This is a genomic window from Embleya sp. NPDC050493 (assembly GCF_044458105.1).
GTDB lineage: Bacteria > Actinomycetota > Actinomycetes > Streptomycetales > Streptomycetaceae > Embleya.
On the sequence record NZ_JBITHP010000016.1, the window covers coordinates 75819 to 133489 of the forward strand.

The following is a 57671-nucleotide window of genomic DNA, read 5'->3' on the forward strand; positions in this document are numbered from 1 at the left end:
CGCCGCGCTCGCCGCGCTCGCCGCGCTCGCCGCGCTCGCCGCGCTCGCCGCGCTCGCCGCGCTCGCCGCGCTCGCCGCGCTCGCCGCGCTCGCCGCGCTCGCCGGGGGACGGCGATGGGCTGGTCTGGCCGTAGGGGTCGTCGGCTCGCGTTCTAGAGCGGGTGGTTCAGGTGGTGGGTCAGGTTTCCGACGTAGTCGGTGATCATGTGGCGTCGGGTGAACCGCCATGTTCCGTCGGCCCGTTCGAAGGTGTCGTGGTAGCGGCCGGTGAAGATCGGCTGGAGGGGGAAGTCGGGCAGGGCCTGGAAGACCGTCACGTAGCTGCGGCACGTGCCGGTGCCCGCCTCGTCGTCCACATCCAGGACCAGGTTCGTGGTCACGTGCCGGGTGTGCGGTGTGCCGTTGTCGGGATAGCGGCGCGTCCACCCCTCGAACATCGCGCGTGCACCCGCCGCGCCGACCACCTCCCGATCCTGGCTCTCGGAGGTGATCACCGCGTGTGCGAACAACTCGCCCACGCCCACGTAGTCGCCCGCGTCGATGCGCTCGGCGTACAGCCCGATCAGATTCGGAATCGCGTGGTAACCGGACGGCATGAAGGGTGGCCTCCCGACCTCTCGACGGAGCGTCCCCGCGGCACGGCCGGCCGGCGGCCTCCGCGAAGTAGGCAATGAAGCAAGCAATGCAGGACCGGGCGACGGTAACTGACATGGCGTCAGATGTCTTCGGTGCGGGCGGCCGATCCCCACCCCGGCGGCGCGCCCGTCACCACCGCCGACCGCCCTTCACCCCGGCCGACTGCCCGTCACCCGCGCGCCCGTCACCCCCGCCGACCGCCCGTCACCCCGGCCGGGAGCGCACCCGCCACCCCCGCCGACGTCCCCTCACTCCCCGCCGTCCACCCCGACCGCGCCCCGGATGTCCCTCGTCAACTCCAGCAACTCCGCCTCGCGGTCCGCCCGTTCCCGCGGCCACCCCGCTGCGTCCGGGCGGGTCTGCCACGGATGCGGCCCGTGCAACGGCCGGTACTCCACGCCCAGCGCGTCCAGCCGAGCCAAGTGCCCCGACGTCAACCGCGCCACGAAGTCGGCGAAATCACCCGACCCGGACCCGGATTCGGACCCAGGCCCCGACTCCGGCTCCGACGACGGCCCCGACCCCGCCCCCGACCACACCGCCTCCGCGAACGCGCACAACCTCGGAAAGGCCATGTAGTCGATCCGCCGCACCGAGTCCATGTGCTCGGTCCAGATCTGCGCCTGCCCGCCCAGCACCCGCGCGCCATCCTCGGCGGACAACGCCGACGGCACCGGCCGGAACGCGTACACGTCCGCCAGCGTCAGCAGCGGCCCGACCGGAATCGGCTCGTCCGCGCCCTCGCCCTGGCGGTAGTCGAGGTACACCGAGGTGTCCGGACACGCCACCACGTCGAACCCGGCCCGGGCCGCCGCGATCGTGCCGTGCTCGCCGCGCCAGCCGCCGATCAGCGCGTCCGAGGGCACCGCCGCGCCGCCTGCCAACACCTCGTCCCAGCCGAACAGCACCCGCCCGTGCGCGGCCAGCATCCCGGCCAACTCGGCCACGAACCAGCCGCCGAGCGAGCCCGGGTCGGGATGACCCATCCGCTCCCACGGCCCGGTCGGCACCTCGTCGCCGCCCACGCACACATACCGGGACGGGAAGATCGTGCACACCTCGGCCAGCACGTCGCGACAGAAGCCCAGCGCCTCCTCGGTCGGCGCGAGCACCCCGTCGGACAACCCGCCCCACCGGGTGCGCACCCCCTCCACCGGCACCGCGCCGAGCGACGGGTAGGCCGCCACCGCCGCCTGCACGTGCGCCGGCAGGTCGATCTCGGGCACCACGGTGATGTGCCGATCGGCCGCGTACGCGACGATCTCGCGCAGGTCGTCGCCCGTGTAGTAGCCGCCGTGCGGTCGCTCGTCGAACGTCTCGTGTTGCCGCGATCCGCGCATGCTGCCCGTGCGCCACGCGCCCACCGAGGTCAGCCGGGGCCACCCCGGCACCTCGATCCGCCAGCCCTGGTCGTCGGTCAGATGCAGGTGCAGCACGTTCAACCGGTGCACCGCCATCAGGTCCACGAAGCGCAGCACGTCCTGCTTGGGCAGGAAGTGCCGGGCCACGTCCAGCATCACGCCGCGCCAGCCGAAAGCCGGCTCGTCCTCGATCACGCACACCGGCAGCGACCACTCGGCCGTGCGCACCCGCGCGCGCCGGAACGCGTCCGCCGGCAGCAGTTGGCGCAGCGTCTGCAGGCCGGCGAACACCCCGGCCGCCGAGCCGCCGCGCAGTTCGACCGCCGAGGTGGTGATCTCCAACCGGTACCCCTCGGCCGGCAGCGCGTCCGGATCGAGCAGCAGCGTGATGCCCGGACCGGGAGCCAGGAGACATCCGGTCGCCGGTCCGAGCGCGCCGCGCAGCCACGCGGCCTCGGCGGCCAGCTCCGGCGGATGGGTCACCCCCGTGGCCGCCGTCAGCACGAACGCGCCCGCCCCCGGGACGACCCGAGCCGGCCGCGGCACCACGGACACCGCCGCCGCCGACGACGAGGCCGAGGACAACGAGGACGAGGAGGAGGTGGCCATCAGGGAATCAGTCCTTCACCGCTCCGCCGAGCCCCGAGACCAGGTGCCGCTGTACCAGCACGAAGAAGATCAGGACCGGAATGGTCATCAGGGTGGACGCGGCCATGATGCCGCCCCAGTCGTTCTCGTCCGGCTTGAAGAACACCATCAGCGCCGCCGGCAACGTCTGGTGGTCGGTGTCCAGGATGAACGTCTTCGCGAACACGAAGTCGTTCCACGCGGTGATGAACGAGAACACCGACGTGGCCGCGAGCCCGGGCGCCACCAGCGGGAACAGGATCCGCCACAGGATGGTGAACCGGTTCGCGCCGTCGATCCGGGCGGCCTCCTCCAGCGATTCCGGGATCGCCTTGACGAAGCCGCGCAACATCCAGATCGCGAACGGCAGCGAGAAGGCCAGGTTGACCAGCATCAGCGAGCCGAGCGTGCTGAGCCCGAACCCGGGCGCGACCGAGCCGATGTCGCGGACCAGGAAGAACAGCGGGATGGTCAGCGCCTCGACCGGCACCATCTGGGCGACCAGGAACATCACCAGGATCGTGGTGCGGAACTTGAAGTGGAACCGGGTCAGCGCCACCGCGGCCAGGAACGAGACCAGGCCGGAGAGCACGACCACCACGGTCGCCACGATCAGGCTGTTGAGGAAGTAGCCGCCGAATCCGCTGACCCCGAACGCGTCGCGGAAGTTGTCCAGCGTCGGATGCCACGTCCACGGCCGCGGATCGACCGAGTTGATCTCACCGTCCGGCTTGAGCGCGGAGAGCACCATCCAGTACAGCGGGAACACGGTCAGCAGCGCGATCACGATCGCGGTGGTGTTGGCGATCCGCCGGGACACCTTCCGGTTGCCCCGGGTGCGACGGATCCCGGCCGGACGACCGGTGGCGGCGGCCACAGGCTTCGAGACGGACGCGCTTCCGGCGCCGGGGCCGGTCCCCGAGGAAGCGGGCGAAGAGGCGGACACAGTGCTCACAGCTCCTCCCCGGAGCGACGCAGCGCGCGGATGTAGAAGACCGTGACCACGAGCAGGATCAGCGTCATCAGCACGCCGATCGCCGCGCCCAGGCTGTAGTCCGAGGACGCGAACGCCTTCTGGTACGCGTACACGTTGAGGACCAGGTTCTGGCCGGCGATGCCGCCGCCTCCGGTCATCACGTAGATCTGGGTGAAGACCTTGAAGTCCCAGATGATCGACTGGATCACCACGATGGTCAGGATCGGCCGCAGGATCGGCAACATCACGTGCCGGAAGGTGGTCCACGTGGACGCGCCGTCCAGTCGGGCCGCCTCCAGGACCGAGACCGGGATCGACTCGATGCCCGCGTACAGCGAGATCATCACGAACGGGAACGAGTGCCACACGACCACGACGCCGACCAGCGCGAACGCGGACCACTTCTCGTAGAACCAGTTGTGGCCCTGCATGCCCAGAACCTCGTTGACCAGGCCCAGGTTGGTGTCGAACAGGAACATCCACACCGTCGAGCCGGTCATTGCCGGAGCCGCCCACGCGCCCAGCGCGGCGAACAGCAGCAGCAGCCTCGGCCACTTGCCGACCCGGGTCAGCAACACCGCGAGTGCCGCGCCCACCGCGAGGGTGGCCACGACGCAGGCCGCCGCGAAGATCACGGTCTGGAGCAGCACGTCCCAGAACTGGTCGTCGCCCAGCAGGGTCGAGTAGTTGTCGAAACCGACGAACTCGGCGACCTCGCCCGCCGACGCCTGCGGCTGACCGAACTCGAGGAAGGAGAGCAGGCCGAGCTGGTAGAGCGGGTAGCCGAACAGCGGGATCAGGATGACCGCGGACGGCAGCAGCAGCCAGAACGGCATCCACGAACGGCGCCGCCCGGTCTTGGTCTTGTTCGCGCCGCCGCGCGGGCGGACCGCGGCCGAGGCCGGCCGGTCCGCCCGCGCGGGCGTGGTGGTCGTGGTCACCGTGCTACTTCCCGGCGAACGCGTTGTCGATCGCGGTCTTGGCCTCGCCCGTCGCACCCGAGACGTCGGACTTGCCGGTGACCACCTTCTGGAACATGGTCGGCACCACGGACTGCGAGTCGATCTTGGCCCACGCGGCGTCCTTGGGCACGAACTTGGTGCCCGCGTTCAGGGTGTCGACGAACGGCTTGAGCCACGGGTCCCTGGCGACCACGTCACCACGTGCCGAGGCGAGCGTGGGCAGGTTGCCCATCGCGTCGAACATCTGGAGCTGGTACTTCTTGCCGCCCAGGATCTTCATGAAGTCGACCGCGAGCGAGCGGTGCTGCGAGGACTTCATCACGCCGAGGTCGTTGCCCCCGGAGAAGGCGGGCGCGATCGAACCCGGGGTGTTGCCCGGCAGCGGGACGACCGCGTACTTGCCCTTGGCCACGCCCGCCTCGACCGCGCTGCGCGAGGAGTTGGGCAGGATCGCCATGCCGGCGGTGCCGGCCGCGAAGGCCTCCACCGTCTTGCCGCCGGTCAGGTCGGCGCACTGCTGCGGCGGACAGATGTCCTTGGCGAACAGGTCGGTGTACGCCTTGACGCCCGCCTGCGACTGCGCCGAGTCGATCGTGGAGACGTACTTGCCGCCCTGCTGGGTGGCGATGTCGCCGCCGCCCGCCCACAGGAACGGCAGGCCGCCGAAGGTGTACTTGCCGCCGACCGCGATGCCGAGCATGTCCGGCTTGGCCGCACGCACCTTCTTGGCGGCCTCGACCAGCTCGGCGTACGAGGTCGGCGGCTTGATGCCGAGCTCGGTGAACACGTCCGTGCGGTAGTACAGCGAGCGCAGGCCCAGCCACCACGGCAGACCGTAGGTCTTGCCGTCGACCAGCGTGGTGTCCTTGAGGTCCTTGGGCAGGTCGCCCGCCTCGGACCAGTTGCCCAGGTCGGCGGAGATGTCCGCGAGACCGCCGGCCGCGACGTAGCCGAACAGGTCGGTGTTGCCGAACTCGACCACGTCCGGCGCGCTGTTCGGGTCGTTGAACGCGCCCTTCATCTTCTCCGCGCGCGGGCCCGCGTCGGTCGGTATGTAGCCGATCTCGACGTTCACCTTCGGGTGCGCGGCCTTGAAGTCGGCGACGGCCGCGTTGACGACCTTTTCCTTGGGCGCGCGGTTCGCCTCGTCGTACAGCCACACCTTGAGCGTGCCGGTCTGTTCGTCGGCGGACTTCGACTTGGACGCCGTGCCCGGCGCGCACGCCGCCAGCGCGATGCCGGCCACTGCGACGGCGGCCAAACTCCGGATCTTCACGACAATTCCTCCTGCGGCGAGGCAGGCCGGAGCGATCGCGGGTGATCCCGCGACCCGAGGGTCGGCCTGTACGTCTGGACGTCTGCATCAATCGACACGAACGGGCCGCAAGGGGGGAAACATCCGGTGCGGCGTGAGCGGGACGTTAGAAAGCGGCGCCGCGTTCCGACAAGGCGTCCCGGCGAACGTTGTGCACTGCAAAACTGTGTGCTGCGAAAGTGGCACCGGGCGCTCACGGACACGTAACGTCCGTGCTCGGTCGACCCGGCGACCGCCGCACCCGGCGGTCGACGACACACACCGCCCCTCCGGGCAACCGGGCGGAGACCGGCGGATACGAGCGGACACGAAGGGTAGGGAGGGCGCGCATGTACGACGTACTGCTGCGCGGCGGGCAGGTGCTCGACGGCACCGGCGCACCCGCCTTCCGGGCCGACGTCGCGATCACCGGCGAGAGGATCGCCGCGATCGGCCGCCTGGACGGCGCACGGGCCCACACCGAGCTCGACGCGAGCGGCCGGTACGTCGCGCCCGGCTTCGTCGACGCCCACGTGCACGGGGACGCCGCCGTGCTCGATCCCGAGGTCCAGCTCGCCGCGCTGCGCCAGGGCGTGACCACCTTCGTGCTCGGCCAGGACGGCCTGTCCTACGCCCCGGCGACCCCCGCCGCGCTGGCCTACGTCACCCGCTACTTCGCCGCGATCAACGGCACCCACCCCGGCCTGGGCGAGGGCCCGGTCTCGGTCGCCGACCTGCTCGCGAGCTACGACCGCACCACCGCGGTGAACACCGCCTACCTCGTCCCGCACGGCACCGTCCGGCACAGCGCGCTCGGCCCCACCGCACGCGCCGCGGACGCCGCCGAACTGGCCGCGATGACCAAGGCGGTCGAACAGGGCCTGGACGAGGGCGCGTGCGGGTTGTCCACCGGCCTGGAGTACGTGCCCGGCCGCTATGCCGACACCGCCGAGCTCGCCGCCCTGCTCGCCCCGGTCGCGGCCCGCGGCCTGCCGCACGTCTCGCACATGCGCGGCTACGAGGCCGCCGCCGGCCCGGCCATGCGCGAAATGCTCGACGTGGCCCGTGCGGCCGGCGTGGCCACCCACGTCTCGCACTACCACGGGCCGGCCGAGGAACTGATCGCGATGGTGGACGCGGCCCGGGCCGAGGGCCTGGACCTCACCTACGACGCGTACCCCTACCTGCGCGGCTGCAGCATCCTGGCGATGGTCGCGCTGCCGCGCGCGCTGGACGATCCCGACCCGGACAAGGTGGTCGCCGCGCTGGCCCGACCGGCCACCCGACGGCTCCTGGCCGACGAGGTGGACCCGGCCCTGTGGCCCCGGATCACCCTCGCCCACGTGCCCGCCGCCGACTTCCGCTGGGCCGAGGGCCGGCGACTCGTGGACGCCGCCGCCGAGGTCGGCGCGAGCCCGGCCGAGTTCTGTGCCGACCTGCTGATCGCCACCGACCTGGTGGCGAGTGCCGTGTTCGACCAGCCGCCGACCAACAGCGACGAGTCGGTCCGCGCGCTGCTGCGCCACCCCGCGCACATCGGCGGCTCGGACGGCATCTACATCGGCGGCAGCCCGCACCCGCGCGGCTGGGGCGCATTCGCCCGACTGCTCGCCCGGCACGTGGTCGAACTCGGCGACTGGACCTGGGAGCAGGCCGCCGTGCACCTCGCGTCGCACCCGGCCCGCCGCTTCGGGCTGAACGACCGGGGCCTGCTCCGGGCCGGCCTGGCCGCCGACATCGCCGTGATCGACCCGACCCGGGTGGCCGACCTCGCCGACTACGGCGACGCCCGCCGGCCCGCCGCCGGCATCGACGACGTGCTGGTGGCCGGTGTCCCCGTACTCTCGTCCGGAGCCCTGACGGGTCACACGCCCGGGCGCCCGGTCGGACCGTCCTGAGGACATGCCAGTGAACACCCACGAGCACGAGCGCGGCGCCGACGAGGCGCCCGGCGAATCGCGCGGCGAGACCCGAGCCGGATCGCGCGCCGAGGGCCTGCCGACACCGCCGCGCAACCAGTCGGCATCCCTGCGCCGCGCCCTCGCCGTCCTGGAGCAGGTCCGCGACCACGCGGGCGCCGAGGGCCTGAACCTGACCGAACTCGCCGACGCGCTCGGGCTGTCCAAGAGCACCGTGCTGCGCCTGGCCCAGCCGCTCCTGGACACCGGGCTGCTCGCCCGCGACCGCCGGCACGGCCACTTTCGGCTCGGCCCCGGCGCGCTCGCGCTCGGCCAGGCGTACCTGGCCGGCATCGACCTGCGCACCGCCGCCGCGGAGGAGGCGCACCGGCTCATGCGCGAGGCCGGCGGCACCGTGCACCTGTGCGTGCCGGACGCGCCGCACATCGTCTACATCGACAAGGTCGAGAACGAGACCGCCGTGCGGATGGCCTCGCGGATCGGCAGCCGCGCGCCGATGTACTGCACGGCCGTCGGCAAGGCGATGCTGGCCTGGCTGCCCGAGGACGTGTTCGCCCAGGTGGTGGACGCGGGCCTGCCCATCGTCACCGCCCGCACCCTCACCGACCCCGTGCTGCTGCGCACCGAACTGGCCCGGATCCGCAACCGGGGCTACTCGGTGGACGACCGGGAGAACGAGCCCGAGGTGCGCTGCGTGGCAGCGCCTATCTTCGATCACAACGACGTCGTGGTCGGGGCCCTGTCGGTCTCCGGTCTCACGTCCCGCGTCACCGCCGCGCGGGTCCGCGAGCTGGGACCTGCGGTCGCGGCGGCCGCCCTCCGTGTATCGCGCACTCTGGGAGCGACCCGATGATCCTCGACTCGTACACCAAAGGCACCTGGCTGCCGTATGAGGAACTCACCGACGACGAACTCGGCGCCGCCGAACACAGCCTGTTCGACGGCCCGTTCACGTGGCCGGTGATGGTCGCGCGCAAGTCCGCGCTGATCGCGAACGTGGCCACGATGGCCGAATACACCACGCGCCACGGCGTGTTGTTCGCACCGCACGGCAAGACCACCATGTCGCCCGAGCTGTTCGCCGAGCAACTGGCCGCGGGCGCCTGGGGGATCACCGTGGCGACCGCGAACCAGGCGCTGGCCGCGCACCGGTTCAAGGTGCCGCGGATCCTCCTGGCCAACGAGGTGCTGGACGAGAAGGTGCTGCGCTGGGCCGCGACCCGGCCCGACCTGCTGTTCTACGTGGACTCGCGGGCGGGTGTGCAGGTGGCCGCCCGGGCGCTGGCGGCGGTGCCCGGCGGGAAGTTGTCGGTACTGATCGAACTGGGCCGCACGGGTGGGCGAACCGGCTGCCGCGGCGTCGCCGAGGGCGTCGCACTGGCTCGGGCCGCGGCCGAGGTGCCGGGGCTGACCGTGGCGGGCGTGGCCGGCTACGAGGGCGGCCTGCCCGACGCCGCGGCGGTGTCCGGGTGGTTGCGCGAACTGGCCGCCCTGGCCGACGGGATCGCCGACCTGGTGCCGGGCACGCCGATCGTCTCGGCGGGCGGCAGTGCGTGGTTCGACGCGGTCGTGGACGTGCTCGCGCCGGACGGCAAGCCGCTCCCGGACCGCACGATCATCCTGCGCAGCGGTGCCTACGTCTCGCACGACGACGGCCTGTACGCGCGGGTGACCCCGTTCGTGCGGCACCCCGAGGAGGGCTCGCTCGCGGGCGCCCTGGAGGTGTGGGCGCAGGTGGTCTCCGCGCCCGAGCCGGGTCTGGCCGTGCTCGGCGCGGGTCGTCGCGACGTGCCCTTCGACCAGGACCTGCCGATCCCGTTGCGGGTGCGCGCGCTGGACGGGACACTGCGCGAAGCGGGGCCGGCACGCGTGGTCAAGCTCGACGACCAGCACGCGTACGTCGACCTCGGCGACAGCACGATGACCCCGGGTGAGCTGGTCTGCCTGGGGATCTCGCACCCCTGTACGGCCTTCGACAAGTGGCGCGCGGTGCCGGTGGTGGACGACGACCACCGGGTCGTGGACGTGCTGAACACCCACTTCTGAGCCGGGGACGGGCGCGAACTCCGGGTCCCCGGCCCCGGATCCGCCGCCCGACCCGAGCCCGACCCGAACCCGACCCGATCCGGACCGACCCGACCCGATCCCGGGGCGAGCCCGAATCCGATGCCACCGACGACGCGAATCAGGCGAGAGGACATCATGACCGCCGAACCCCGGGAAGCCCCGGACGTGGTCACGCTCGGCGAGACCATGGTGCTGCTCACCGCGCCGCACATCGGTCCGCTGCGGCACGCCCGCACGCTCGACGTCGCCACCGGCGGGGCCGAGACCAACCTGGCGATCGGGATCACCCGACTGGGCGGGCGGGCCGCCTGGATCGGTCGGGTCGGTGACGACGAGTTCGGCCGGCTCGTACTGGCCGTGCTCGGCGGCGAAGGGCTGGACACGCGCGGCGCGGTGGTCGACCCGGACGCGCCCACCGGGCTGATGGTCAAGGCCCGGCGGACCAGCGCGGCCACCGACGTGCGCTACTACCGCGCGGGCAGCGCCGGTTCCCGGCTCTGTCCCGAGGACGTGGACCCCGCGCTGGTGCGCTCCGCCCGGATTCTGCACGTCACCGGCATCACGCCCGCACTGTCGGCGACCGCGCGTGCGGCGGTGCGCGCGGCCGTGGCCGAGGCGAACGCGGCCGGCGTACCGGTCTCGCTCGACCTGAACTACCGGCAGGCGCTGTGGTCGGCGGAGGACGCGGCCACCGAGTTGCGGGCACTGGCCGCCGGCGCGGACATCCTGTTCGCCACCGAGGACGAGGCCCGCCTCGTGCTCAAGGCGCCGGCGCACACCCCGGTGCTCGACCTCGCCCGCGAACTCGGCGCGCTCGGCCCCACCCAGGTGCTGCTCAAGCAGGGCTCGCGCGGCGCCGTCGCGATCGTCGACGGCCGCGTGCACGAGGTGCCGCTGCACCGGGTACACGCGGTCGACCCGGTGGGCGCGGGCGACGCGTTCGCCGCCGGCTACCTCGCCGAGCTGGTCGAGGGCGGGACGGTGGCGGCCCGGGTGGCCACCGCCGCCGCGGCCGGCGCGTTCGCGGTCACCGTGCCCGGCGACTGGGAGGGACTGCCCCGCCGGGACGAACTGCGGCTGCTCCAACAGGACGACGCGGTCGCCCGCTGAACCCTCGGCACACATACCGTCCGGAACACCCGAGAAACCGATCAAGGAAGCGAACCACCATGGCCCACAAGGAAATCCGCACCGACGCCGCGCCCAAGCCCGGTGGCACGTACTCGCAGGGCATCGACGCCGGCGACTTCGTCTACACCGCGGGCATGGGCCCGATCGACCCGGCCACCGGGGCGACCGTCGGCGACGACGTGGCGACCCAGACCCGCCAGGTCCTGGACAACCTCAAGGCCGTGCTGGCCGAGGCCGGCCTCGACTTCAGCCACGTGGTGAAGGTGACGACCCACCTGGAGCACCTCAAGCGCGACTTCGCCGGCTACGACGAGGTCTACCGCGAGTACTTCACCGCGCCGTACCCGGTGCGCACGACGGTCGGCTCGGACCTGATGAACATTCTGGTCGAGATCGACGTGGTGGCCCGCCGCCCCTGACCTCGGCGGACGCGGCCGGTCACAGCGGCTGGAGGAATTCCAGCCGGTTGCCCACCGCGTCCTGCGCGTAGCACCGGCGGTGGCCGGGGAACTCCCCGTCGGGGACGACCTCGGTGCCGTTCGCGGTGAGCCGGGCGATCACCTCGTCCAGGTCGGAGACCAGGATGCCGGGATGCGCCTTGCGCGCGGGCCGGAAGTCGGCCTCGACGCCGAGGTGGATCTCCAGCGTGCCGGCGCGCACCCACAGGCCGCCGCGTGCGGCCAGGACCGGCGGCTTGGCCACCTCGGTCATCCCCAGGACGTCGAGGTAGAAGGCACGGCACGCGTCCTCGCTGCCGGCCGGGATGGCGAGTTGTACGTGGTGCAGGGCGAAGGAAGTCATGCGCGCATGGTTACTCCACCGCCGAACCGCTGCCAACCCCTCTCGGGCTCGCGGCGATCGCCCGCCCGGCCCGACACATGGCACGGCCCCGCTCGATGCGTGCGAAACGCATCGAGCGGGGCCGAGGTGTTTTCTCAGCCGGCGTTGACGCAGGTGTTGCCGAAGGTCGGGTTGAGTACGCCGATGAGGATGTTCACGGTGTTGCCGCAGACGTTGACCGGGACGTGAACCGGAACCTGGATGTTGTTGCCGGAGAGCACGCCGGGCGAGCCGACGGCCGCACCGTCCGCCTCGGAGCTTGCCATGGCGGGGCCGGCAGCGCCCGCGAGAGCGGCGCCCACAGTGGCGGTCAGGACGGCGGCCTTGGCGATACGCGACATCTTGTGTCGGTCCTTTCGGTTCGTACAGTGCCACCCGCGGCGGGTGGATCCTGCACAACGCGCCAGGACGCGGTCGGATACGGCGAGGCGCCCGAACGAGCGGTTGCCCCGGCGAAGTTACGCCGGATGGGCGGCGGCATGCAGCCGCAGGGCCAGTTCCCGGGCCACCTGTGCGAGTTCCGCGGGTGCGGTCGCGGCCAGCGCACCCAGCACCTCCGCCGTCGCCTCGACGACCGCGCGCGGCACCGTCACCGGGGCCAGCCCCTCCAGCACCGAACGGGTCCGCGCCGCGACCGGCGCCGGCGCGAAGGCCGGCGCGGGAGTGGCCGAATCGGCCGAACCGGCCGCTTCGATCGGGTCCCCGTCCGGCCCGGGGCCGGGAATCAGGCTGCGCAGTCCTCTGGGCACGGCGGGCACTGTCATTCCACGGAAGTTAGTGCAATCGCCGCCGCGAATTCCCCTCTCGGGCGCGATTTTCGGCCATCGCCCTTAGTTTCCCCCGGGGTTTCATCCTGTCGGGTGACGGCACTGTCGGATTCGGCGGCTAACGTTCCCGCCAACCTGGTCACCGGCGCCGAGCGCCTTGTGCCGCTTGGCATTTGACGGGGTGTCACCGACTTTCGCGGACAGCAGTGGAGGGAACGATCGTGGGATGGATCCGGGCGGGCGACTATGAGGTCGCCCTGCAGGACGGCAAGGTGGTGTGCCGCAATGCCAAGGGGCGGCAACTGAAGTCGGTGCCCGGAAAACTCGCCGAGGACCCGGCCGTCGTGGGCCTGCGGCAGCTCGTCGAATGGCTGGAGCGGCACGACCGCTCGTGCCTGGACGCGGTCGAGCGCTGGATGGTCGGCTCGCTCCCGGTTCCGGTCGCGCTGCTCTCCCGAGTGTGGCCGGATCCCTCCTGGCAGCGGGTCCTGCGCGACCTGGTGGTCACCGCCGACGGCGCCGACGTGGCCGGATTCCTGCGCGGCGCGGATCCCGAGCGCGGCGTCGGCATCGTCGACCCCGACGGCGACACCGTCTACCTCGACGCACAAACCGTCCGGATCCCGCATCCGGTCCTGCTGGAGGACCTGGAGGACCTGCGCGAGTTCGCCGTCGAGCTGGGCGTCGAGCAGCGGGTGCAGCAGCTCTACCGCGAGGTCTGGCACCGGCCCGCGGACCTGGACGGCTCCCGCAGCGCCGTCGAGGAGTTCGCCGGCGGGCGCTACGACCAGTTGCGCTTTCTGATCGGCCGGGCCACCCAGCTGGGCTACCAGGTGCGCGGCGGCCAGGCCGTGTGCGCGGTGCTCGACGGAGACCGCGAGGTCGAGGCCCGGATGTGGCTGGGCGACTACGACGGCTACGAGTCGACCGAGACCGGCTCGGTCTCCTGGACCGAGGGCGGCAGCACGCTGACCCTGGACCGGGTCCCGCCGGTGGCCTGGTCGGAAGGCATGCGCATGGGCGCCGCGCTGTACGCGGGCCGCACGATCGAGACCACGGAGGACGCGGCGTGAACAGCACCGGCATGAACCGCAAGAGCACCACCCCCGACGCCTCGCGCGGCCTGCTGGACGCGGGCGGCATCCTGCCCGTGGGCACCCTGACCGGCGACGACATCGACACGCTCACCGTACGCACCTACCTGCACCCCGCGTTCGAGGACCGCCCGATCGTGCGGCTGGTCCCGGCGACCCTGGGCGAGGCCGAGGACCTGGCACTGGGTTTCCTGGGGCTGGCCCGCGAACCGGACGCCCCCGAGGTCGGCCAGGTGCGCCGCGAGGCGCTCGGCTTCCCGGCCTGGGCCCTGGTCAACGACCCGGCCAACGGACACCACGCACTGGCCCTGGTCCGCGACATCGAGCGACTGGACCGCCAGGCCAAGACCAGGCCCGGCGCGGCCAAGGACGGCTTCGCCGAACTGGCCGTGCGACTGGGCCGGGCCGTACCGCACTTCCTGCCCACCTTCCACGAGCAGGCCGCGCGGATCTTCCTCAAGCACGACAACAAGACCTACGCGTCCGCCTTCTTCGGCAAGGCCCGCGAGGCCGAGCAGGTGCACAACCTGCCGATCGAGGAGGAGCGGCTGCGCGCGGTCTTCCTGGAGTTCGCCTTCGCCGGCGCGCTGACCGCCAAGGCGCTCAAGGAGCACGCCAAGGCGCTGTCCGCCCGGCTGGGCCCCGCCCAGGCGTGGGTGCAGTTCCGCCAACTCGCGGTCGAGCGCTGCACCGCGGGCATGCCGCCGTACGCGGGCCTGGCCGAGGACGCCCGCGCGCTGATCCGCGCGGCCGGCGGCGACCACACCGCCGAGGAGCACGCGCTGCTGCGCGAACTGCTCGCCACCCCCGCGATCGGTCGTGCGCCGCTGTCCTTCTGGAAGGTCAACCGCAAGCCGATCGCGACCCTGGCCGCCGCCGAGCCCGACACGCAGGCCCGCCTGCTGGAGATCCTGCCCACCCCCGGCGGCTCCACCCCGGACGCCGAACTCGACGACTTCTGGCTGGACCTGCTCGCCGAGGCCGGCGCGCTGGACCGGCTGGTCGACGGCGACCTGGAGACCGGCGCCCGCGCCCAGTGGCTCACCCGCTGGACCACACACTGCCGACGCGGCTGGCGGTACCGTTCGCGCAGCGAGCGCACCGCGAACCTGCTCGTGCGGATGGCCGGCGCGCTGCGCGCCGAGGCGGTGCCGGCGTCCCTGTTCAGCGGCAACGGTTGGCATGCCGGCGTGGACATCGACCTGCTCGACGTGGCGCTGAGCGAGGGCATACCGCTGACCGACCCGGACCCCGAGGGCTCGTTCGACCTCGGCGAGTGGTGGAGCGACCAGGCCGCGGGCCGCCGCGAACTGGCCGCGATCGCCGCCGACGAGCGCCACCTCCCCCTGCTGTACCGGGGGATCGGCAGGCTCAAGAGCCCCCATCACGCGGCCACCGCCGCGCATCCCGTGCTGCGCGGCGTGCTCGCGGCCTGGCTGACCGAGCAGGGCGCCAAGGTCACCGCCGCGGCCGGCCTGCCCGACGCCGAGCGCGAGTTCGCGGCGCTCAACGAGTTCCGCGACGTGGCCCTGGAGGTGACCCCGGACGTGGTGTCCCGGGTCCGCGCGTTCGACGCGGTCACGCTGTTGGCCGACACACTGCGCGCCGGCGTCTACGACGAACTGGGCTGGCCCGCGCTGGACGAGGCGATCGAACGCTTCGGCCGCAAAAGCGAGATCCGGCTCGACGAGGCATGGCCCGCGCTGGTGCTCTCCACCGACAAGCGCGCCATCGTGGTCGGCCCCGAGGGCATCCTGCTCGAACACGAGCTGCGCCTGCCCAAGGAACGCACCACCTGGCATCGCCCCAGCCTCCGCTACGTCGACGGACAACTCCTGGTCGCCTGGTACAACAAGGAATACGACTGGGAGGCCTACTGGTCCGGGCGCCCGAACGAGACCTTCATGCTCACCGGCGAGAGCCCCAACGCCGGCTCGGACGCCAATCCGCTGCTCTCTCTGGCGCTGCCCGACGGCGGTCGCACCACCGGCGCCCGCCCGCTGTACGCCGGCGACACCAAGCTGCCGCCGCGCCGGGGCGTGCTCACCGACGGCACCACGCACTGGTCGCTCGACTTCGACCGCAGCGAACGCAAGTGGACCGAGTACGACCCGGCCACCGGTACCCACGGCCGGGCCTCGCTGCCCGCTCCGTTCGCCGCCGCGGTCGCCGACGGCGGCTCGCTCGTGCCCGACCGGTGCGAGTTGCTGCCGCTGCTGCCCGGCCTGGAGCAGAGCCCGTTCGGCACCGACGGCAGGCTGCTGGGCCGCTGGGTCCGGGTCGACGGCGACACCGTCACCACGGGTTCGGTGGACGGCCACACCGTCAGTGCTCCGGTGCGCACCCGGCGGCACTGGGACAAGATGCCGCTGCAGGTCCCGATGGGCGCGCTGCGCCTGCCCGGCGGCGCGGCTCCCATCGTGGTCATGGACAACGGCAACGTGTCGTTGTGGGCCGGTGACGTGCTGCTGGGCCACTGCGTCGGCAACAGGGGCGGCGTCGAGGTGGCCCTGGGCAGCAGGATCGTCCCGCCGCTCGCGTTCTGGCACGCGCTGCGACCGCGCGACGAGGCCGGCTCGCTGGCACTGCGTGCGATCACCCACGAGCGGGCCGGCGAACTGGTCGCCGAGGTGCACGCCGACCACGAGCGCGCGATGGCCGAGTACGCGATCGCCAAGAAGTCCTCGGACAAGGCGGTCCGCCCCGACACGCTGCGGATCGACCCGGTGCACCGGTTGTTGCCCGAACTGAGCCACGCCGGCCTGGTGCGCTGCGTCGCCGGGCTGGCCCGGGACACCGCCCGACTGGCCCGGCGCCTGCGCGACTTCGGCAAGGTCACGGTCAAGGAGCAGAAGACCCGCGCGGTGCCCACCGGTCCCGCCCACGGCCAGGACTCCGAACTGCGCGAGGCGCTCGCCGGGATCGCGGGCACCGGCCGGTACAGCTATTACGGCAACTCGGGGGCTTCCGCGTGGACCACGGTGAACCACATCACCGCGGTGGCCGAGGCCCTGGCCCGCACCGACGGCCCGGCCGAGTGGACCACCGAGTCCGGTCGGCTGGCCGATCCGCACGTCTCGTGGCACGAACTGCTCGACCACCGGGCCGCCATGCTCGCCCGCGCGCTGTCCCCGTTCACCTCCGAGGAGCACCGCGCGTCGCTGCTCGTGGTGCTGGAGGCGCTCGCCGCTGGCCCGCTGGGCACGCCCGCCGGCACGCTGCGCAAGGTCGTCCTGTGCGAGCCGAGTGCCAAGAAGGGCAAGGACCGCAAGCGTCAGGGTCGCACCATCCGGCGCGGCGACCGCACGGTGTTCGTCCTGGACAGCCAGTACACCTACGGCGACAAGGACCACTGGGTCGCGCTCGACCACGACCCCTCGGGGCGATTCGAGGCGATCGACGGCTTCACCACACACGAGGAACACCGCTACGTCGAGCCGATGTCCCCCGAGCGGGTCGCCGCGGTGGTGCACGGGATCCGCGAACACGGCCCCGTGGCATGGCGGCCGGAGGCGGTGCAGACCCTGGTCGAGGGCACCGGCCTCGGTCGCGCCGAGGCGAGCGTGCTGCTGGCCGGCCTGATCGCCGGCGACCTCGACAAGGACCAGCGGGCCGTGCTCGGACTCAAGGCCGCGGAGGCGACCAACGCCCGCGAACAGCTGGACCGGCTCGACGGCACCGCGCGGGCCGGCGTCCTGGGCGCGCTGATCCCCGAGCGGGCCGAGGATGTCCCCACCCTGTGGACGACGGGCCACGACCTCGCGGCCGGCTGCCGGGCGTGGGACGCCGCGTTCGGCCGGGTGTTGCGGCTGCCCGAGGAGGTCGCGGCGGACGTTCGCGGCATCTCCGCAGCCGCGTTCGAGTACGTGCTCTCGCCGGAATCGTGCAGGTGGATCACCGGCACCTCCACCCACACGTTGGACAAGGACGGCCGGCTGCGTGCCTCCGACAGCGAGGCGGTGCCCAGCGGCCACGGCCTGAACGCCACGGTGACCGCGCTCGCCTGGCTCGCCTACCGGCTGCCCTACGGCGATCCGCTGCGCGCACACCTGCCGCACGTGCTCGGCCTGCTGCGCACCCGACTGGCCGACCCGGGCCTGGTGTTCGACCTGGACATCGAGTACGCGGAGCGCGGCAACACCGCGACCCTGCTGCGCGAAGCCGTCGGACTGCCCGCCACCGGCGGCGCCGATCCGGACGGCATCCTCCGGATCGAGGACCGCTTCTGGCTCCGGCCCTGGTACGGCGAGAGCGAGTTCGCCGAGGTCCGACCCGCCGGCTTCACCGGCGCCGACGACCCGTGGTTCGACCGGGTGATCGCGCTCCGCGGCGCCGCGCCTTCGGCCAACTTCGAGTCCTTCCGCCGGATCCTGGACCCGGCCTTCGAGGAACTCCTGCGCGCCGACGGCCCGCCCGGCATCCAGCAGGACCCGGCGTACGCGGTGCCCGACCTGGTCGGCGAGGTGGCCAAGACGCACGGCATCGGCGAGGACGCGGCGGTCCTCTACCTCCAGCTGCTCGCCCTGCCGGACCCCACGGACCGTCAGGTCGCCCGCTGGACCGGCTGGAAGCCCGCGCGGCTGAAGAAGGCCCGCGCCGAACTCGCGGCCACCGACCTGGTCGTCGAGGCCAAGCGCTCGCGCGCCGGCCGCACGCTGTTCCTGCCCGGTGGCTGGTCCGCGCTGAAGAACCCGGCGCTGCCGTTGGAGACCTGGAAGGAAGGGCTGTACGCACAGCCCACGAACACCGCGATCGTGCCCGACCGCCCGGTGCCCGACCTGTTCCGCCGGGCCTGGCAGCGGGTCCTGGACGGCGATGCGCCAGGCTTCGAACAACTCGTCACCCGCACCACCCGGAAGGGCCGCCGCTGATGGCAACCGCAACCGAACCCGCCGCGAGCGCGCGCCAGGTACAACCCCCCGAGGACCTGTACGCCCTCGAACTCGCCTTCCTGGCCGCCCACGACCGCGGCCCGCGCCCGCCGGCCTGGCGGCTGACCCCGCGCGCGGTGGTCACCTTCGTGATGGGCAGCGGCGACGAACTCAAGCTGCCGGAACCGGTCGACGGCCTCCCGCGCACGCTGACCATCGGCGCCAAGTTCGTCGGCGAACGAGCCCTCGTCGAGCGCTGCGTGGTCACCCTCGCCGGCGAACGCGGCCTGCTCCTGGTGGGCGAGCCCGGCACCGCCAAGTCGATGTTGTCCGAACTGCTGGCCGCCGCCGTGTGCGGCACCAGCGGACTCACCGTGCAGGGCACCGCGGGCACCACCGAGGACCAGCTCAAGTACGGCTGGAACTACGCGCTGCTGCTCGCCCAGGGCCCCAGCCGCGGCGCCCTGGTGCCCTCGCCGGTGCTCACCGCGATGACCACCGGCGCGGTGGCCCGGATCGAAGAGGTCACCCGCTGCCTGCCCGAGGTGCAGGACGCGCTGGTCTCGCTGCTGTCCGAGCGCCGGATCGCCGTGCCGGAACTCGCGGGCGGCGCCGACGCACAGGTGCACGCCGCACCCGGCTTCACCCTGATCGCCACCGCGAACCTGCGCGACCGGGGCGTCTCGGAGATGTCCGCCGCCCTCAAGCGCCGCTTCAACTTCGAGACGGTCGGCCCGATCGGCGACCACGACGCGGAGATCGCGCTGGTCCGTCGCCAGGCCAGGGCCGCGGTGGAACGCACCGGGACCGCATACGGTGTCGACGACACGGTCCTGGAGGTGCTGGTCACCGCGTTCCGCGACCTGCGCACCGGCCGCTCCGCCGAGGGCTGGGAGATCGAACGCCCCTCCACCGTGCTGAGCACCGCCGAGGCGGTCGCGGTGGCGTCCTCGCTCGCGCTGGCCGCCGCCTACTTCCCGGGCGACCGGGACGTGCTGAGCCTGCTTCCGGGACACCTGCTCGGCGTCGCGAAGAAGGACGACCCGGCCGACGCCGCCCGGCTCCTGTCCTACTGGGACGCCGCGGTGCGCCGCCGCGCGGAACACGGCTCGGCCACCTGGCGCACCCTGTGGGACCTGCGCGGAGTCCTGGAGGGCTGACGAGGTGTCGACCACACGTACGGACGGGCCCATCGACGAGGCCCGTCCGGCCGCCGCGCGCCTGGCCGCGTCCCGGCAGCCGTACCTGATCGGGGTGCGCCACCACGCCCCCTCGCTCGCCGCCGCCGTGCCGGCCCTGCTGGACGCGGCCCGTCCCGACGTGCTCCTCGTCGAACTGCCGCACGAGGCCGCGCCCTGGCTCGAATGGCTCGCCCACGAGGACACCCGCGCGCCGATCGCCCTGGCCGGCATCGGCCCGGGCGGCCTCGGCTTCTACCCGTTCGCCGACTTCTCGCCGGAGTTGGCCGCCCTGCGCTGGGCCGCCCGCAACGGCGTCCCGGCGATCCCGTGCGACCTCCCGCTGGGCCACCCCGGCTGGGACCGCTCCGACCACGCGCCGGACGGCGCCGGCGACGGGGAGCGCGACGACGAGGGCGCGGCCGCCGGTGCGGGCGGGCTGCGCGCCGCGCTGCGCGACCGGCTCACCGGCCGGGCGGGCGACGACCTGTGGGACCGGCTGGTCGAGGCCACCGCACCCGGCTCCACCGCCGAGGCGATCCGTCGGGCCGCGCTCACCGTCGGCTGGGCCCTGCGCCGCGACGCGGGCACCGTGGACCCGGTCGACCTGCGCCGCGAGGCATGGATGCGCGCCACGCTGCACGAGGCGACCACCGCCGGTGCGCGTGCCGCGGTGGTGCTCGGCGCATTCCACGCGCCGGCCCTGCTGGAGCCGGACACCACCGCACCCGCCGCCGAGATCGCCGACGTCACGATGTCGCTGATCCCGTACACCTACCCGCTCCTGGACGCGCGTTCCGGCTATCCGGCCGGCATCCGCGACCCGGAGTGGCAGCAGAGCGTGCTGGAATCCGGCGGCGACCCGGCCGCGCTGCACGAGGCGCTGATCGCCGCGGCCGTGCGGATCTGCACCGACCTGCGCGGCCAGGGCCACCCCAGCGGCCCGGCCGACGCCCGCGAGATCGTGCGCCTCGCGGGCGACCTGGCCAACCTGCGCGGACTGCCCGCGGCGGGCCGCGGCGAACTGCTCGAAGCGGTCCAGACCGTGCTCACCCACGGCGAGCCGCTGGGCCGGGGTCGATCGGTGGCCCGCGCGCTCGAACGTGTCCTGGTCGGCAAGCGGGCCGGCCGCCCCGCACCGGCCGCACCGCGCAGCGGCCTGGGTCCCGAGGTGGAGCGCCGGATCACCGAACTGGGCCTGCCCGGCCCCGCCGACCCGGCCGAACGCGACCTGCGCCTGGACCCGCTGCGCAGCGACCTGGACCGGCGCCGCGAACTGCTCCTGCAACAACTGACGACCTGTCGGATCCCGTACGCCGAACCGGTCGCGGTGGTCGGCACCGGCGGCGCGGACGCGGTCACCACGCGCTGGCGAGTGCGCTGGACCCCGTCCGCGGCGGCCCTGTTGGACGCGGCCGGCGTGAAGGGCGTGACCCCGGAACAGGCCGCCGAGGGCACCCTGCGCGCGCAGCACCGAGCCGAACTCGACGAGGGCGGCCCCACCGCGGAACAGATCCTCACCGGCCTGGAACGCGCCGCCGCCTGCGGCCTGACCGAGCTCACCGCCGCCAGGATGGCCGAGGCCGGCACCACCCTGCCGACCATCGCCACCCTCCCGAACCTGCTCACCGCCCTCACCCTGACCGACCGCATCCGCGCAGGCCACCTGGGCATCGAACCCCCGCCCACCCCGAACCGGTCCAGCACGGCCGCCGCTCCCACCCCGGAGTCGGCCGCACCCCCCGGCACCGCCACGAACGAACCCGACCCGAAGTCGGCCGGGCTCCCCGACGCCGGCGAGGACATCACCCAGACCCTGCTCACCGCCGCCGTCCGCCACCTCGACGGCCTGACCGGATCCGACGACCCGGCCGACGCCCGGGCCCTGGCCGATCTGGCCGAGCGCGCCGACACGTTCGGCGGGATCCGGCTGCACTCGGGCCTGGCCCGGCTGGCCGCCGACGGCTCGCCGCTGATGTCCGCCGCGGCCGGTGCGGTCCGGGTCCTGCTCGGCCACGAGGACGCGGCCGGCCTCGGCGACCGGATCGGCTCCTGGATCGACACCGCGACCACCCCGCCCGCCCGGGCCGACCTGACCCGCCGACTCACCGGACTGCTCACCGCGGCCGGCCCGCTCCTCCAGACCGGCGGCCCGGTCCTGACGGCGCTCCTGACCCGCGTCGACACCCTGGCCGACCGCCCGTTCCTGGACCGGCTGCCGGCCCTGCGCGGCGGCTTCGACACCCTCAGCCCCGCGGCCCGCGACCGGGTGCTCGACGCGGTGGCCGACCACCTGGGCGACCGGGTGGACACCGACGCCGACCCGATCGACCTGGCCCGCTGGACCACCGCCGACCTGACCGCCCGAGAAGCCCTCACCCACCGCGGCCTGCTTCCCACCGCCCACCCCACCCCCGAAACCGAGCCCGACTCGGGACCCGCGCCCGCCCGCGAGGCCGCACCCGCCCAGGGATCCGATCGCGCCCCCGCAACCACGTCCGCCTCCGGATCCGAGCCCGCCCGCGAGGCCGCGCTCGCTTCGGGGTCCGAGCCCACCCCCGAAGCAGCCCCCGATCCCGGGCCGCACGACCTCCCCGGCGCCCACCGCTGGAAGCTGATCCTCGGCCGCCGCTCCGACCGGCTCCGGGGCAACGCCGGCAGGATGGCCGGCGCGCTCGACGAGCTCTACGGCACCGGCCGAGGCGAAGGCTCCCGCAGCGACCTCGGCGACGGCAACGGCGGCGGCCGGGAAGCCCCCTACCCCGGCGTCCGGGAATGGTCCGAGGACCTGATCACCCTCTTCGGCTCCGAGATCCGCGAGGAGGTCCTGGCCGCCGCCGCGGCAGCCGGCCGTACCGACGTCCTCACCCACCTCGACCCCGCCGCGGCCCGCCCCTCCGTGGACCTGCTCAAGACCGTGCTGGCCCACGCCGGCGGCCTCCCGGAGGCCAAACTCGCGCTGCTGCGCCCGCTGATCGCCCGGATCGTCGCCGAACTCACCCGCGAACTCGCGACCCGGCTGCGCCCCGCCCTCACCGGCATCACCACCCCACGTCCCACCCGCCGCCCCGGTGGCGCACTCGACCTGCCGCGCACGCTGCGGGCCAACCTCACCACCGCCCGCCGCACGGCGAACGGCACCGTGGCCGTCGTCCCGGAGCGGCCGATCTTCCGCACCCGGTCGAGCCGCAGCAACGACTGGCGGCTGATCCTGGTCGTGGACGTGTCCGGCTCGATGGAGGCGTCGACCATCTGGTCCGCGCTCACCGCATCGATCCTGGCCGGCGTCCCGTCGCTGAGCACGCACTTCCTGGCGTTCTCCACCGAGGTGATCGACCTCACCGAGCACGTCCACGACCCGCTCGGCCTGCTCCTGGAGGTCGAGGTCGGCGGCGGCACGCACATCGCCGCCGGTCTGCGCGCCGCCCGCGAACTGGTCACCGTGCCCTCACGCACGCTGATCACCGTGATCAGCGACTTCGAGGAGGGCTACCCCCTGGGCGGCCTGCTCGGCGAGGTGCGCACCCTGGCCTCGGCCGGCTGCCACATCCTGGGCTGCGCGAGCCTGGACGACTCGGGCCGCCCGCGCTACTCCGCCGCCGTCGCCGGCAGCCTCGTCGCCGCCGGCATGCCGGTCGCCGCCCTGAGCCCCACCGAACTGGCCCGCTGGGTCGGAGAGAAGGTCCGATGAGCACGCAGGGCCTGCCACCCGTCGCGCCGGACGTCACCGCCGACATCATCGAGGCACTCACCCCGCGCCTGCGCAAACGCCTGGACGCCGCGATCGGCAAACTCTCCGCCTGCCCGATCGCCCGCGACGGCGACACCGTGCGGATCACCGTCGGCGAGGACGCCGAACTGACCCTGTCCATCCCGAGCGGATCGGTCACCCGGGCCGAAGACCTGCGCTGCTCGTGCCTGTTGGCCCCGGCGTGCGTACACCGCGCCGCGGCCGCCGCCGCGGCTCCGGTCGCCGACAGCGCACCCCCACCCGCACCGGACACCTCGAACGCCGCCGACACCTCGGCCACTTCCACCGAGGCCCCCGACCCCGACACCGCCGCGGAACGGGACCAAACCCCCGGGCTCACCGAACCCGCCGCGGCCGAACCCACCGCAGCCGAACGCGCCGCCGCCGACGCGCTGTGGACCGCCGGCGCCGCGATCGTGGACGCCGGCGTCGACACCGCAGGCGCCGTGCTCCAGGCCGGCCTGTTGCGCGCCGCGCACACCGCACGCCTGGCCGGGCTGCACCGCGCGTCCGCCGCCGCCGTCGCGGTGGCCACCGGCCTGCGAGCCGCCCGGACCGGCGATCCCGCATACCGACTCGCCGAACTGGTCGCCGCGCTGCGCGAACTGCTCGACGTGGCGCACACCCTGCGCACCTCGACCGGGGAGTCGGCGCAGGCCCTCGACGTGTTGCGCGGCACCTCCCGCCGGGCCTACGCACCGGCCGGGTCGTTGCGGCTGTACGGGTTGTTCACCGAACCCGTGCTGACCGCCCGCGGTTTCGCGGGCGCGGTGACCACCACCGTCGATTCGACCGGCACCCTGCGCACCATCGGCGACGTCGCCCCCGGCGGCGCCGATCGTGCGGTCGGCGCCGCGACCCGCGCGATCCGGGTCGGCGACACCTCCATCGACCCGGCCGCGCTCACCCGCGCCGGTCTGGTCGTCTCCGGCGCCACCGCGTCCGCGGGCGGGCGGCTCGGTGCCGGCCAGGGGGTGCGCGCCGCCCGGGCGAGCGGTGCCGCCTGGACCGACGACCCGCTCGGCGCCCTGTGGGACGTCCCGCCGGCCACCCAGGTCGACCGCGTCGTGAGCCATCGCGACCTCCCCCCGGACGATCGCCCCGCGGGCGCCGACCTGCTCTTCCTCGACGTCACCGTGCTCGGCCCGACCCCCGGCGCCCGGGACCGGGTCCGTGCCGTCTGCGCCGACCTGGACGTGCACCTGCTCGTCGCGCACGCCGACCCGGCCTTCGCCTACCGCGACAACCTGCGGCTGCTGGCGACCTGCCCGGGACTGCGGTTGCGACTGATCGGTCGACTCGAACCGGGCGCGGACCGGGCGGTCCGGGTGCTCGCGGTCGGCATCCCGCCGGGCGAGGGACCGACCCTGCGGCTGGTCGAGGACCGTCTGGGCCGGGTCGACCTGGGCCTGGACCGTCTGCACCGCGCCGACCTCCCGGCCGCCGCGGCACCCCCCACCGCAACCGTCGCGACCGAGGAACTCCCGGCCGGCCCGCTGTACCTGATGCACCGTCACGTAGAGCGAGCGATCAGCGGCGGTCGGCCGGTGCTCGCGCTGGCCGGTTCCACCGCCGCCGACACCGCCCGACTGCGCCGGGTCGGGCTGAGCACCGGAGCGAGCCTGGTCGAACGGCTCACGCACGTCGCGGCGGGCCGCGAACGGGATGTTTTCGGGCGTCTTCGCGCGGGTGACAACGACCTTTTGTCCGCTGCGTGGCTGGCCGCCGCCGTCTACGCGCAAACCGTCGAAGGCGCTCTGACCAGGGCTGTTTGGTCCACCGAGTAGTCGAGCCGGGGGCGTTGCGCCAATCGATTTCCGATCGGTGACAGGCAGCGTGTATGGTTTTCCTGCTCGCCCCAATAGCTCAGTCGGTAGAGCGTCTCCATGGTAAGGAGAAGGTCTACGGTTCGATTCCGTATTGGGGCTCAGACGATGGGATCCCCGCCTGGGAACAGGCGGGGGCCTCGTTGAGGCGGCGTAGCTCAGACGGTAGAGCAAGCGGCTCATAATCGCTGTGTCACCGGTTCAAGTCCGGTCGCCGCTACCAAGCGAGCCGATTCGGGGGAGACTCCGCATCGGCTGCTTTTGCTGTATTCACCCCTGACCGCAAGGAAGGCACTCCAGTGGCTGCCACCGACGTCCGCCCGAAGATCACGCTGGCCTGCGTGGAGTGCAAGGAGCGGAACTACATCACCAAGAAGAACCGGCGCAACGACCCGGACCGTCTTGAGATGAAGAAGCACTGCCCCCGCTGCAACGCGCACACCGCGCACCGCGAAACCCGCTAGGCGGTTCGCACCACGACACCGACGAGGCCACTCCCCGCGAGGGGGGTGGCCTCGTTGTCGTATTCTCCGCAGCGTTGCCCACACCGGCCCGCCACCCACCAGGGAGAACCGCTTCATGCCGCTGGACACGAAGTTCATCGGGCGGACGTATCCGCCCACCGAGCCGTACGAGGTGGGCCGGGAGAAGATCCGCGAGTTCGCCGCCGCGATCGGTGACGCCGATCCCGCGTACAACGACCCCGAGGCGGCCAAGGCGCTCGGCCACCCGGACGTGATCGCACCGCCGACGTTCGCGATCGTGGTCACCATGCGCGCCGCCGACCAGGTGGTCCACGACCCCGAGCTGGGCCTCGACTACTCGCGCGTCGTGCACGGCGATCAGAAGTTCACCTACACCCGCCCGGTCCGCGCGGGCGACCGGCTGACCGTGGTGACCACCGTGGACAACATCAAGTCCCTCGCGGGCAACGACATCCTCACCACCCGCGCCGAGGTGACCACCGTGGAGGGCGAGCACATCGTCACCGCGCTCTCGACCCTGGTGGCCCGCGGCTCGGCCGACGACACGGAGGCCTGATCATGACCGCCAAGATCTCCTTCGACGACGTCGCGGTCGGCACCGAACTGCCCGCGCGCAGCTTCCCGGTCACCCGGGAGACCCTGGTCCGCTACGCGGGCGCGTCGGGTGACTTCAACCCGATCCACTGGAACGGCCGGTTCGCCACCGAGGTCGGCCTGCCGGACGTGATCGCGCACGGCATGTTCACCATGGCCGAGGCCGCGCGGGTGGTCACCGACTGGCTCGGCGACCCGGGCGCGCTGATCGAGTTCGGCGTGCGCTTCACCAAGCCGGTCGTGGTTCCGGACACCGCCGAGGGCGCGACGATCGAGGTCACCGGCAAGGTCGCGGTGCTCCTGGACGACCGCCGGGCCCGGGTGGACCTGCTGGTCACCGCCGGCGGCGCCAAGGTCCTGGGCGTGCCCCGGGCCGTGGTCCAGCTGGCCTGAGCACCGGCCCGATCGCGGGATGCGAGAATCCAACGGTGCAGCCTGAAACCGACGCGCCTCTCGCCTCCCTGACCACCCTCCGCCTCGGCGGTCCGGCCCGTCGGCTCCACACGGCCACGACCACCGACTCGGTGCTGGCGACCGTCCGCGCCGCCGACGAGCAGGGCACCCCGTTGCTCGTGCTCGGCGGCGGCAGCAACCTGGTCGTCGGCGACGACGGCTTCCCGGGCGACGTGCTGCGGATCGCCACCACCGGACTGCGCGTGGACGGCACCGACCTGAGCGTCGAGGCCGGCGTGCCGTGGGACGACGTGGTCACCGCCGCCGTCGCCGCGGGCCTGTCCGGTATCGAATGCCTCGCCGGCATCCCGGGCAGCACCGGCGCCACCCCGGTGCAAAACGTCGGCGCCTACGGCCAGGAGGTCGCCGAGACGATCACCTCGGTCGAGGTCTACGACCGGACCGAGCGTGGCGTGCGATCGCTGACCGCCGCCGAGTGCCGCTTCACCTACCGGCACAGCGTGTTCAAGGGCGACGACCGTTTCGTGGTGCTGCGCGTGTGCTTTCGCCTGCGCGACGACGCGGGCCGCTCGGCACCGATCCGGTACGCCGAACTGGCTCGTACGCTCGGCGTCGAGCCGGGCGAGCGGGTCCCGGTCGCGGCGGCCCGCGCGGCGGTGCTCGGCCTGCGGCGCGGCAAGGGCATGGTGCTGGACCCGGCCGACCACGACACCTGGAGCGCGGGCTCCTTCTTCACCAACCCGATCCTGACCCACGACGCCTTCGCCGAACTGACCGCCCGGACCGCGCGGCACCTGGGCCCCGACGTCGCCCCGCCGTGCTACCCGTCCGGCGCCGACCACGTGAAGACCTCCGCGGCCTGGCTGATCGAACGGGCCGGCTTCGCCAAGGGCTACGGACAGGGCCGGGCGCGGATCTCCACCAAGCACACACTGGCGCTGACCAACCGCGGTCGGGCCAGCACCGAGGACCTGCTCACCCTGGCCCGCGAGGTCCGCGACGGCGTCCACGAAACCTTCGGCGTGACCCTGGTCAACGAACCGGTCCTGATCAACGCCAAGCTCTGACCCGAGCCCAGGGCCCGCGGCCTTCCCACCTCACTCGACGGTCGGGCGGGCGGGCACCAAATCCTGCTCGACCGAAGCGCCGGGTGCCGCCAACCACCCGTCCACCCCGTCCAGCAGCGCCCGCTGCACCGGCGTAGGTGCCACCGAGCCCAGGATCGACTGCCGGGCCAGCTCGGCCAACTCCGTGTCGTCGAACCCGAGCTCGTCCCGGGCCAGCTCGTACTGCGCGGCCAGCCGGGAGCCGAACAACAACGGGTCGTCGGCACCCAGCGCGATCGGCACCCCCGCGTCGAACAACTTCCGCAGCGGCACGTCCGAGGCCTTGTCGTAGACGCCGAGCGCGACGTTGGACGCCGGGCACACCTCGCACACGATCCGCTGCCGCGCGAGCAGCGCCATCAACTCGGGATCCTCCACCACCCGGATCCCGTGCCCGAGCCGGCGCGCGCCCAGCACGTCCACGCATTCGCGGATGCTGCGCGGCCCGTCCAACTCGCCGCCGTGCGGGTTCGCGAACAACCCGGCATGCCGGGCGATCTCGAAGGCCCGCTCGAACGCGGGCGCCCGACCCCGCCGCTCGTCGTTGGACAATCCGAAGCCGACCACACCGCGATCGGTGTACTGCGCGGCGAGCCGGGCCAGCGTGCGCGCCTCCAACTGGTGCTTGGTGCGATTCGCCGCGATCACCACGGCGATCCCGATCCCGGTCGCCTCCCGGGCGGCCTCCACCGCGTCCAGCACGACCTCGACCGCCGGCGTCAACCCGCCCAGGCGGGGCGCGTACGAGGTCGGGTCCACCTGGATCTCCAGCCACCCCGAACCCTCGGCCCGGTCGTCCTCCGCCGCCTCACGGACCAGCCGATGCATGTCGTCCGGGGTGCGCACACACGAGCGGGCGATGTCGTACAACCGCTGGAACCGGAACCAGCCCCGCTCGTCGGTGGCCCGCAATCGGGGTGGTCGACCGGAGGTCAGCGAGTCGGGCAGCCGCACTCCGTGCAGATCCGCCAGTTCCAACAGGGTTTCCGGCCGCATGGATCCCGTGAAGTGCAGGTGGAGATGAGCCTTCGGGAGGGTGCGGACATCGCGTGCGGGACGATCCATCCACAGATCATGGACCACCGGCCGCGCGCACGTGAGGGGTACCGCGGATGATCCCCTGAAGGAGAGCCGAAACTTCGGGGGCCGGCACGTGAACGACCCCGCCGGCACCCGCGCCGAGAGGCCGCAACGCGCCGGGGCCGCCACCCGGTCACCCGCGCGACGGCCCCGGACCCGTACCGACTGCCTCGTCCGTCCCGACTGCCGACTACTTCGCCTCGCCCAACAACCGGGCGATCCGGCCGACACCCTCCACCAGGTCCTCGTCGCCGAGCGCGTAGGACAGCCGCAGGTAGCCCTGGGTGCCGAAGGCCTCGCCCGGCACCACGGCCACCTCGACCTCGTCCAGGATCAGGTTCGCCAACTCGGCCGAGGTCTCGGGACGCACGCCCCGGATCTCCTTGCCCAGCACCGCCTTGACCGACGGGTACACGTAGAACGCGCCCTTGGGCTCGGGGCAGTGCACCCCCGGGATCTCGTTCAGCATCCGCACGATCGTGCGGCGGCGCCGGTCGAATGCCACCTTCATCGTGTCCACCGCGGCCAGATCGCCGGTCAGCGCGGTGAGCGCGGCGGCCTGGGCGACGTTGCACACGTTCGAGGTGGCGTGCGACTGGAGGTTCGCGGCGGCCTTGATCACGTCCTCGGGGCCGATGATCCAGCCGACCCGCCAGCCGGTCATCGCATACGTCTTGGCGACTCCGTTGACGATCAGGCAGCGGTCCGCCAGTTCCGGCACCACCACGGGCATCGACACGAATTCGGCGTCGTCGTAGACCAGGTGCTCGTAGATCTCGTCGGTCAGCACCCACAGCCCGTGCTCGGCCGCCCAGCGCCCGATCGCCTCGGTCTGCTCCCGCGAGTACACCGCGCCGGTCGGGTTCGAGGGCGAGACGAACACCAGCACCTTGGTGCGCTCGGTGCGCGCCGCCTCCAACTGCTCGACGGACACCAGGTAACCGGTGCTCTCGTCGGCGACCACATCCACCGGGACACCGCCCGCGAGCTTGATCGACTCCGGATAGGTGGTCCAGTACGGCGCGGGCACGAGCACCTCGTCGCCCGGATCCAGGACGGCCGCGAACGCCTCGTAGATGGCCTGCTTGCCACCGTTGGTCACGAGCACCTGGGCCGGATCCACCGCCAGGCCCGAGTCGCGCAGCGTCTTGGCGACGATCGCGGCCTTCAACTCGGGCAGCCCACCGGCCGGCGTGTAGCGGTGGAACCTCGGCTCGCGACACGCGGCGACCGCCGCGTCCACGATGTAGTCGGGCGTCGGGAAGTCCGGCTCGCCGGCGCCGAAGCCGACCACGGGTCGACCGGCGGCCTTGAGCGCCTTCGCCTTGGCGTCGACCGCGAGCGTCGCGGACTCGGCGATGGCACCGATTCGGGTCGAGATCCGGCGCTTCGGCGCGGGCACGGACGGGGAGCTGGGGGTGGGAGCCGTCATGCCGGCCATGGTCGCATTTCCGCCCCGGCGCGGGCATGTCGATTCCGCGCGGGTGCGCCGAACCGCCGGCCTGCGCGCCACGGGTTCGACCTGACGCACTCGACCCCGTACACTCGACGCTTGGCGGTCCCAACCTGCATGCTGCCGCGCCCGAAAATGTTGTGTTCTCGGGTCGGCGACTCCGCTAGGTTGATGACACCACGTGAAGGGCACTAGCTCAATTGGCAGAGCACCGGTCTCCAAAACCGGGGGTTGGGGGTTCAAGTCCCTCGTGCCCTGCGATGTGCGACTGCGGTCGATCCCCGGATCGACCGTGACTCGTACGCAGTCAGCGCAAACTGTCGGCGCCGACAACCCCGTCGGTGATCCACGGTCGGACCGGATCAGGTGAGGACGAGTTGACGGAGGCCCACGGCTCCACGGCTACGCCTGAGCACAGCAGCTCTGATGGCCGCGGCTCCGACGACGAGCCCCCCGGCGGTCGCCGGGCGAACCGCCCGAAGGGTTCTTCGGGCAAGCCGGAGCAGAAAAAGAAGAACCTGTTCGCACGGGCGGCTCTTTTCTACCGGCAAATCATCGCCGAGCTGCGCAAGGTCGTTTGGCCGACCCGCAACGAGCTGAGCACGTACACCACGGTGGTCATCGTGTTCTGTCTGATGATCATCGGAATCGTCTACGGACTCGACCTCGGCTTCGCGAAGGCCGCGCTCGCCATCTTCGGCTGAGCCCCATCCTTTCGTAGCGCGCCTGCAACGACCGTTCGACCCCCAGCCAGGAAGAAGCACCCAACGTGTCTGACCCGAACCTGTCCGCCGACAACTCCGCCGACGAGACGGTGGCCCTGTCGGAGCAGGCGGAGGCCGCAGCTCTCGAGGACGCAGCCCTCGAAGACGCGGCCGAGGCCCCGGCCGTCTCCACCGATGACGAAGTGGAAGACACCGAGGCCACCGAGGACGACGCCGAGGGCGCGGACGACGAGTTCGAGGACGACGACGCCGAAGCCGCCGAGGCCGAGGACGACGACGCCGAGCTCGAGGACGCCCCCGAGGGCGACCCGGCCGAGGACTTCAAGGACGCGCTCCGTCGCGCCCCGGGCGAGTGGTACGTCATCCACTCGTACGCGGGCTACGAGAACCGCGTGAAGGCCAACCTCGAGTCCCGCACCACCTCGCTCAACATGGAGGACTACATCTTCCAGGTCGAGGTGCCGCAGGAAGAGGTCGTCGAGATCAAGAACGGCCAGCGCAAGACCGTCAAGCGCAACAAGTTCCCCGGCTACGTGCTGGTCCGGATGGACCTGACGAACGAGTCGTGGGGCGCCGTCCGGAACACCCCCGGTGTGACCGGCTTCGTCGGCAACGCGCACGAGCCCTTCCCGCTCACCCTCGACGAGGTCGTCAAGATCCTCGCTCCCGAGGAGGAGAAGGCGACCGGCGGCGGCAGCGGCGCCAAGAGCACGACCGAGGTCAAGGTGCTCGACTTCGAGGTCGGCGACTCGGTCACCGTCATCGACGGCCCCTTCGCGACGCTGCAGGCGACGATCAACGAGATCAACGCCGACTCGCAGAAGGTCAAGGGCCTGGTGGAGATCTTCGGGCGCGAGACGCCGGTCGAGCTCTCGTTCAACCAGATCCAGAAGAACTGATACTTCCCCCAGGTGGGACCCCGTTTCGCCGGGGTCGCATCCGGGTGGTGGACAAGGCGCCCTCACAACGGTGGTTATCGTTGAGTGGGCGCCGCACCGCGTGGCGGGCCCGAACACGTCCGCGCTCCGCGTGGTGATCGGGACGTACATCTCGTCGAAGGACCCGGAAAAAAAATGCCTCCCAAGAAGAAGAAGCTGTCAGCGATCATCAAGCTGCAGATCAAGGCCGGCGCAGCCACGCCGGCCCCGCCGGTCGGTCCCGCTCTGGGCCAGCACGGCGTCAACATCATGGAGTTCTGCAAGGCGTACAACGCGGCGACCGAGTCGCAGCGTGGCGACATCGTCCCGGTGGAGATCTCGGTCTACGAAGACCGTTCCTTCACCTTCGTGACGAAGACGCCGCCGGCCGCGCGCCTGATCCTCAAGGCCGCCGGTGTCGAGAAGGGCTCGGGCGAGCCGCACAAGACCAAGGTCGCCAAGGTCACCCGCGAGCAGATCCGCGGCATCGCGCAGACCAAGATGGCCGACCTGAACGCCAACGACATCGACGCCGCGGAGAAGATCATCTCCGGCACCGCGCGTTCGATGGGCATCACGGTCGAGGGCTGATCGAGCCCCGCAGTCCGGCAGTACCAGAACCGACGCGAGGACGTGTGCGCAGGCCCACGACCTTGCGGAGTGGAAGGGTCCGCGCGACCCGCTCCCACCACAACTCCTTTCGGAATTCCAGGAGCTTTCAGTGAAGCGCAGCAAGTCCTACCGCGAGGCCGACACCAAGATCGACCACGAGCGGCTCTACTCGCCGCTCGAGGCCGTTCGACTGGCCAAGGAGACCTCGCCCACCAAGTTCGCCGGCACCGTCGAGGTGGCCATGCGTCTGGGCGTCGACCCGCGCAAGGCCGACCAGATGGTCCGCAGCACCGTCATCCTCCCGCACGGCACCGGCAAGACCGCCCGGGTCCTGGTCTTCGCGACCGGTGACCGTGCCGAGGCTGCCAAGGCTGCCGGCGCCGACATCGTCGGTTCCGACGAGCTCATCGACGAGGTCGCGAAGGGTCGGCTCGACTTCGACGCCGTCGTCGCCACCCCGGACCTGATGGGCAAGGTCGGCCGCCTGGGCCGCGTGCTCGGCCCGCGTGGCCTCATGCCCAACCCGAAGACCGGCACGGTCACGCCCGACGTGGCGAAGGCCGTGAACGAGATCAAGGGCGGCAAGATCGAGTTCCGCGTCGACAAGCACTCGAACCTGCACTTCATCATCGGCAAGACGACGTTCGACGACACCCAGCTCGTCGAGAACTACGCCGCCGCCCTCGAAGAGGTGCTCCGCGCGAAGCCGTCGGCCGCCAAGGGTCGCTACATCAAGAAGGTCGGCGTCTCGACCACGATGGGCCCCGGCATCCAGGTCGACCCCAACCGCGTCCGCAACCTCCTGGTGGAGGAAGAGGCGGTCTGATCCGCCCCGCACGCGAACGAGGCCCGGCACACCGCACGGTGTGCCGGGCCTCGGCACGTCCGGGCACTCGGCGGCGCCGGAGAGGCGCGGGGAGAAACCTCCCGGGTGGCCCGCCCAAGGGCCTGCCGAATCCGCCGAACCTGCCGGGCATGCCGTCGATGCCGGGGCGGCCGTCGATGCCCGGGACGCCGTCGTCGCCCGTCCTGCGGTAACCGATTTGCTCCGAACGAGTGCCGTCGCGTACCTTGGCACCAAGCCAAAGACCGTCGGTCGTTGTCGTCGTGCCGCAAGGCAGGGTCGGCAAACGAAGGTTCCGCATCGCGGACGACCTGCGCAGGTGTGAACGTGAGACGTTGCCCCCGAAGCACGCGGATTCCGCGTGATTCGAGGATGTACGCCCCGTGCGCCTGCGCCGGGGCGTTTTTCGTATGTGGACCCCTTCCGCCCTGCGGACCGGCGTATTCATCCGGCACACGGTCGACCGGCACGGTCGATCGGCAATCGCATCGCGGAAGGAGGCCAGCCCTATGGCGAGGCCCGACAAGGCGGCCGCGGTCGCCGAGCTCACGGAGCAGTTCCGTGACTCGAACGCCGCAGTGCTGACCGAGTACCGCGGGCTCACCGTCGCGCAGCTCAAGGAGCTGCGTCGTTCGCTCGGTGAGAACGCGCAGTACGCCGTGGTGAAGAACACGCTGACCAAGATCGCCGCCAACGAGGCGGGCATCGATCAGCTGGACGACCTCCTCGAGGGCCCGTCCGCGATCGCGTTCGTCACGGGTGACCCCGTGGAGGCCGCGAAGAGCCTGCGTGACTTCGCCAAGGCGAACCCCCTTCTCGTCATCAAGGGCGGCGTCCTTGAGGGCAAGGCGCTCAGCGCCGACGAGATCAAGAAGCTCGCGGACCTCGAGTCCCGCGAGGTGCTGCTTGCCAAGCTGGCGGGCGCCATGAAGGGATCCATGGCCAAGGCCGCGGCGACCTTCCAGGCACCGCTGTCGCAGTTCGCCCGCACCGCGGACGCACTGCGCGCGAAGGTCGAGCAGGGCGGTGCCGGCGAGCCGGCTCCCGCCGCCGAGGCCGAGACCGCCGAGTAGTTCGGCAGTCGCGACCTCGGTCGCCGGGGGCAGCGCCCCCGCCATCCCACACCACCCGGCACCAGCCGAATTGATCAGGAAGGACCGCCGATCATGGCGAAGCTCAGCAACGACGAGCTGCTTGCGTCGTTCAAGGAAATGACCCTCATCGAGCTCTCGGACTTCGTGAAGCTCTTCGAGGAGACCTTCGACGTCAAGGCTGCCGCCCCGGTCGCCGTCGCGGCCGGCCCGGCGGGCGGCGGCGCCGCTGCCGAGGCCGTCGAGGAGCAGGACGAGTTCGACGTCATCCTCACGGGTGCCGGCGACAAGAAGATCCAGGTCATCAAGGAGGTGCGCGCGCTCACGAGCCTCGGTCTGAAGGAGGCCAAGGACCTCGTGGACTCCGCCCCCAAGGCGCTCCTGGAGAAGGTCTCGAAGGAGGCCGCCGAGAAGGCGAAGGCCGCCCTCGAAGGCGCCGGCGCCTCGGTCGAGGTCAAGTAATTCGACGCCGCCCTCCGGGTGGCATCACCGAAGGCGATCGCCCGTCAGGGCGGTCGCCTTCGGGCTTTTCCGGAGCGGATCGCAGACCGCCCGACGGCGCCGGGGGACCCCGCGACGGGTGGCACAGAGTCGGACATACCTCTCTCGGCCTCGCTCGAAAGGGTGATACTCCCAACACTCCGAGCGCCCGTCGAACCCCCTCGCACCAGGCCCGTCGCAGCTCGCCGAGGGCGCGCGCCAGGGCGCGCGGGTCGCCCTTCGAGCGCCGGATCCGGGCGTTGTCGGACCGGCGGTCTACCGTGTTTTCCAGGCTTCCCGAGGTTCCGCGCGAACCCGGTCGGCCGATGTGACGAGACTCTCGTCGCAGGCCGCGGGATCGGGACCTACGTCCGGTTTTCTCGGGGCGCGGAAGGGTTCCGTCGGCTCTGAGGGGGAAAGCAACCCCTTGACGAACGGATCGGGGCGCGCAATTCTTCGGACGCACCCCTGAAGCACGGTTGCCGGATGGTTTCTGAATCCGGGTGGTGGACCGGCCCTTCATAGGGGCTGGACAGCGGTGTGCCTTGTGGCTACACTGACCCTTTGCGCTGCCTATTGACTTCTCCCGGTGTATGAACCCGGGCCGTCCAGTATGCGCATAGTGAGTCCGAGCCCTCGGAAGGACCCCTCTTGGCCGCCTCGCGCACCGCCTCCGCTACCAACCCCGGCGCCGCCACTGCCCCGCTCCGCATCTCCTTCGCCAAGATCAGGGAACCCCTGGAGGTTCCGAACCTTCTCGCGTTGCAGACCGAGAGCTTCGACTGGCTGCTCGGCAACAGTGCGTGGAAGGCACGGGTCGAGGCCGCCCTCGCGGGCGGACAGGATGTGCCCACCAAGTCCGGCCTCGAAGAGATCTTCGAAGAGATCTCTCCGATCGAGGACTTCTCCGGTTCGATGTCCCTGACGTTCCGGGACCACCGGTTCGAGCCTCCGAAGAACTCCATCGAGGAGTGCAAGGAGCGCGACTTCACGTACTCGGCGCCGCTGTTCGTCACGGCCGAGTTCACCAACAACGAGACCGGCGAGATCAAGAGCCAGACGGTCTTCATGGGCGACTTCCCGCTCATGACGAACAAGGGCACCTTCATCATCAACGGCACCGAGCGTGTCGTGGTGTCCCAGCTGGTTCGCTCCCCGGGTGTGTACTTCGACAGCCAGGTCGACAAGACGTCCGACAAGGACATCTTCAGCGCGAAGGTGATTCCCTCGCGTGGCGCCTGGCTCGAGCTGGAGATCGACAAGCGCGACACCGTCGGTGTCCGCATCGACCGCAAGCGCAAGCAGAGCGTCACCGTGCTGCTGAAGGCGCTCGGCTGGACCGACTCCCAGATCCTGGAGGAGTTCGGCCAGTACGAGTCGATGCGGCAGACCCTGGAGAAGGACCACACCCAGGGCCAGGACGACGCGCTGCTGGACATCTACCGCAAGCTGCGTCCGGGGGAGCCGCCGACCCGCGAGGCCGCGCAGACTCTGCTCGAGAACCTCTACTTCAACCCGAAGCGTTACGACCTCGCCAAGGTCGGCCGCTACAAGGTGAACAAGAAGCTCGGTGTGGAGCAGGCGCTGGACGCCGGCGTGATGACCGTCGAGGACGTCATCGCCACCATCAAGTACCTGGTCAAGCTGCACGCCGGCGAGACCGAGATGGAAGGCGCCTCCGGCCAGGAGATCGTGGTCGAGGTCGACGACATCGACCACTTCGGCAACCGTCGTCTGCGCAACGTCGGCGAGCTCATCCAGAACCAGGTCCGTACCGGCCTGGCCCGGATGGAGCGCGTCGTCCGCGAGCGCATGACCACCCAGGACGTCGAGGCGATCACGCCGCAGACCCTGATCAACATCCGGCCGGTCGTCGCCTCCATCAAGGAGTTCTTCGGCACCAGCCAGCTGTCCCAGTTCATGGACCAGACGAACCCGCTGTCGGGCCTGACCCACAAGCGTCGTCTGTCCGCGCTGGGCCCCGGCGGTCTCTCCCGTGAGCGGGCCGGCTTCGAGGTCCGTGACGTGCACCCGTCGCACTACGGCCGGATGTGCCCGATCGAGACCCCCGAAGGCCCGAACATCGGCCTGATCGGCTCGCTCGCGTCCTACGGTCGGGTCAACGCGTTCGGTTTCGTGGAGACCCCGTACCGCAAGGTGATCGAGGGCCGGGTCACCGACGGCATCGACTACCTGACGGCCGACGAGGAAGACCGCTTCGTCATCGCCCAGGCGAACGCGCCGCTGAACGAGGACGACTCGTTCGCCGAGGCCCGTGTGCTCGTGCGTCGCCGCGGCGGCGAGATCGACTACATCCCCGGCGACGAAGTCGACTACATGGACGTCTCGCCGCGCCAGATGGTGTCGGTCGCGACCGCGATGATCCCGTTCCTCGAGCACGACGACGCGAACCGCGCGCTCATGGGCTCGAACATGATGCGCCAGGCCGTGCCGCTGCTGAAGGCGGAGTCCCCGCTGGTGGGCACCGGCATGGAGTACCGCGCCGCGGTCGACGCCGCCGACGTGATCACCGCCGAGAAGCCCGGCGTGGTCCAGGACGTCTCGGCCGACTACATCACCGTGATGAACGACGACGCGACGTACACGACGTACCGCGTGCAGAAGTTCATGCGCTCGAACCAGGGCACGTCCTTCAACCAGAAGGTCGTCGTCGACGAGGGCGCGCGGGTCGAGGCCGGCCAGGTGCTGGCCGACGGTCCGTGCACCGAAGAGGGCGAGATGGCCCTCGGCAAGAACCTGCTCGTGGCATTCATGCCGTGGGAGGGCCACAACTACGAAGACGCGATCATCCTGTCGCAGCGTCTGGTGCAGGACGACGTCCTCTCCTCGATCCACATCGAGGAGCACGAGGTCGACGCCCGCGACACCAAGCTCGGCCCGGAGGAGATCACCCGGGACATCCCGAACGTCTCCGAAGAGGTCCTCGCCGACCTGGACGAGCGCGGCATCATCCGGATCGGCGCCGACGTCGTACCCGGCGACATCCTGGTCGGCAAGGTCACGCCCAAGGGCGAGACCGAGCTGACCCCGGAGGAGCGCCTGCTCCGTGCGATCTTCGGCGAGAAGGCGCGCGAGGTGCGCGACACCTCGCTCAAGGTCCCGCACGGCGAGTCGGGCAAGGTCATCGGCGTCCGCGTCTTCGACCGCGAGGCCGGCGACGAGCTGCCGCCGGGCGTGAACCAGCTGGTCCGCGTCTACGTCGCGCAGAAGCGCAAGATCACCGACGGTGACAAGCTCGCCGGTCGGCACGGCAACAAGGGCGTCATCTCGAAGATCCTGCCGGTCGAGGACATGCCGTTCCTGGAGGACGGCACCCCGGTCGACATCATCCTCAACCCGCTCGGTGTCCCGTCCCGGATGAACCCGGGTCAGGTCCTGGAGACGCACCTCGGCTGGATCGCCAAGACCGGCTGGAGCGTCGAGGGCGACGACGAGGACTGGAAGGGTCGCCTCCGGGCGATCGCGGCCGACCAGGGTGCCCCCGGCACCAACGTCGCCACCCCGGTCTTCGACGGTGCGCGCGAGGAGGAGATCACCGGTCTCCTCGACTCGACCAACAAGACCCGCGACGGCGTCCGTCTGATCGACGGCACCGGCAAGGCGAAGATGTACGACGGCCGCTCCGGCGAGCCGTTCCCGCACCCGGTATCGGTCGGGTACATGTACATCCTCAAGCTGCACCACCTGGTCGACGACAAGCTGCACGCCCGGTCGACCGGTCCCTACTCGATGATCACCCAGCAGCCGCTGGGTGGTAAGGCCCAGTTCGGTGGCCAGCGCTTCGGTGAGATGGAGGTGTGGGCACTCGAGGCATACGGTGCCGCCTACGCGCTCCAGGAACTGCTGACCATCAAGTCCGACGACGTCCTCGGCCGCGTGAAGGTGTACGAGGCGATCGTCAAGGGCGAGAACATCCCGGAGCCGGGCATCCCCGAGTCCTTCAAGGTGCTCATCAAGGAGATGCAGTCGCTCTGCCTCAACGTGGAGGTCCTCTCCAGCGACGGTATGTCGATCGAGATGCGCGACACCGACGAGGACGTCTTCCGCGCTGCGGAGGAGCTCGGTATCGACCTGTCGCGGCGTGAGCCGAGCAGCGTCGAAGAGGTCTGAGGCTCCCTCCCGGGTCCGGCCGTGAGGCCGGCCCCGGGATTTCGACCCCAGTCCTGATGAAGACACACACTGGTGAGCACGGCACAGCCCCCGCCGTGACCGCCGGGACCAAACCCCGAAAGAGGGATTGACGAAACAGTGCTCGACGTCAACTTCTTCGACGAGCTGCGTATCGGCCTCGCTACCGCAGACGACATTCGCCAGTGGTCGCACGGTGAAGTCAAGAAGCCCGAAACCATCAACTACCGCACCCTGAAGCCGGAAAAGGACGGGCTCTTCTGCGAGAAGATCTTCGGTCCGACCCGGGACTGGGAGTGCTACTGCGGCAAGTACAAGCGCGTCCGCTTCAAGGGCATCATTTGTGAGCGCTGCGGCGTCGAGGTCACTCGCGCCAAGGTGCGTCGTGAGCGCATGGGCCACATCGAGCTCGCCGCGCCGGTCACGCACATCTGGTACTTCAAGGGCGTGCCCAGCCGCCTCGGCTACCTGCTCGACCTCGCCCCGAAGGACCTCGAGAAGGTCATCTACTTCGCGGCGTACATGATCACGTACGTCGACGACGAGCGTCGCCAGCGCGACCTGCCGTCCCTCGACGCCAAGATCTCGGTCGAGCGTCAGCAGATCGAGCAGCGTCGCGACGCCAGCGTCGAAGAGCGCCAGAAGAAGCTCGAGACCGACCTCGCCGAGCTGGAGGCCGAGGGCGCCAAGTCCGACGTCCGCCGCAAGGTGCGCGAGGGTGCCGAGCGCGAGATGAAGCAGCTGCGCGACCGCAACCAGCGCGAGCTCGACCGCCTCGACGACGTCTGGACCCGGTTCAAGAACCTCAAGGTCCAGGACCTCGAAGGCGACGAGATCCTCTTCCGTGAGATGCGTGACCGCTTCGGCACGTACTTCATGGGCGGCATGGGCGCGCAGGCGCTCCAGCGTCGGCTGGAGTCCTTCGACCTCGACGCCGAGGCGGAGAAGCTGCGCGAGATCATCCGCACCGGCAAGGGCCAGAAGAAGACCCGGGCGCTCAAGCGCCTCAAGGTCGTCTCCGCGTTCCAGCAGACCCGGAACAGCCCCAACGGCATGGTGCTGGACTGCGTCCCGGTGATCCCGCCGGACCTGCGTCCGATGGTGCAGCTGGACGGTGGCCGCTTCGCGACCTCCGACCTGAACGACCTGTACCGCCGCGTGATCAACCGCAACAACCGGTTGAAGCGTCTGCTCGACCTCGGTGCCCCCGAGATCATCGTGAACAACGAGAAGCGGATGCTCCAGGAGGCCGTCGACGCGCTGTTCGACAACGGCCGCCGCGGTCGTCCGGTGACCGGCCCGGGCAACCGGCCGCTCAAGTCGCTGTCCGACATGCTCAAGGGCAAGCAGGGTCGTTTCCGCCAGAACCTGCTCGGCAAGCGCGTGGACTACTCCGCGCGTTCGGTCATCGTCGTCGGCCCGCAGCTCAAGCTGCACCAGTGCGGTCTGCCGAAGGCCATGGCGCTCGAGCTGTTCAAGCCGTTCGTGATGAAGCGCCTGGTGGACCTCAACCACGCGCAGAACATCAAGTCGGCCAAGCGCATGGTCGAGCGTGCCCGCCCTGTGGTGTGGGACGTGCTCGAAGAGGTCATCGCCGAGCACCCGGTGCTGCTCAACCGTGCACCGACGCTGCACCGTCTGGGCATCCAGGCGTTCGAGCCGCAGCTCGTCGAGGGCAAGGCCATCCAGATTCACCCGCTCGTGTGCACCGCGTTCAACGCGGACTTCGACGGTGACCAGATGGCCGTTCACCTGCCGCTCTCCGCGGAGGCGCAGGCCGAGGCCCGCATCCTGATGTTGTCGAGCAACAACATCCTGAAGCCGGCCGACGGTCGCCCCGTCACCATGCCGACCCAGGACATGGTGCTCGGGCTGTTCTTCCTGACCTCCGAGCGGGAGAACACCAAGGGCGACGGGCGCGTCTTCGCGTCCACGGCCGAGGCGATCATGGCGTTCGACGCCCGTGAGCTCGACCTGCAGGCGAAGATCGAGCTGCGACTGCCGGCGGGCACCGTCCCGTCGCGCGGCTGGGTCGCGCCGGAGGGCTGGGAGCCGGGTTCGCCGCTGCGCGTGCGCACCTCGCTCGGTCGCGCGCTGTTCAACGAGCTCCTGCCGGCGGACTACCCGTTCGTCGACGAGGAGATCGGCAAGAAGACGCTGTCGATCATCGTGAACGACCTGGCGGAGCGGTACCCGAAGGTGGTCGTGGCGGCGACGCTGGACAACCTGAAGGAGGCCGGCTTCCACTGGGCCACCCGTTCCGGTGTCACCGTCTCGATCTCCGACGTCGTCGTTCCGCCGGCGAAGAAGGAGATCCTGGAGCGCTTCGAGGCCCAGGCCGAGAAGGTCCAGAAGCAGTACGAGCGCGGCCTGATCACCAAGGACGAGCGTCAGCAGGAGCAGATTCAGATCTGGACCAAGGCGACCAACGAGGTTGCCGAGGCGATGAACCTGAACTTCCCCAAGACGAACCCCATCTTCATGATGGTCGACTCGGGTGCTCGCGGAAACATGATGCAGATGCGTCAGATCGCGGGTATGCGTGGTCTGGTGTCGAACGCCAAGAACGAGACGATTCCCCGTCCCATCAAGGCGTCCTTCCGTGAGGGTCTGTCCGTCCTCGAGTACTTCATCTCGACGCACGGTGCCCGTAAGGGTCTGGCCGACACCGCGCTGCGTACCGCCGACTCGGGTTACCTGACCCGTCGTCTGGTGGACGTCTCGCAGGACGTGATCGTGCGCGAGGAGGACTGCGGCACCGACCGCGGTCTGGTCCTGTCGATCGCCACCCGCGGTGCCGACGGCGTGCTCCGCAAGGACGACGACGTCGAGACCAGCGTGTACGCCCGCAACCTGGCCGAGGACGTCGTCGTCGACGGCAAGGTGCTGGCCCCGGCCAACGCCGACCTCGGCGACGTGATCATCAACCACCTCGTCGCCGAAGGCGTCGAGTCGGTGAAGACGCGTTCGGTGCTGACCTGCGAGTCCAAGGTCGGTACGTGCGCCATGTGCTACGGCCGCTCGCTGGCGACCGGCAAGCTCGTGGACATCGGCGAGGCGGTCGGCATCATCGCCGCCCAGTCGATCGGTGAGCCCGGCACCCAGCTGACGATGCGTACCTTCCACACCGGTGGTGTGGCGGGTGACGACATCACGCAGGGTCTGCCGCGTGTCGTCGAGCTCTTCGAGGCGCGCACCCCCAAGGGTGTCGCCCCGATCAGCGAGGCGGCCGGTCGGGTGCGCATCGAGGACACCGAGAAGACCCGCAAGGTCGTGGTGGTCCCGGACGACGGTTCCGAGGAACTGGCGTACGCGGTCAGCAAGCGCTCGCGCCTGCTGGTCGACGAGGGCGACCACGTCGACGTCGGTCAGAAGATGCTCGTCGGTGCGGTCAACCCGCACGACGTGCTGCGCATCCTCGGCCAGCGTGCGGTGCAGATCCACCTCGTGGCGGAGGTCCAGCAGGTCTACCGCTCGCAGGGTGTGTCGATCCACGACAAGCACATCGAGATCATCATTCGGCAGATGCTCCGCCGCGTGACGATCATCGAGTCGGGCGACGCCGAGCTGCTTCCGGGCGAGCTCGTCGAGCGCGGCCGGTTCGAGACCGAGAACCGTCGGGTGATGTCCGAGAGCGGGCACCCGGCCTCGGGTCGTCCGCAGCTCATGGGCATCACGAAGGCGTCGCTGGCCACCGAGTCGTGGCTGTCGGCGGCCTCCTTCCAGGAGACGACCCGAGTGCTGACCGACGCGGCGATCCACGCCAAGTCGGACCCGCTGCTGGGCCTGAAGGAGAACGTGATCCTCGGCAAGCTCATCCCGGCCGGTACGGGCATGCCCCGCTACCGCAACATCCGGGTCGAGCCCACCGAAGAGGCCAAGGCGGCGATGTACTCGATGTCCGGGTACGACGAGGCCGACTACTCCGCGTTCGGTTCGGGCTCCGGCCAGGCCGTCCCGCTGGAGGAGTACGACTTCGGCGGCTACCAGGGCTGATCCGCCCTCGGCACAGTCGTGACAGGGACAGGGCCGTCACCCTTCGGGGTGGCGGCCCTGTGCCATGTCCGTACCTCCGTCCGGGCAGACCCCTCCACCCCGGCCCGGATCGGTGCGACGATGCTTCCAACGCGCCGTCCCACTCCGGGAGAACCCCATGAGCACCCCTGGCGGGTCCGAGTACGGCCCCTACCACGAGCAGCCGCACGGCGACGCGCAGAGCCCCTACGGCGAGCCCTACCCGCCCTACGGGTACGGCTACGGACCGGGGGAGTCGCCCGCACCGTACGGCTACGGCCAGGCGCCCCAGTACGGGCAGCAGTCGCCGTACGGATACGGCTACTACCAACACCCCGGCTACGGCGGCTACCTGCCCCAGCCGGGCACCAACGGCCTGGCCATCGCGTCGATGATCCTGGGCATCGTCTGGCTGTACTGGCTGGGCAGCCTGCTCGCGGTGATCTTCGGGCACATAGCGCTGGCCCAGACCGCGCGCACCGGGCAGCAGGGCCGCGGCATGGCGATCGCCGGCGTGGTCCTGGGCTGGATCGGACTGGCTCTGCTGGCACTGGCCATCGTGGTGCTCGTGCTGGACTCCGACGGCCACGAGTATTCGGAGTACCTGAACCTGTTCGGCGCGCTCCGCGCGGTGGGCTGAGTCACGTTCGAGCCATCCGGTGGGCGCAGGGCGCGCGCTCGTTCGCCTCAGGCCGCAATGCCGGGTACGGTGGGGCTCGGAGGGTGATGTACCGCCCTGAACGATTCGGTGCTCCACCAAGGTGAGAGCGCCGAATTCCATGTCGTGGCGGGGGTCTTTCTTTTCGCTTTGACCTCTGCTGCTGTGGTAGGTAGTCTCTCTCCTTGTGCCTGGGGTGTCCCCGGGCTCTTGTGCCTGCGCTCACCGCAATCCCGACGGGATGCGTGCGTGAGAGGGCGCGAGAGACCGACCCACAGCCTCCTGAGCAAGCACACTCCCAAGACCGGGCGACACGCCCGACCGCGGGGGTCGGACTTGCGGGTGGCTCCGGCGTCGACCGGGATGCAGGCCGATTCAGACATTGCAGTCGCTTCAAAAAGACCGCTCGGCACGAAGAAGACGGAGACGCGGTGCCCACGATCCAGCAGCTGGTCCGAAAGGGCCGCCAGGACAAGGTCGACAAGGCCAAGACTCCGGCGCTCAAGGGGAGCCCGCAGCGTCGCGGCGTGTGCACCCGTGTTTACACGACGACGCCGAAGAAGCCGAACTCGGCGCTTCGCAAGGTCGCGCGTGTGCGCCTCACGAGTGGCATCGAGGTGACGGCCTATATCCCCGGTGAGGGTCACAACCTCCAGGAGCACTCGATCGTGCTCGTTCGCGGTGGTCGTGTGAAGGACCTCCCCGGTGTCCGCTACAAGATCATTCGTGGTTCGCTCGACACCCAGGGTGTCAAGAACCGCAAGCAGGCGCGCAGCCGCTACGGCGCGAAGAAGGAGAAGAGCTAATGCCGCGTAAGGGCCCTGCCCCCAAGCGACCGGTCATCATCGACCCGGTTTACAACTCGCCGTTGGTCACCTCGCTGGTGAACAAGGTCCTGATGAGCGGCAAGCGCTCCGTCGCCGAGAAGATCGTCTACGGCGCACTCGAAGGTTGCCGCGAGAAGACCGGTACCGACCCGGTCATCACGCTCAAGCGCGCCCTCGAGAACGTGAAGCCGACCCTCGAGGTCCGCAGCCGCCGTGTCGGTGGCGCGACCTACCAGGTGCCGGTCGAGGTCCGTCCGGGCCGCTCCACGACCCTCGCTCTCCGCTGGCTCGTCGGCTACTCCCGCGCCCGTCGCGAGAAGACGATGACCGAGCGTCTGATGAACGAGCTCCTGGACGCGAGCAACGGTCTGGGTGCCGCGGTCAAGCGCCGCGAGGACACCCACAAGATGGCCGAGTCCAACAAGGCCTTCGCGCACTACCGCTGGTAGTTCCACCCGCAACGACGAGAAGCCGAGAGAAGACAAGCCACGATGGCTACCACTGCTCTTGATCTGGCCAAGGTCCGAAACATCGGCATCATGGCCCACATCGACGCGGGCAAGACCACCACCACCGAGCGGATCCTGTTCTACACCGGGGTCAACTACAAGATCGGTGAGGTTCATGAGGGCGCTGCCACCATGGACTGGATGGAACAGGAGCAGGAGCGCGGCATCACCATCACGTCTGCCGCGACGACCTGTCACTGGACGCTCGACGACGTCGATCACACGATCAACATCATCGACACCCCCGGCCACGTCGACTTCACCGTCGAGGTGGAGCGTTCGCTGCGCGTGCTCGACGGCGCCGTCACCGTCTTCGACGGTGTCGCCGGCGTGGAGCCGCAGTCCGAGACCGTTTGGCGTCAGGCCGACCGGTACGGCGTGCCGCGCATCTGCTTCGTGAACAAGCTCGACCGCACCGGCGCCGAGTTCCACCGCTGCGTCGACATGATCGACGCGCGACTGGGCGCGGTTCCGCTGGTCATGCAGCTGCCGATCGGCACCGAGATGGACTTCCAGGGTGTTGTCGACCTGGTCGCCATGAAGGCGCTGGTCTGGTCGGCCGAGGCGGCCAAGGGCGAGATGTACGACGTCGTCGACATCCCGGCCACGCACACCGAGGCCGCCGCCGAGTACCGCGGCAAGCTGCTCGAGACGATCGCCGAGTACGACGACGAGATGATGGAGCTGTACCTGGAGGGCCAGGAGCCCACCACGGAGCAGTTGATCGCCGCGATCCGTCGCGCGACCATCGCCTCGACCAAGGGTGAGAACAAGGGCAAGCCGACGTTCACTCCGGTGTTCTGCGGTACCGCGTTCAAGAACAAGGGTGTTCAGCCCCTGCTCGACGCGGTCGTCCGTTACCTGCCGTCGCCGCTCGACATCGAGGGCATCCAGGGCCACGCGGTGAACAAGGAGGAAGAGGTCATCGTGCGCCAGCCGCGCGATGACGAGCCCTTCGCGGGCCTCGCCTTCAAGATCATGCGTGACCCGCACCTGGGCAAGCTCACCTTCGTCCGGGTCTACTCGGGTGTCCTGGAAGCCGGCAGCTCCGTGCTGAACTCGGTGAAGGGGCGCAAGGAGCGCATCGGCAAGATCTACCGGATGCACGCGAACAAGCGTGAGGAGATCCCGTCGGTCGGCGCGGGCGACATCATCGCGGTGATGGGTCTCAAGGACACCACCACCGGTGAGACGCTCTGCGACCCGGCGAACCCGGTGATCCTCGAGTCGATGACGTTCCCGGCCCCGGTCATCGAGGTCGCGATCGAGCCGAAGTCCAAGGGCGACCAGGAGAAGCTGGGTGTCGCCATCCAGTCCCTCGCCGCCGAGGACCCCTCGTTCCAGGTGCACTCGGACGAGGAGACCGGCCAGACGATCATCGGCGGCATGGGCGAGCTGCACCTCGAGGTGCTGGTCGACCGGATGAAGCGCGAATTCCGCGTGGAGGCCAACGTCGGCAAGCCGCAGGTGGCCTACCGCGAGACGATCCGCAAGGTCGTCGAGCGCGTGGACTACACGCACAAGAAGCAGACCGGTGGTACCGGTCAGTTCGCCAAGGTGCAGATCGCGCTCGAGCCGCTCGAGGGTGACGCGTACGAGTTCGTCAACAAGGTCACCGGTGGCCGTATCCCCAGGGAGTACATCCCCTCGGTGGACGCGGGTGCGCAGGAGGCCATGCAGTACGGCGTTCTCGCCGGCTACCCGATGGTCGGCGTGCGTCTGACGCTGATCGACGGTGGCTACCACGAGGTCGACTCGTCCGAGCTCGCGTTCAAGATCGCCGGTTCGCAGGCGTTCAAGGAAGCGGCTCGGCAGGCCAGTCCGGCTCTTCTGGAGCCGATGATGGCCGTCGAGGTCACCACGCCCGAGGACTACATGGGCGATGTGATCGGCGACCTCAACTCGCGTCGCGGCCAGATCCAGGCCATGGACGAGCGCTTTGGTGCGCGCGTCGTCAAGGCTTTGGTCCCGCTGTCGGAGATGTTCGGCTATGTCGGCGACCTCCGCAGCAAGACCTCGGGTCGCGCGAGCTACTCCATGCAGTTCGACTCCTACGCCGAGGTTCCGAGGAACGTCGCCGAGGAGATCATCGCCAAGTCGCGCGGCGAGTAATTCCGCCACCGCGGCATCAGCGATACCAGGGGGACCCGGGGTCCACAGGACTCCGGTGCCCCCGCCCCGGCTCACCCCCGATACCCGACGTCGTACGGCGTAAAGAACCAGTCCACAGGAGGACCCCAGTGGCGAAGGCTAAGTTCGAGCGGACTAAGCCGCACGTCAACATCGGCACCATTGGTCACATCGACCACGGTAAGACGACGCTGACCGCGGCGATTACCAAGGTGCTGCACGACGCGTACCCGGACCTGAACCCCTTCACGCCGTTCGACCAGATCGACAAGGCGCCGGAGGAGCGGCAGCGCGGTATCACGATCTCGATCGCGCACGTCGAGTACCAGACGGAGAACCGTCACTACGCGCACGTCGACTGCCCCGGGCACGCCGACTACATCAAGAACATGATCACCGGTGCCGCGCAGATGGACGGCGCGATCCTCGTGGTCGCCGCCACCGACGGCCCGATGCCGCAGACCAAGGAGCACGTGCTCCTGGCCCGCCAGGTCGGCGTTCCGTACATCGTGGTCGCGCTGAACAAGGCCGACATGGTGGACGACGAGGAGATCCTGGAGCTCGTCGAGCTCGAGGTGCGCGAGCTCCTCTCCGAGTACGAGTTCCCGGGCGACGACCTTCCGGTCGTGCGGGTCTCGGCGCTCAAGGCGCTCGAGGGCGACAAGGAGTGGGGCGAGAAGCTCCTCGGCCTCATGGCCGCCGTCGACGAGGCGATCCCGACCCCGCCGCGTGACACCGACAAGCCGTTCCTCATGCCCGTCGAGGACGTCTTCACGATCACCGGTCGTGGCACGGTCGTCACCGGCCGCATCGAGCGTGGCATCGTCAAGGTCAACGAGACTGTCGACATCGTCGGCATCAAGGAGACCAAGACCACCACCACGGTCACCGGCATCGAGATGTTCCGCAAGCTGCTCGACGAGGGTCAGGCGGGCGAGAACGTCGGTCTGCTCCTCCGTGGCATCAAGCGCGAGGACGTCGAGCGCGGCCAGGTCATCATCAAGCCCGGTTCGGTCACGCCGCACACCGAGTTCGAGGCCCAGGTCTACATCCTGTCGAAGGACGAGGGTGGCCGTCACACCCCCTTCTTCAACAACTACCGGCCGCAGTTCTACTTCCGTACGACGGACGTGACCGGCGTGGTGACCCTCCCCGAGGGCACCGAGATGGTCATGCCGGGTGACAACACCGGCATGGACGTCGCGCTGATCCAGCCGATCGCCATGGAAGAGGGCCTGCGTTTCGCCATCCGCGAGGGTGGCCGCACCGTGGGCGCCGGCCAGGTCGTCAAGATCAAGAAGTGATGAAATCCCGCCCGCCGGTCCACCTGGGTCGGCGGGCGGGGCTTTGTCCGGATCGATTCCACCCCCTAGGTGGGACCGGATATCCATCGCTCGGGGGCTCCCTCAAACCTGGGAGAGTCGCTCGATTGGCCAAGCCCGCCATTCGTGGGGCATACTAGCCAAGTTGCTCGGATAGACAACGGGCTGCGTCGTGCCTGTCGTACAGACGGAATCGGGCGCCGGCCCTGTTGACTCCGAACAATCGGTGGACTTCTGTCCTGCCACCCATGCAGCCGGCGTCGTCGCTTAGCGACCTCGTGTCGTCCTTTCGCTTGCCGCAGCGAAGGTGACGCCGAGAGTACGTTGCCCAGGCCCCCAGGCCGCCCGTAAGGGTTTCCAAGGGGTGCTTGTGAGCAACAGAGCGACACGCCCGACCGCGGGGGTCGGCGGGGAAGGGAAACCCCAAGGGGTTTTCAGCCCAAGTCTTCTCCCCGTGTCAGCGGGGGTGATCCGCAGCGGTACGAGAGAAGGAATTCGAAGCAGCCATGGCGGGACAGAAGATCCGCATCAGGCTCAAGGCCTACGACCACGAGGTCATCGACAGTTCGGCGAAGAAGATCGTCGAGACGGTGACGCGTACTGGTGCGCAGGTTGCGGGACCGGTGCCGCTGCCGACCGAGAAGAACGTGTACTGCGTCATCCGCTCGCCGCACAAGTACAAGGACTCGCGCGAGCACTTCGAGATGCGCACTCACAAGCGGCTCATCGACATCCTCGACCCCACGCCGAAGACGGTCGACTCGCTTATGCGTCTCGACCTGCCGGCCGGCGTCGACATCGAGATCAAGCTCTGAGGACGCACCGACGATGACGAAGCAGATGAAGGGCATTCTGGGCAAGAAGCTCGGCATGACCCAGGTCTGGGACGAGAACAACCGCGTCGTTCCAGTGACTGTGGTCGAAGCCGGGCCCTGCGTCGTGACCCAGGTCCGCAACGCCGAGGTCGACGGCTACTCCGCCGTCCAGATCGCGTTCGGCGCGATCGACCCGCGCAAGGTGAACAAGCCGCTCGCCGGCCACTTCGCCAAGGCCGGGGTGACCCCGCGTCGCCACCTGGTCGAGCTCCGCACCTCCGACGCCGGCGAGTACACGCTGGCGCAGGAGATCACCGCCGAGGTGTTCGAGGCCGGCCAGAAGGTCGACGTCATGGGCACCTCGAAGGGCAAGGGCACGGCCGGTGTCATGAAGCGACACGGCTTCAAGGGTCTCGGCAGCTCGCACGGTACGCAGCGCAAGCACCGCTCGCCCGGCTCGATCGGTGGCTGCGCCACCCCGGGTCGCGTGTTCAAGGGCGTGCGCATGGCAGGCCGCATGGGTAACGAGCGCGTCTCCACCCAGAACCTGACCGTTCACGCCGTCGACGCCGAGAAGGGCCTGCTCCTGATCAAGGGCGCGGTCCCCGGTCCGAACGGCGGCCTGGTTCTGGTGCGCACTGCTGCGAAGGGTGTGTGAATTTCATGACCAGCATTGACGTTCTTTCGCCCGCCGGCGAGAAGTCCGGGACGATCGACCTCCCCGCGGAGCTGTTCGACGTCCAGGTGAGCATCCCGACGATCCACCAGGTCGTCGTGGCCCAGCTCGCCGCGGCTCGTCAGGGCACGCACAAGACCAAGACTCGTGGCGAGGTCCGCGGTGGTGGGCGCAAGCCGTACCGCCAGAAGGGCACCGGCCGCGCCCGTCAGGGCTCGACCCGCGCGCCGCAGTTCGCCGGTGGTGGCGTCGTGCACGGTCCCGTGCCGCGTGACTACGAGCAGCGGACCCCGAAGAAGATGAAGGCGTCCGCCCTGCGCGGTGCCCTCTCCGACCGGGCGCGTCACGAGCGCATCCACTGCGTTTCCGCGCTGATCGAGGGCGACAAGCCGTCGGTCAAGGCGGCGAAGACGCTGCTCGGCAAGATCAGTGAGCGCAAGAACGTGCTCCTGGTCGTCGAGAAGTCCGACACCACTGCCTGGCTGAGCGCCCGCAACCTTCCGCAGGTGCACTTGCTCGAGGTCGGGCAGCTGAACACCTACGACGTGCTCGTCTCCGACGACGTGGTCTTCACGAAGGCCGCTCTGGAGCGCTTCATCGCCGGACCGGCGCAGGCCGCCTCGGCGGTCGCGAGCTCCGACGAGCTCGAAGGGAGCCACGCGTGAGCACCGACACCGTCGAGAGCACGACGAAGGTCACCAGCAAGACCTACACCGACCCGCGCGACGTGCTGCTGAAGCCGGTGATCTCGGAGAAGAGCTACGGGCTCATCGACGAGAACAAGTACACGTTCATCGTGCACCCCGACGCCAACAAGACCCAGATCAAGCAGGCCGTCATCGCGGTCTTCGGAGTCAAGGTCGAGAGCGTCAACACGATCAACCGCGTTGGTAAGCGCAAGCGCACCAAGACCGGTTTCGGCAAGCGCAAGGACACGAAGCGCGCGATCGTCACCCTTGCAGAGGGCGAGCGGATCGACATCTTCGGTGGACCCGTCGGCTGACGGCCGCTGATACGGACGAGGACTAAGAGAAGCCATGGGCATCCGCAAGTACAAGCCGACGACGCCGGGCCGTCGTGGCGCCAGCGTCGCCGACTTCGTCGAGATCACGCGGTCCGAGCCGGAGAAGTCGCTGGTCCGCCCTCTGCACAGCAAGGGTGGTCGTAACAACCACGGCCGTGTGACTGCTCGCCACCAGGGTGGCGGCCACAAGCGCGCGTACCGACTGATCGACTTCCGGCGCAACGACAAGGACGGCGTTCCGGCGAAGGTCGCTCACATCGAGTACGACCCGAACCGCACCGCGCGCATCGCCCTTCTGCACTACGCGGACGGCGAGAAGCGCTACATCCTGTGCCCGAACAAGCTGAAGCAGGGCGACCGGATCGAAAACGGTCCGGGCGCCGACATCAAGCCGGGCAACAACATGCCGCTCCGGAACATCCCGGTCGGTACGGTCATCCACGCCATCGAGCTTCGGCCCGGTGGCGGCGCGAAGATCGCCCGTTCCGCGGGTGTCAGCGTGCAGCTGCTGGCGAAGGAGGGCGCCCACGCGACCCTCCGCATGCCGTCGGGCGAAATTCGCCTGGTCGACGTGCGCTGCCGGGCGACGGTCGGCGAGATCGGCAATGCCGAGCAGTCGAACATCAACTGGGGCAAGGCCGGTCGCATGCGCTGGAAGGGCAAGCGCCCGACCGTCCGCGGTGTGGCGATGAACCCCATCGACCACCCGCACGGTGGTGGTGAGGGTAAGACCTCTGGTGGTCGCCACCCGGTGAGCCCCTGGGGTAAGCCCGAGGGTCGTACTCGCCGGCCGAAGAAGGCCAGCGACAAGCTCATCATCCGCCGCCGCAAGACGAACAAGAAGCGCTAGGAGCAGTCTCGATGCCGCGCAGTCTCAAGAAGGGACCCTTCGTCGACGGCCACCTCATCAAGAAGGTGGACGTACAGAACGACAAGGGAACCAAGAACGTCATCAAGACCTGGTCCCGCCGCTCGATGATCGTCCCGGCGATGCTGGGCCACACGATCGCGGTGCACGACGGCCGTAAGCACGTCCCGGTGTTCGTGACCGAGTCGATGGTCGGCCACAAGCTCGGCGAGTTCGCGCCGACTCGGACCTTCCGCGGTCACGAGAAGGACGACCGGAAGTCGCGTCGTCGCTGACGCGGCGAATCGCATGGATATCGAGATGAGCAAGGGGACGTCGATGGAAGCCAGGGCTCAGGCGCGGTACATCCGCGTCACGCCCATGAAGGCCCGCCGTGTGGTGGACCTCATCCGTGGCATGAACGCCGCGGAGGCCCAGGCGGTCCTGCGATTCGCTCCGCAGGCCGCGAGTGAGCCGGTCGGCAAGGTGCTGGACAGCGCCATTGCCAACGCCGGTCACAACCACAACTTGGACACGAACATCCTGTACGTGTCCGCCGCCTACGTGGACGAGGGTCCGACCCTCAAGCGTTTCCGTCCGCGGGCACAGGGCCGGGCGTACCGCATCCGCAAGCGCACCAGCCACATCACCGTGGTTGTCGCCGAGAAGGAGAGGACCCGCTAGTGGGCCAGAAGGTTAACCCGCACGGGTTCCGTCTCGGCATCACCACGGACTTCAAGTCCCGGTGGTACGCCGACAAGCTGTACAAGGACTACGTCGGCGAGGACGTCAAGATTCGTCAGATGATGACGAAGGGCATGGAGCGCGCCGGGATCTCGAAGGTAGAGATCGAGCGCACCCGTGAGCGCGTCCGCGTCGACATCCACACCGCCCGGCCGGGCATCGTCATCGGCCGTCGTGGTGCGGAGGCCGACCGCATCCGCGGTGAGCTGGAGAAGCTCACCGGCAAGCAGGTTCAGCTGAACATCCTCGAGGTCAAGAACCCCGAGGTCGACGCTCAGCTTGTGGCGCAGGGTGTGGCCGAGCAGCTCTCGAGCCGCGTGTCCTTCCGCCGCGCGATGCGCAAGGCGATGCAGAGCTCCATGAAGGCCGGGGCCAAGGGCATCAAGATCCAGTGCGGTGGTCGTCTGGGTGGGGCCGAAATGTCCCGCTCGGAGTTCTACCGTGAGGGTCGCGTGCCGCTGCACACGCTGCGCGCCAACGTCGACTACGGCTTCTTCGAGGCCCGTACGACGTTCGGTCGCATCGGCGTGAAGGTGTGGATCTACAAGGGCGACGTCAAGAACATCGCCGAGGTCCGCGCCGAGAACGCTGCGGCTCGTGCCAGCAACCGTCCCGCCCGCGGCGGCGCTCCCGAGCGTCCCCGTCGTGGTGGCGAGGGTGGCGGCGGCGGTCGTGGCGGCGAGCGCGGTGGCCGTGGTGGCCGCGGCGGACGTCCGCAGCAGAACGACGCGCAGGCCACCGGTTCCTCGGACACCGGCTCCGCGCCGGCGGCCGAGGCTGTGAACTCGGCGCCCGAATCCGGATCGGAGGCCTGACCCCGATGCTGATCCCCCGCAGGGTCAAGCACCGCAAGCAGCACCACCCCAAGCGTGGTGGCCGCGCCAAGGGCGGTACGGAACTGGCGTTCGGCGAGTACGGCATCCAGGCCCTCGGCCAGGCGTACGTGACCAACCGTCAGATCGAGTCCGCTCGTATTGCCATCACCCGGCACATTCGCCGTGGTGGCAAGGTGTGGATCAACATCTACCCCGACCGTCCGCTGACCAAGAAGCCTGCCGAGACCCGCATGGGTTCCGGTAAGGGCTCGCCCGAGTGGTGGGTCGCGAACGTCAAGCCCGGTCGGGTGATGTTCGAACTGTCGTACCCGAACGAGAAGGTGGCTCGTGAGGCGCTTACCCGCGCCGTGCACAAGCTGCCGATGAAGTGCCGGATCGTCCGGCGCGAGGCTGGTGAGGCGTGATGGCGGCCGTTACCAAGGCGTCCGAGCTCCGCGAACTCGGTGACGAGGAAATCGTCGCCAAGCTCCGCGAAGCCAAGGAGGAGCTGTTCAACCTCCGTTTCCAGGCGGCGACCGGGCAGCTCGAAAACCACGGGCGGCTCAAGGCTGTCCGTAAGGACATCGCCCGGATCTACACGCTGATGCGCGAGCGCGAGCTGGGCATCGACGTGCAGGAGACCGGAGGCGCGGCGTGAGCGAGAAGACTGAGATGACTGAAGCAACCCGGGGTTTCCGCAAGACCCGTGAGGGCCTCGTCGTCAGCGACAAGATGGACAAGACCGTCGTCGTCGCCGTCGAGGACCGCGTGAAGCACCCGATGTACGGCAAGGTCATCCGCCGCACGAACAAGCTGAAGGCTCACGACGAGCAGAACGCCTGTGGCGTCGGTGACCGTGTCGTCCTCATGGAGACTCGGCCGCTGTCCGCCAGCAAGCGCTGGCGCATCGTCGAGATCCTCGAAAAGGCCAAGTAGCGAGCGCCGGTCGCCCCACCATCCGTGGGTCGTGACCGCGACGTGACGATCAGGAGTTAGACGTGATCCAGCAGGAGTCGCGACTGCGAGTCGCCGACAACACGGGTGCGAAGGAGATTCTCTGCATCCGTGTGCTCGGTGGCTCCGGCCGGCGCTACGCGGGCATCGGGGACGTCATCGTTGCCACCGTCAAGGACGCGATCCCCGGTGGCAACGTGAAGAAGGGCGACGTCATCAAGGCAGTCGTCGTGCGGACGGTCAAGGAGCGCCGGCGTGTCGACGGCTCCTACATCCGCTTCGACGAGAACGCCGCCGTTGTCCTGAAGAACGATGGCGAACCCCGAGGCACCCGTATTTTCGGTCCGGTCGGCCGTGAGCTTCGTGAGAAGAAGTTCATGAAGATCATCTCGCTCGCGCCGGAGGTGCTCTAACCAATGGCGAAGGCGATGAAGATCAAGAAGGGTGACCTGGTACAGGTCATCACGGGCAAGGACAAGGGCAAGCAGGGCAAGGTCATCGCGGCCTACCCGCCGAAGGAGCGCGTCCTGGTCGAGGGCGTCAACCGGATCAAGAAGCACACCAAGGTCGGTCAGTCCGCCAAGGGTGCCAAGACCGGTGGCATCATCACCCAGGAAGCCTCCATCCACGTCAGCAACGTGATGCTGGTGGTGGAGAAGGACGGTAAGAAGGTCCCGACGCGGACCGGCTTCCGGTTCGATGACGAGGGCAACAAGATCCGGTACGCCAAGCGGACCGGTGAGGACATCTGATGACGGTCACCACTGAGGCGCGCGAACTGCCGCGTCTGAAGCAGCGTTACCGCGAGGAGATCCTCGGCAAGCTGCGTGAGGAGTTCTCGTTCGAGAACGTCATGCAGGTTCCGGGCGTCACCAAGATCGTGGTCAACATGGGTGTGGGCGACGCCGCCCGCGACTCGAAGCTGATCGACGGCGCGATCAAGGACCTGATGGCCATCACCGGCCAGAAGCCCCAGGTCACGAAGGCCCGCAAGTCCATCGCGCAGTTCAAGCTGCGTGAGGGTCAGCCGATCGGCGCGCACGTTACACTGCGCGGCGACCGCATGTGGGAGTTCCTCGACCGTCTGCTGTCGATCGCGCTGCCGCGTATCCGCGACTTCCGCGGTCTCTCGCCGAAGCAGTTCGACGGCCGCGGCAACTACACCTTCGGTCTCACGGAGCAGTCGATGTTCCACGAGATCGACCAGGACAAGATCGACCGCGTTCGCGGCATGGACATCACTGTGGTGACCAGCGCCAAGAACGACGACGAGGGCCGCGCTCTGCTGCGTCTCCTCGGCTTCCCGTTCAAGGAAGCGTGAGCAGTCGGCTCGCCGACTGAGGAACGCAACAAGGAGACTGAGACGTGGCGAAGAAGGCCCTGATCGCAAAGGCCGCCCGCAAGCCGAAGTTCGAGGTTCGTGGCTACACGCGCTGCCAGCGCTGTGGCCGTCCTCACTCGGTGTACCGCAAGTTCGGCCTGTGCCGCGTGTGCCTGCGCACGATGGCGCACGCCGGCGAGCTGCCGGGCGTCACCAAGAGCAGCTGGTAGTTCACGACGGTCGCCTCGGCGACCGACGCGGCACCCGCACATCGGTCGTCCCGTGGGGACGAACGAGAACAGTAACGACGTCGTAGGTCCCGCACCGCAGTCGTCGCTTCGCCGCTCTCCCTCGGGAGGGCGGCGGGGCGAGGGATCGCACGCCGGGAAACCACGGCGAGAAAGGCCTTGAGGCCGTCATGACCATGACCGACCCCATCGCAGACATGCTGACCCGTCTGCGGAACGCCAACTCGGCTTATCACGACGACGTCGTGATGCCGTTCAGCAAGATCAAGTCGCACATCGCGGAGATCCTCCAGCAGGAGGGTTACATCCAGGGCTGGCGCGTCGAGGACGCGGAGGTGGGCAAGAAGCTCACCGTCGTCCTCAAGTACGGCCCGAACCGCGAGCGCTCGATCGCCGGCGTCCGCCGCGTGTCGAAGCCCGGTCTGCGGGTGTACGCAAAGTCCACGAACCTGCCGAAGGTGCTCGGTGGCCTCGGCGTCGCGATTATCTCGACGTCGACCGGTCTCCTCACCGACAAGCAGGCGGCCAAGAAGGGCGTGGGCGGGGAAGTCCTCGCCTTCGTCTGGTAAGGGAAGGGAAGGAGAGCAATGTCGCGCATCGGACGTCTCCCCATCCCGGTTCCCACCGGTGTGGACGTCACCATCAATGGCCGCGAGGTTGTCGTGAAGGGCCCCAAGGGTTCCCTGTCGCACACCATCGCCGCCCCGATCGAGATCGCAAAGTCGGATGACGGCACCCTCGCGGTGACCCGTCCCGACGACGAGCGTCGCTCGAAGGCCCTGCACGGGCTGTCCCGGACGCTGGTGGCGAACATGATCACTGGTGTGACCCAGGGATACATCAAGAAGCTCGAGATCAGCGGTGTCGGTTACCGAGTCCAGGCGAAGGGCTCCTCGCTGGAGTTCGCGCTCGGATTCAGCCACCCCGTCGTCGTCGAGGCCCCGGAGGGCATCACCTTCGTGGTCGAGGCCCCGACCCGTTTCTCGGTCGAAGGCATCGACAAGCAGAAGGTCGGTGAAATCGCCGCGAACATCCGCAAGCTGCGGAAGCCCGACCCGTACAAGGCCAAGGGCGTCAAGTACGCCGGCGAGGTCATCCGCCGCAAGGTCGGAAAGGCTGGTAAGTAGGCATGGCTGTCGGCGTGAAGACCGGCAAGGGCGTTGCGAAGAAGTCTGTCGCACGCAAGCGCCGGCACATTCGGGTGCGGAAGAAGGTTTCCGGCACCCCGCTGCGGCCCCGTCTCGTCGTGAGCCGCTCCACCCGTCACATGGTGGCGCAGGTTATCGACGACATCGCCGGCCACACTCTCGCTTCGGCCTCCACGATGGACCCGTCCATCCGTGGTGGTGAGGGCGACAAGACCGCTCAGGCTCGCAAGGTCGGCGAATTGGTCGCCGAGCGCGCGAAGGCTGCCGGTGTAGAGGCTGTCGTGTTCGACCGCGGTGGTAACAAGTACCACGGTCGTATCGCCGCCCTCGCGGATGCCGCACGCGGAAACGGGCTCACCTTCTGAGCCC

General features: G+C 69.9%; 56 protein-coding genes and 3 tRNA genes. 49 read left to right on the plus strand and 10 right to left on the minus strand.

Features of this window, described 5'->3' with window-relative positions; genetic code table 11:
• Positions 1-202, plus strand: a 202-nt coding sequence (locus tag ACIBM5_RS27860; protein WP_396009316.1) for a hypothetical protein, incomplete at its 5' end; no start/stop codon positions are given.
• Here ACIBM5_RS27860 and ACIBM5_RS27865 read toward each other — a convergent pair.
• From ACIBM5_RS27865 to ACIBM5_RS27885, 5 genes are all read right to left on the minus strand, one after another.
• Entirely contained in the window at positions 153-596 is a 444-nt protein-coding gene (locus ACIBM5_RS27865; protein WP_396009317.1) for a nuclear transport factor 2 family protein, read from the minus strand. The two genes, ACIBM5_RS27860 and ACIBM5_RS27865, sit on opposite strands and share 50 nt — an antisense overlap.
• A 288-nt stretch (positions 597-884) precedes the next feature.
• On the minus strand, positions 885-2606 hold the full coding sequence (locus tag ACIBM5_RS27870; RefSeq protein WP_396009318.1) for a beta-N-acetylhexosaminidase: 1722 nt from the start codon (positions 2604-2606) through the stop codon (positions 885-887).
• A 7-nt stretch (positions 2607-2613) separates the two neighbouring features.
• The gene (locus tag ACIBM5_RS27875; RefSeq protein WP_391585531.1) at positions 2614-3444 is read right to left on the minus strand and encodes a carbohydrate ABC transporter permease; all 831 of its coding nucleotides are present in this window, start codon (positions 3442-3444) and stop codon (positions 2614-2616) included.
• A 131-nt stretch (positions 3445-3575) separates the two neighbouring features.
• A complete protein-coding gene (locus ACIBM5_RS27880) occupies positions 3576-4541 on the minus strand; it encodes a carbohydrate ABC transporter permease (protein ID WP_391585423.1) in 966 nt (321 codons plus the stop codon).
• 4 nt (positions 4542-4545) lie between these two features.
• Positions 4546-5838 (minus strand): extracellular solute-binding protein, encoded by a 1293-nt coding sequence (locus ACIBM5_RS27885; RefSeq protein WP_391585422.1) that lies wholly within the window; start codon positions 5836-5838, stop codon positions 4546-4548.
• A 368-nt stretch (positions 5839-6206) separates the two neighbouring features.
• Here ACIBM5_RS27885 and ACIBM5_RS27890 point away from each other — a divergent pair, with 368 nt between their 5' ends.
• The 5 genes from ACIBM5_RS27890 (at position 6207) to ACIBM5_RS27910 (ending at position 11392) form a co-directional block, all read left to right on the plus strand.
• On the plus strand, positions 6207-7754 hold the full coding sequence (locus ACIBM5_RS27890) for an amidohydrolase family protein (protein WP_396009319.1): 1548 nt from the start codon (positions 6207-6209) through the stop codon (positions 7752-7754).
• Between the two features lie 4 nt (positions 7755-7758).
• A complete protein-coding gene (locus ACIBM5_RS27895) occupies positions 7759-8628 on the plus strand; it encodes an IclR family transcriptional regulator (protein WP_396009320.1) in 870 nt (289 codons plus the stop codon).
• A complete protein-coding gene (locus tag ACIBM5_RS27900; RefSeq protein WP_396009321.1) occupies positions 8625-9821 on the plus strand; it encodes an alanine racemase in 1197 nt (398 codons plus the stop codon). Before ACIBM5_RS27895 ends, ACIBM5_RS27900 begins: the two co-directional genes overlap by 4 nt.
• A gap of 156 nt (positions 9822-9977) precedes the next feature.
• Positions 9978-10952: a sugar kinase gene (locus ACIBM5_RS27905; protein WP_391585418.1), complete on the plus strand. Its 975-nt coding sequence runs from the start codon at positions 9978-9980 to the stop codon at positions 10950-10952.
• Positions 10953-11011: 59 nt separating this feature from the next.
• Entirely contained in the window at positions 11012-11392 is a 381-nt protein-coding gene (locus ACIBM5_RS27910) for a RidA family protein (protein ID WP_020549267.1), read from the plus strand.
• 19 nt (positions 11393-11411) lie between these two features.
• On the opposite strand, the gene ACIBM5_RS27915 is transcribed toward ACIBM5_RS27910, so the two are convergent.
• From ACIBM5_RS27915 to ACIBM5_RS27925, 3 genes are all read right to left on the minus strand, one after another.
• A complete protein-coding gene (locus tag ACIBM5_RS27915; protein WP_391585417.1) occupies positions 11412-11774 on the minus strand; it encodes a VOC family protein in 363 nt (120 codons plus the stop codon).
• Between the two features lie 134 nt (positions 11775-11908).
• Complete coding sequence (locus ACIBM5_RS27920) at positions 11909-12154, minus strand: chaplin (protein WP_391585416.1); 246 nt, start codon at positions 12152-12154, stop codon at positions 11909-11911.
• A gap of 117 nt (positions 12155-12271) precedes the next feature.
• Positions 12272-12577, minus strand: a complete 306-nt coding sequence (locus ACIBM5_RS27925; RefSeq protein WP_391585414.1) for a hypothetical protein — start codon at positions 12575-12577, stop codon at positions 12272-12274.
• Between the two features lie 224 nt (positions 12578-12801).
• Here ACIBM5_RS27925 and ACIBM5_RS27930 point away from each other — a divergent pair, with 224 nt between their 5' ends.
• From ACIBM5_RS27930 to ACIBM5_RS27980, 11 genes are all read left to right on the plus strand, one after another.
• Positions 12802-13653, plus strand: a complete 852-nt coding sequence (locus tag ACIBM5_RS27930; RefSeq protein WP_396009322.1) for a DUF4132 domain-containing protein — start codon at positions 12802-12804, stop codon at positions 13651-13653.
• The gene (locus ACIBM5_RS27935; RefSeq protein ID WP_396009323.1) at positions 13650-18545 is read left to right on the plus strand and encodes a hypothetical protein; all 4896 of its coding nucleotides are present in this window, start codon (positions 13650-13652) and stop codon (positions 18543-18545) included. The genes ACIBM5_RS27930 and ACIBM5_RS27935 overlap by 4 nt, the downstream gene beginning before the upstream one ends.
• Entirely contained in the window at positions 18545-19705 is a 1161-nt protein-coding gene (locus ACIBM5_RS27940) for an AAA family ATPase (RefSeq protein WP_391585411.1), read from the plus strand. Before ACIBM5_RS27935 ends, ACIBM5_RS27940 begins: the two co-directional genes overlap by 1 nt.
• A gap of 4 nt (positions 19706-19709) precedes the next feature.
• The gene (locus tag ACIBM5_RS27945) at positions 19710-23414 is read left to right on the plus strand and encodes a DUF5682 family protein (protein ID WP_396009324.1); all 3705 of its coding nucleotides are present in this window, start codon (positions 19710-19712) and stop codon (positions 23412-23414) included.
• Positions 23411-25261 (plus strand): hypothetical protein, encoded by a 1851-nt coding sequence (locus tag ACIBM5_RS27950; protein WP_396009325.1) that lies wholly within the window; start codon positions 23411-23413, stop codon positions 25259-25261. The genes ACIBM5_RS27945 and ACIBM5_RS27950 overlap by 4 nt, the downstream gene beginning before the upstream one ends.
• Positions 25262-25329: 68 nt before the next feature.
• Positions 25330-25402, plus strand: a tRNA-Thr gene (locus tag ACIBM5_RS27955).
• A 45-nt stretch (positions 25403-25447) separates the two neighbouring features.
• Positions 25448-25523: transfer RNA gene (locus ACIBM5_RS27960), tRNA-Met, on the plus strand.
• 76 nt (positions 25524-25599) lie between these two features.
• Positions 25600-25764: a 50S ribosomal protein L33 gene (gene rpmG / locus ACIBM5_RS27965; protein WP_004571794.1), complete on the plus strand. Its 165-nt coding sequence runs from the start codon at positions 25600-25602 to the stop codon at positions 25762-25764.
• Between the two features lie 115 nt (positions 25765-25879).
• Positions 25880-26341 (plus strand): MaoC family dehydratase N-terminal domain-containing protein, encoded by a 462-nt coding sequence (locus tag ACIBM5_RS27970; protein WP_396009326.1) that lies wholly within the window; start codon positions 25880-25882, stop codon positions 26339-26341.
• Positions 26342-26343: 2 nt separating this feature from the next.
• Entirely contained in the window at positions 26344-26772 is a 429-nt protein-coding gene (locus ACIBM5_RS27975) for a MaoC family dehydratase (protein ID WP_391585407.1), read from the plus strand.
• A 35-nt stretch (positions 26773-26807) separates the two neighbouring features.
• Positions 26808-27860, plus strand: a complete 1053-nt coding sequence (locus tag ACIBM5_RS27980) for a UDP-N-acetylmuramate dehydrogenase (RefSeq protein ID WP_396009327.1) — start codon at positions 26808-26810, stop codon at positions 27858-27860.
• 30 nt (positions 27861-27890) lie between these two features.
• Here ACIBM5_RS27980 and ACIBM5_RS27985 read toward each other — a convergent pair whose 3' ends face one another.
• A complete protein-coding gene (locus ACIBM5_RS27985; protein WP_396009328.1) occupies positions 27891-28964 on the minus strand; it encodes an adenosine deaminase in 1074 nt (357 codons plus the stop codon).
• A 205-nt stretch (positions 28965-29169) separates the two neighbouring features.
• Positions 29170-30420 carry a pyridoxal phosphate-dependent aminotransferase gene (locus ACIBM5_RS27990; RefSeq protein WP_396009329.1) on the minus strand — a complete coding sequence of 417 codons (1251 nt, stop codon included), beginning with the start codon at positions 30418-30420 and terminating at the stop codon, positions 29170-29172.
• Between the two features lie 197 nt (positions 30421-30617).
• On the opposite strand from ACIBM5_RS27990, the gene ACIBM5_RS27995 reads away from it, so the two are divergent.
• From ACIBM5_RS27995 to rplR, 32 genes are all read left to right on the plus strand, one after another.
• Positions 30618-30690, plus strand: a tRNA-Trp gene (locus tag ACIBM5_RS27995).
• A gap of 119 nt (positions 30691-30809) precedes the next feature.
• Positions 30810-31136 (plus strand): preprotein translocase subunit SecE, encoded by a 327-nt coding sequence (gene secE / locus ACIBM5_RS28000; protein ID WP_079026295.1) that lies wholly within the window; start codon positions 30810-30812, stop codon positions 31134-31136.
• 65 nt (positions 31137-31201) lie between these two features.
• Entirely contained in the window at positions 31202-32056 is an 855-nt protein-coding gene (gene nusG / locus ACIBM5_RS28005; RefSeq protein ID WP_391585403.1) for a transcription termination/antitermination protein NusG, read from the plus strand.
• A 174-nt stretch (positions 32057-32230) separates the two neighbouring features.
• Complete coding sequence (gene rplK / locus ACIBM5_RS28010; protein ID WP_020549250.1) at positions 32231-32665, plus strand: 50S ribosomal protein L11; 435 nt, start codon at positions 32231-32233, stop codon at positions 32663-32665.
• Between the two features lie 130 nt (positions 32666-32795).
• Entirely contained in the window at positions 32796-33512 is a 717-nt protein-coding gene (gene rplA, locus ACIBM5_RS28015; RefSeq protein WP_391585402.1) for a 50S ribosomal protein L1, read from the plus strand.
• Between the two features lie 527 nt (positions 33513-34039).
• Complete coding sequence (rplJ, locus tag ACIBM5_RS28020) at positions 34040-34603, plus strand: 50S ribosomal protein L10 (RefSeq protein ID WP_396009330.1); 564 nt, start codon at positions 34040-34042, stop codon at positions 34601-34603.
• 93 nt (positions 34604-34696) lie between these two features.
• Positions 34697-35083: a 50S ribosomal protein L7/L12 gene (gene rplL, locus ACIBM5_RS28025; protein WP_391585400.1), complete on the plus strand. Its 387-nt coding sequence runs from the start codon at positions 34697-34699 to the stop codon at positions 35081-35083.
• 669 nt (positions 35084-35752) lie between these two features.
• Positions 35753-39232, plus strand: coding sequence for a DNA-directed RNA polymerase subunit beta (gene rpoB, locus ACIBM5_RS28030; RefSeq protein WP_391585399.1), 3480 nt, complete (start codon positions 35753-35755; stop codon positions 39230-39232).
• Between the two features lie 138 nt (positions 39233-39370).
• Positions 39371-43246 carry a DNA-directed RNA polymerase subunit beta' gene (locus ACIBM5_RS28035; protein WP_391585398.1) on the plus strand — a complete coding sequence of 1292 codons (3876 nt, stop codon included), beginning with the start codon at positions 39371-39373 and terminating at the stop codon, positions 43244-43246.
• A gap of 157 nt (positions 43247-43403) precedes the next feature.
• On the plus strand, positions 43404-43904 hold the full coding sequence (locus tag ACIBM5_RS28040; protein ID WP_396009331.1) for a DUF4190 domain-containing protein: 501 nt from the start codon (positions 43404-43406) through the stop codon (positions 43902-43904).
• 449 nt (positions 43905-44353) lie between these two features.
• Positions 44354-44728, plus strand: coding sequence for a 30S ribosomal protein S12 (gene rpsL, locus ACIBM5_RS28045; RefSeq protein ID WP_020549242.1), 375 nt, complete (start codon positions 44354-44356; stop codon positions 44726-44728).
• Positions 44728-45198, plus strand: coding sequence for a 30S ribosomal protein S7 (gene rpsG, locus ACIBM5_RS28050; protein ID WP_020549241.1), 471 nt, complete (start codon positions 44728-44730; stop codon positions 45196-45198). Before rpsL ends, rpsG begins: the two co-directional genes overlap by 1 nt.
• A 42-nt stretch (positions 45199-45240) precedes the next feature.
• The gene (gene fusA, locus ACIBM5_RS28055; RefSeq protein WP_391585396.1) at positions 45241-47370 is read left to right on the plus strand and encodes an elongation factor G; all 2130 of its coding nucleotides are present in this window, start codon (positions 45241-45243) and stop codon (positions 47368-47370) included.
• Positions 47371-47498: 128 nt separating this feature from the next.
• On the plus strand, positions 47499-48692 hold the full coding sequence (gene tuf / locus ACIBM5_RS28060) for an elongation factor Tu (RefSeq protein WP_391585395.1): 1194 nt from the start codon (positions 47499-47501) through the stop codon (positions 48690-48692).
• Between the two features lie 524 nt (positions 48693-49216).
• Positions 49217-49525, plus strand: coding sequence for a 30S ribosomal protein S10 (rpsJ, locus tag ACIBM5_RS28065; protein ID WP_020549238.1), 309 nt, complete (start codon positions 49217-49219; stop codon positions 49523-49525).
• Positions 49526-49538: 13 nt separating this feature from the next.
• Positions 49539-50183 carry a 50S ribosomal protein L3 gene (gene rplC, locus ACIBM5_RS28070; protein ID WP_391585394.1) on the plus strand — a complete coding sequence of 215 codons (645 nt, stop codon included), beginning with the start codon at positions 49539-49541 and terminating at the stop codon, positions 50181-50183.
• Between the two features lie 5 nt (positions 50184-50188).
• Positions 50189-50866 carry a 50S ribosomal protein L4 gene (gene rplD / locus ACIBM5_RS28075; RefSeq protein ID WP_020549236.1) on the plus strand — a complete coding sequence of 226 codons (678 nt, stop codon included), beginning with the start codon at positions 50189-50191 and terminating at the stop codon, positions 50864-50866.
• On the plus strand, positions 50863-51204 hold the full coding sequence (gene rplW / locus ACIBM5_RS28080) for a 50S ribosomal protein L23 (protein ID WP_020549235.1): 342 nt from the start codon (positions 50863-50865) through the stop codon (positions 51202-51204). Before rplD ends, rplW begins: the two co-directional genes overlap by 4 nt.
• 34 nt (positions 51205-51238) lie before the next feature.
• Positions 51239-52075: a 50S ribosomal protein L2 gene (rplB, locus tag ACIBM5_RS28085; RefSeq protein ID WP_020549234.1), complete on the plus strand. Its 837-nt coding sequence runs from the start codon at positions 51239-51241 to the stop codon at positions 52073-52075.
• Between the two features lie 11 nt (positions 52076-52086).
• Entirely contained in the window at positions 52087-52368 is a 282-nt protein-coding gene (gene rpsS / locus ACIBM5_RS28090; RefSeq protein WP_020549233.1) for a 30S ribosomal protein S19, read from the plus strand.
• Between the two features lie 43 nt (positions 52369-52411).
• On the plus strand, positions 52412-52756 hold the full coding sequence (gene rplV, locus ACIBM5_RS28095; protein ID WP_026217944.1) for a 50S ribosomal protein L22: 345 nt from the start codon (positions 52412-52414) through the stop codon (positions 52754-52756).
• A complete protein-coding gene (gene rpsC, locus ACIBM5_RS28100; protein ID WP_355532993.1) occupies positions 52756-53631 on the plus strand; it encodes a 30S ribosomal protein S3 in 876 nt (291 codons plus the stop codon). The genes rplV and rpsC overlap by 1 nt, the downstream gene beginning before the upstream one ends.
• Positions 53632-53636: 5 nt before the next feature.
• Positions 53637-54056 carry a 50S ribosomal protein L16 gene (gene rplP, locus ACIBM5_RS28105; protein ID WP_020549230.1) on the plus strand — a complete coding sequence of 140 codons (420 nt, stop codon included), beginning with the start codon at positions 53637-53639 and terminating at the stop codon, positions 54054-54056.
• Positions 54056-54289, plus strand: coding sequence for a 50S ribosomal protein L29 (gene rpmC, locus ACIBM5_RS28110; protein ID WP_020549229.1), 234 nt, complete (start codon positions 54056-54058; stop codon positions 54287-54289). The genes rplP and rpmC overlap by 1 nt, the downstream gene beginning before the upstream one ends.
• On the plus strand, positions 54286-54567 hold the full coding sequence (rpsQ, locus tag ACIBM5_RS28115; RefSeq protein WP_355532996.1) for a 30S ribosomal protein S17: 282 nt from the start codon (positions 54286-54288) through the stop codon (positions 54565-54567). The genes rpmC and rpsQ overlap by 4 nt, the downstream gene beginning before the upstream one ends.
• 62 nt (positions 54568-54629) lie before the next feature.
• Entirely contained in the window at positions 54630-54998 is a 369-nt protein-coding gene (gene rplN, locus ACIBM5_RS28120; protein ID WP_078975728.1) for a 50S ribosomal protein L14, read from the plus strand.
• Between the two features lie 15 nt (positions 54999-55013).
• Positions 55014-55337, plus strand: a complete 324-nt coding sequence (gene rplX / locus ACIBM5_RS28125) for a 50S ribosomal protein L24 (RefSeq protein WP_026217943.1) — start codon at positions 55014-55016, stop codon at positions 55335-55337.
• The gene (rplE, locus tag ACIBM5_RS28130; protein WP_020549225.1) at positions 55337-55906 is read left to right on the plus strand and encodes a 50S ribosomal protein L5; all 570 of its coding nucleotides are present in this window, start codon (positions 55337-55339) and stop codon (positions 55904-55906) included. The genes rplX and rplE overlap by 1 nt, the downstream gene beginning before the upstream one ends.
• A gap of 44 nt (positions 55907-55950) precedes the next feature.
• Positions 55951-56136 (plus strand): type Z 30S ribosomal protein S14, encoded by a 186-nt coding sequence (locus ACIBM5_RS28135; protein ID WP_020549224.1) that lies wholly within the window; start codon positions 55951-55953, stop codon positions 56134-56136.
• 188 nt (positions 56137-56324) lie between these two features.
• Positions 56325-56723: a 30S ribosomal protein S8 gene (rpsH, locus tag ACIBM5_RS28140; RefSeq protein WP_020549223.1), complete on the plus strand. Its 399-nt coding sequence runs from the start codon at positions 56325-56327 to the stop codon at positions 56721-56723.
• Positions 56724-56741: 18 nt separating this feature from the next.
• Complete coding sequence (rplF, locus tag ACIBM5_RS28145) at positions 56742-57281, plus strand: 50S ribosomal protein L6 (protein WP_020549222.1); 540 nt, start codon at positions 56742-56744, stop codon at positions 57279-57281.
• Positions 57282-57283: 2 nt separating this feature from the next.
• Complete coding sequence (gene rplR / locus ACIBM5_RS28150) at positions 57284-57667, plus strand: 50S ribosomal protein L18 (protein ID WP_020549221.1); 384 nt, start codon at positions 57284-57286, stop codon at positions 57665-57667.
• The last annotated feature ends 4 nt before the right edge of the window (positions 57668-57671 follow it).

What these genes read in the sequence shown, in the direction of transcription:
- rpsG (WP_020549241.1), top strand. Translation starts at nt 44,728, where the DNA reads ATGCCGCGTAAGGGCCCTGCCCCCAAGCGACCGGTCATCATCGACCCG.
- ACIBM5_RS27990 (WP_396009329.1), bottom strand. Translation starts at nt 30,420, where the DNA reads ATGGCCGGCATGACGGCTCCCACCCCCAGCTCCCCGTCCGTGCCCGCG.
- rplL (WP_391585400.1), top strand. Translation starts at nt 34,697, where the DNA reads ATGGCGAAGCTCAGCAACGACGAGCTGCTTGCGTCGTTCAAGGAAATG.
- rplP (WP_020549230.1), top strand. Translation starts at nt 53,637, where the DNA reads ATGCTGATCCCCCGCAGGGTCAAGCACCGCAAGCAGCACCACCCCAAG.
- ACIBM5_RS27915 (WP_391585417.1), bottom strand. Translation starts at nt 11,774, where the DNA reads ATGACTTCCTTCGCCCTGCACCACGTACAACTCGCCATCCCGGCCGGC.
- rplC (WP_391585394.1), top strand. Translation starts at nt 49,539, where the DNA reads ATGACGAAGCAGATGAAGGGCATTCTGGGCAAGAAGCTCGGCATGACC.
- rplF (WP_020549222.1), top strand. Translation starts at nt 56,742, where the DNA reads ATGTCGCGCATCGGACGTCTCCCCATCCCGGTTCCCACCGGTGTGGAC.
- rpsH (WP_020549223.1), top strand. Translation starts at nt 56,325, where the DNA reads ATGACCATGACCGACCCCATCGCAGACATGCTGACCCGTCTGCGGAAC.
- ACIBM5_RS27870 (WP_396009318.1), bottom strand. Translation starts at nt 2,606, where the DNA reads ATGGCCACCTCCTCCTCGTCCTCGTTGTCCTCGGCCTCGTCGTCGGCG.
- ACIBM5_RS27950 (WP_396009325.1), top strand. Translation starts at nt 23,411, where the DNA reads ATGAGCACGCAGGGCCTGCCACCCGTCGCGCCGGACGTCACCGCCGAC.
- ACIBM5_RS27890 (WP_396009319.1), top strand. Translation starts at nt 6,207, where the DNA reads ATGTACGACGTACTGCTGCGCGGCGGGCAGGTGCTCGACGGCACCGGC.
- rpsS (WP_020549233.1), top strand. Translation starts at nt 52,087, where the DNA reads ATGCCGCGCAGTCTCAAGAAGGGACCCTTCGTCGACGGCCACCTCATC.
- rplV (WP_026217944.1), top strand. Translation starts at nt 52,412, where the DNA reads ATGGAAGCCAGGGCTCAGGCGCGGTACATCCGCGTCACGCCCATGAAG.
- ACIBM5_RS28040 (WP_396009331.1), top strand. Translation starts at nt 43,404, where the DNA reads ATGAGCACCCCTGGCGGGTCCGAGTACGGCCCCTACCACGAGCAGCCG.
- rplB (WP_020549234.1), top strand. Translation starts at nt 51,239, where the DNA reads ATGGGCATCCGCAAGTACAAGCCGACGACGCCGGGCCGTCGTGGCGCC.
- rplX (WP_026217943.1), top strand. Translation starts at nt 55,014, where the DNA reads ATGAAGATCAAGAAGGGTGACCTGGTACAGGTCATCACGGGCAAGGAC.
- rplE (WP_020549225.1), top strand. Translation starts at nt 55,337, where the DNA reads ATGACGGTCACCACTGAGGCGCGCGAACTGCCGCGTCTGAAGCAGCGT.
- rplJ (WP_396009330.1), top strand. Translation starts at nt 34,040, where the DNA reads ATGGCGAGGCCCGACAAGGCGGCCGCGGTCGCCGAGCTCACGGAGCAG.
- ACIBM5_RS27895 (WP_396009320.1), top strand. Translation starts at nt 7,759, where the DNA reads ATGCCAGTGAACACCCACGAGCACGAGCGCGGCGCCGACGAGGCGCCC.
- rpsJ (WP_020549238.1), top strand. Translation starts at nt 49,217, where the DNA reads ATGGCGGGACAGAAGATCCGCATCAGGCTCAAGGCCTACGACCACGAG.
- ACIBM5_RS27920 (WP_391585416.1), bottom strand. Translation starts at nt 12,154, where the DNA reads ATGTCGCGTATCGCCAAGGCCGCCGTCCTGACCGCCACTGTGGGCGCC.
- ACIBM5_RS27925 (WP_391585414.1), bottom strand. Translation starts at nt 12,577, where the DNA reads ATGACAGTGCCCGCCGTGCCCAGAGGACTGCGCAGCCTGATTCCCGGC.
- rplK (WP_020549250.1), top strand. Translation starts at nt 32,231, where the DNA reads ATGCCTCCCAAGAAGAAGAAGCTGTCAGCGATCATCAAGCTGCAGATC.
- fusA (WP_391585396.1), top strand. Translation starts at nt 45,241, where the DNA reads ATGGCTACCACTGCTCTTGATCTGGCCAAGGTCCGAAACATCGGCATC.
- ACIBM5_RS27940 (WP_391585411.1), top strand. Translation starts at nt 18,545, where the DNA reads ATGGCAACCGCAACCGAACCCGCCGCGAGCGCGCGCCAGGTACAACCC.
- rplR (WP_020549221.1), top strand. Translation starts at nt 57,284, where the DNA reads ATGGCTGTCGGCGTGAAGACCGGCAAGGGCGTTGCGAAGAAGTCTGTC.
- ACIBM5_RS27910 (WP_020549267.1), top strand. Translation starts at nt 11,012, where the DNA reads ATGGCCCACAAGGAAATCCGCACCGACGCCGCGCCCAAGCCCGGTGGC.
- ACIBM5_RS27970 (WP_396009326.1), top strand. Translation starts at nt 25,880, where the DNA reads ATGCCGCTGGACACGAAGTTCATCGGGCGGACGTATCCGCCCACCGAG.
- ACIBM5_RS27900 (WP_396009321.1), top strand. Translation starts at nt 8,625, where the DNA reads ATGATCCTCGACTCGTACACCAAAGGCACCTGGCTGCCGTATGAGGAA.
- ACIBM5_RS27985 (WP_396009328.1), bottom strand. Translation starts at nt 28,964, where the DNA reads ATGGATCGTCCCGCACGCGATGTCCGCACCCTCCCGAAGGCTCATCTC.
- ACIBM5_RS27865 (WP_396009317.1), bottom strand. Translation starts at nt 596, where the DNA reads ATGCCGTCCGGTTACCACGCGATTCCGAATCTGATCGGGCTGTACGCC.
- ACIBM5_RS27975 (WP_391585407.1), top strand. Translation starts at nt 26,344, where the DNA reads ATGACCGCCAAGATCTCCTTCGACGACGTCGCGGTCGGCACCGAACTG.
- rpmC (WP_020549229.1), top strand. Translation starts at nt 54,056, where the DNA reads ATGGCGGCCGTTACCAAGGCGTCCGAGCTCCGCGAACTCGGTGACGAG.
- ACIBM5_RS27905 (WP_391585418.1), top strand. Translation starts at nt 9,978, where the DNA reads ATGACCGCCGAACCCCGGGAAGCCCCGGACGTGGTCACGCTCGGCGAG.
- rplD (WP_020549236.1), top strand. Translation starts at nt 50,189, where the DNA reads ATGACCAGCATTGACGTTCTTTCGCCCGCCGGCGAGAAGTCCGGGACG.